The organism is Nocardioides phosphati, from assembly GCF_014646375.1.
Classification (GTDB): domain Bacteria; phylum Actinomycetota; class Actinomycetes; order Propionibacteriales; family Nocardioidaceae; genus Nocardioides; species Nocardioides phosphati.
This window is the reverse complement of the sequence record NZ_BMNI01000007.1, coordinates 1-56377: the sequence shown is the minus strand read 5'-3', so window position 1 is coordinate 56377 and position 56377 is coordinate 1. Positions and strand designations below refer to the sequence as shown.

Here is a 56377-nt window from a genome sequence, read left to right as displayed (position 1 = left end):
GACCACGTCGACCTCTGGCAGGTCCACACCTGGGTCGACGAGACGCCCCTCGAGGAGACGCTCTCGGCCCTGGACTACGCCGTGACGACCGGCCGCGCGTCGTACGTCGGCGTCTCCAACTACACCGGCTGGCAGACCGCGCAGGCCGCGACGTGGCAGCGAGCGGTCCCGGGTCGGGCCACGCTCGCCTCGACGCAGGTCGAGTACTCCCTGCTCAACCGGTCCGTCGAGGCCGAGATCGTCCCCGCCGCGCAGGCGCTGGGCCTCGGGGTGCTGCCCTGGTCGCCACTCGGCCGCGGTGTCCTGACCGGCAAGTACCGCACCGGCACCCCGGCCGACTCGCGTGCCGCCTCCGCGCACTTCTCCGGCTTCGTCGGCGCCTACCTCAACGAGCGCTCGCACCGGATCGTCGAGGCCGTCTGCCGCGCCGCCGACGGGCTGGGCTGGAGCCCGATCGAGGTGGCCCTCACGTGGGTACGGGACCGTCCCGGGGTCGCAGCCCCGATCGTCGGCGCCCGCACCGCTGCTCAGCTGAAGGCGGTGCTCGGCACCGACGAGCTGGAGCTGCCTCCCGCGATCACCGACGCACTGGACGACGTCTCAGGAGAGTGACCGATGGCCGCAGTCGCACGCAGGGCGCTCAAGCCCGGACTCGAGTGGGAGTTCGACCAGCACGTCCTGCCGCGTGACGCGAGCCGGTCCTTCGTCACCCGCTACCTCGTCGACCTCGCGGAGACCGGCGGCTGGGAGCTCGCCCGCCACGCCATCGGCAACGACGGCGTACGCCGGATCGTGGTGAAGCGCAAGATCATCCGCCAGCAACGACCGCTCTTCTACGTGGTCTGACGGGCGACCACGGCGAACATCGTCACCGCCAGGAACGCCTCCCCGCGCTGCGCCGCCTGCGTGAACTCCGTGACGAAGCGGTCGGCCTCGTCCTGCGTCAACGCTCCCTCCTGGACGGCCAGACCGCAGTTGACCCGCAGCATCACGGGGTCGGCGAGGAGGACGTCGGGGAACACGACCGCCGTCGACCCGATGTCGGCGTCGACGACGAGGCCGGCCTCCTGCAGCTGCGGGCGGAGGTCCCGGCCGGCGAACGGGTTGGGGATGCGCCGCCACATCGACTCGTTGTACCGCCGGAGCACGTCGGGGTCTGCCGGCCGCGCCACGGCCGAGGCCCAGTCGCTGTCGATCACCACAGCACGTCCGCCCGGTCGCAAGATCCGTCCGATCTCACGCGCGGCACCAGCGGGGTCGGGCAGGTGCTGGAAGACGCGTTCGCAGCGCACCACGTCGACACTCGCGTCGTCGAACGGCAGGGCCAGGGCCTCGCCGTCGACGAACTCCGCGCCCGAGTCGGCAGCGCGTGTCTTGGCGACCGCACGGAGCCCCGGGTGTGGCTCGATCCCGACGGCGCGGCCGGCCGGGCGCACGAGCGCAGCCATCCGGCACACCTCGGCGCCCGTGCCGCAGCCGATGTCGACGGCGACATCGCCGGCCTGAGGCGCGACGGCAGCCAGCGACCACGCACGCAGGCGCTGGACCGACGGGAGCCGCTCCTGCGCGTCGAGGACGAAGACCAGACCGGCGAGCTCGGCGTCCGCGTCGGTTGCCACGTGGTCCTTCTGGAACGACTCGCCGCGGAAGTCATCGAGCTCCGGCGGGATCGTGTCGTCGATCGCCATCTGACGATCGTGGCACCGGGTCGCGCGTGCGTCGACCCCAGTCCGTGGGCTACGCCTGGTCGAGGAAGCGGTCGAAGACCCGTGCGCCGAACTCGAGGCCGTCGACGGGCACCCGCTCGTCGACGCCGTGGAAGAGGGCGGTGAAGTCCAGGTCCGCCGGCAGCCGGAGCGGCGCGAAGCCGTAGCAGCGCATGCCGAGCTTGCGGAAGTGCTTGGCGTCGGTGCCGCCGCTCATGAGGTACGGCGCGACGAGGGCGTCGGGGTCCTCCGCGAGCAGTGACCGCTCCATCGCCCGCACCAGTCCCCCGTCGTACGGCGTCTCCCAGGGCTGCTGGTGGGAGACGAAGTCGAAGGCGATGTCGGGGCCGGCCAGCTCGTGCAGCGTCGCGAAGAACTCGTCCTCGAAGCCGGGCAGGAAGCGGCCGTCGACGTGCGCCGTGGCCTGTCCGGGCACGACGTTGACCTTGTAGCCGGCGTCGAGCATCGTCGGGTTCGCGGTGTTGCGGATGACCGCGCCGAGCATGCGGGCCGCTCCCCCGAACTCCTCGACCAGCGACTCGGCGTTGTCGGGCGTCGCCTGGACGCCCGCGACCTCGCCCACGGAGGCGAGCAGGACCTCCATCGTCGGGGTCAGCCGCACCGGCCACTCGTAGGTGCCGATCCGGGCGACCGCCCCCGCGAGCGCCGTCACCGCGTTGTCGTGGTTGATCATCGAGCCGTGCCCCGCGCGGCCCTTCGCGGTGAGCCGCATCCAGGCCATGCCCTTCTCGGCAGCCTCGATGAGGTACATCCGCTGCCCGCGCACGGTGGTCGAGAAGCCGCCGACCTCACCGATCGCCTCCGTGCAGTCGCCGACCAGGTCGGGATGGTTCTCGACCAGCCACTGGGCGCCGAGGTGCCCTCCGGCCTCCTCGTCGGCGGTCATCGCGAGCACGATCGGCCGCTCGGGCAGCCGGCCGGCGCGGGCCCTCGCGCGGATGACCGAGAGCGCCATCGCGTCGAAGTCCTTCATGTCGACGGCGCCTCGGCCCCAGAGGTAGCCGTCGCGGATCTCGCCGCTCAGCGGGTGCACGGTCCAGTCGTGGGCATCGGCCGGCACGACGTCGAGGTGGCCGTGGACGAGCAGCGGCTCGCCGGGACCGTCGCCGATGCGGGCGACCAGCGTCGTGCGGCCGGGGCGGGACTCGAGCAACGTTGACTCGATGCCGACCTCGTCGAGAAGCGCCGCCACGTGCTCGGCGGCCTTGCGCTCCCCCGGACCCTGGTCGGTGCCGTCGTTGGTGGAGTCGATCCGGATCAGGTCACGGCAGATCTCGACGACGTCGGCCGCCGGGTCGTACGTCGGCTGCGGCTGCGCGGCGGTGGGCATGGGGCCATCCAAGCACGCAGGCCCCGACCGTCGCGGACGGTCGGGGCCTGCGTGAGGCGTTGCTCAGAAGCCCTGGCGGATCTTCTTCAGCGTCTGGGCGGTGACGATCGCGGCAGACGTGGCCTCCCAGCCCTTGTCCTCCTTGGAGCCCTCGAGGCCCGCACGGTCGAGCGCCTGCTCGTCGTTGTCGGTCGTCAGCACGCCGAAGCCCACCGGGACCCCCGTGTCGAGCGCAACGCGGGTCAGCCCGTCGGTCGCGGCGTTGCAGACGAAGTCGAAGTGCGGCGTGCCGCCCCGGATGACGACGCCGAACGCGACGACCGCGTCGTACCCCTTGAGCGCGAGCTCGCGGGCGACGATCGGGAGCTCGAAGGCACCCGGCACGCGGACGACGGTGGCATCGGTGACCTGGTACGCGTCGAGGCAGCGCTGTGCACCGGCCAGCAGGCCCTCCATGACCTGCTCGTGCCAGGTGCCCGCCACGATCGCGACCCGCAGGTCCGAGGCGTCCGTGGGTGCTGCGGTGGGTGCGCCGGCGCCGCTCATGAGTTGCCCTCCAGGGTGTCCAGGTCGATGGTGTGGCCCATGCGCTCCGCCTTGGTGCGGAGGTAGGCGACGTTGTTCTCGTTGACGTGCGTGTCGAGCGTGACGCGCTCGGCGACAGCGATGCCGAAGTCGGCGAGGCTCGCGCACTTGTCCGGGTTGTTGGTGATCAGCCGGACGTTGGTCACGCCGAGGTCGCGCAGGATCTGCGTCGCGGCGCCGTAGTGGCGGGCATCAGCGGGCAGGCCCAGGTCGAGGTTGGCGTCGACGGTGTCGCGGCCGTTCTCCTGGAGCTGGTAGGCCTGCAGCTTGGCGGCCAGGCCGATGCCGCGGCCCTCGTGCCCGCGGAGGTAGACCACGATGCCGGTGCCCTCCTCGACGACCTTCTGCAGCGACTCCTCGAGCTGCGGGCCGCAGTCGCAACGCTCCGACCCGAAGACGTCGCCGGTGAGGCACTCGCTGTGCACGCGGGTCAGCACCGGCTCGCCGGCCGCGACGGCGGCCTGGATGTCGCCTCGGACGAGCGCCATGTGCTCGCTGCCGTCGACGGTGACCTTGTAGCCGAACGCCTGGAACTCGCCGTACTTGGTGGGGAGCTTCGTCTCGGCGACGCGCTCGATGAGCACCTCGGTGCGACGGCGGTGCCGCACCAGGTCCTCGATGGAGATCATGCAGAGGCCGTGCTCGTCGGCGAAGTCGCGCAGCTCCTGCGCGCGCTTCATGGTGCCGTCGTCGTTGACGACCTCGACCAGGACGCCGACCGGCGTGAGGCCGGCGAGGCGGGCCAGGTCGACGGCGGCCTCGGTGTGGCCGCGACGGACGAGGACGCCGCCCTCGCGGTAGCGCAGCGGGAAGACGTGGCCCGGGCGGGTCAGCTCCCACGGCTCGGTCGCGGAGTCGGCGAGGACCTTGACGGTGCGGGCGCGGTCGGCCGCGGAGATGCCGGTCGTCGTGCCGTCACGCGCGTCCACCGAGATCGTGTAGGCCGTGCGATAGGCGTCCTTGTTGTGGGGCGTCATCAGCGGGATCTCGAGGCGGTCGAGCATCTCGGCCGGCATCGGGGCGCAGATCACGCCGGACGAGTGGCGGATCGTCCACGCCATCAGCTCCGGGGTCGCCTTCGAGGCGGCGAAGATGATGTCGCCCTCGTTCTCGCGGCCCTCGTCGTCGACGACGATGACGGCCTTGCCGGCAGCGATGTCGGCGATCGCCTTCTCGACGTCGTCGAGGCGTACGCCGCCGTGCTGGGCCTCGCCGGGCTGCGGGGCGTTGGGGTCCTGGACGGTGGTCACTTCGACTGCTCCTTCATGAGCTTCTGCAGATAGCCGCTGGTCAGCAGCTTCTCGACGTGCTTGGCGATGACATCGGCCTCGAGGTTGACGCGGTCACCGGGCTGGCGGCGACCCATCGTCGTACGCGTGAGGGTCTCGGGGATGAGGCTGACGGTGAACGTGTCGTCGTCGCGGGCCTCGACGACGGTGAGGCTGACGCCGTCGATCGTGATCGAGCCCTTGTCGACGAGGTAGCGACCCATGCCGGCGGGCGCCTGGAGCTCCACGAGCTCCCAGTGCTCGCTGGGCGTGCGGGAGACGACCTGGCCGACGCCGTCGACGTGGCCCTGGACGACGTGGCCGCCGAGGCGCTTGTCGGCGGTGACGGCGCGCTCGAGGTTGACCTCGTCGCCGACCTGCAGGTCCCCGACGGAGGTCTTGTCGAGGGACTCCTGCATGACATCGGCGGTCCAGAGGTCGTCGGACTTCGTCACGACGGTGAGACAGCAGCCGTTGACCGCGATCGAGTCGCCCAGGCCGGTGCCCTCGAGCACCGTGCGGGCGCGGATGGTGAGCCGGATCGCGTCGTCGAGGCGTTCGATCGCCTCGACCGTCCCGAGCTCCTCGATGATGCCGGTGAACATCAGTCCTCCTCGTGCGTGGCCAGGCCGCGGAGCGGCGTGCCGTGGGTGGTCAGGGTGAGGCGGACGCAGGTGTCCTCGCCGTCCGCCTCGATGACGGCGACGTCGGTGACCCGCAGGTGCGCCGCGTCGGTGATGGTCTGAATGCCGAGGTCGTCGACCGCATTCCGCCCGGCGCCGAGCAGCACCGGCGCGACGTACACGATCACCTCGTCGACGAGGCCTGCCTTCCAGAACGCCGCGGCGAGCGTCGGACCGCCCTCGAGGAAGACGTGACGCCGCTCCTTCGCGAAGAGCTGGGCCAGCGCCTCGGCCGGCTCGTGGGTGCGCAGGTGCGTGGTGCCGGCGGTGCCGTCGAAGATCCGCGAGCGGGCCGGGAGGTCGCGCAGGCCCATGACGGCCCGCAGCGGCTGGTCGGCAAGGGGCTGGTCGTCGGGGTCGCGCACGGTGAGCTGGGGGTCGTCGACCTCGACGGTGTTGGTGCCGACGAGCATCGTGTCGGCGAGCCCCCGGAGCCGGTGCGTGTCGAGGCGGGCGGCGCGGCTGGTGATCCACTTGCTGGTGCCGTCGGCCGCCGCGGAGCGTCCGTCTAGGGTGGTGGCGAACTTCCAGGTGACGAAGGGCCGCTGGTGCGCGAGCGCGAAGCTCCACACTCGGTTGAGCTCCTGCGACTCGGCTGCCATCAGCCCGTGCTCGACGTCGACGCCGGCGGCGCGGAGCGTCTCCGCTCCCCCGGCGGCCTCGGGGTTCGGGTCGGACTGCGCGAAGACGACGCGGGCCACCTTCGCGGCGATGAGGGCCTGGGCGCACGGCCCGGTGCGCCCGGTGTGGTTGCACGGCTCGAGCGTCACGACGGCCGTGGCGCCGGTCAGGTCGATGCCCTGCTCCTGCGCGGTCGCGATCGCGGCGGCTTCGGCGTGCGCGGTGCCGGCACCGCGGTGGTAGCCCTCGACGAGGGTCGTGCCGTCCGGTGCGAGGACGACGCAGCCGACGCGCGGGTTCGGCCCGAGGGGTACGCCGGGGGTGGCGGCCAGCTCGAGGGCGCGGCGCATCGCGTCGTGCTCTTCGCTCGTGAATCCCATGGCTCTCTGAAAGGTCCGGTCGCGGACTCCAGGGGCTGCCAGCGGGCGCTGTCGGTGCTCGAGGGCGCCGACAGGTGACCTGCTGCGTGCGCTTTCCATCCGGACTCTTACCGTCGGTCCAAGATTCTCACTTGGTCAACCGGCCGCTGGCTGCGGCCGGGTCGCGGACTTCTGGACTGATCCAGTCACCGCCGGTGCGGAATTTCACCGCCCCCAGTGCACGCGAGTGTCAACTCGTCGCGCCCATCCTGACACATGGCTGACGTCTCAACCATGTGGGGTGTGCCATGTGGCCGCACGGGAATTCCGGCGGGGCGATAGGCCCGGCCGGTCAGTCTGGCCGGTCAATCTGGCCGGTCAATCCGGCCGGTCAATCCGGCCGGTGAGTCTGTCTGGTCTGTCGCGCCGTCAGGCGCGGGCCGCCTCGGCCTTCGCGCGGAGCTCGTTGACCATGGCGTCCGGGTCGGCGGCGCTGTACACGGCCGAGCCTGCGACGAAGACGTCGGCGCCGGCCTCGGCGCAGCGCTCGATCGTCTCAAGGGAGACGCCTCCGTCGACCTGGAGCCAGGTCTCGACGCCGTGCCTCTGCATCAGCGCCCGCGTGCGGCGGATCTTGGGCAGGCACATGTCGAGGAACTTCTGGCCGCCGAAGCCCGGCTCGACGGTCATGATCAGCACCATGTCGAGCTCCGCCAGCAGGTCCTCGTAGGGCTCGATCGGCGTGGCGGGCTTGAGCGCCATCGACGCGCGGGCGCCCTGCTTGCGGATCTCACGGGCCAGCCGGACCGGGGCCTTGGCCGCCTCGACGTGGAACGTGACGGAGGCACAGCCCGCCTCGGCGTACGCGGGGGCCCAGCGGTCGGGGTCCTCGATCATCAGGTGCGCGTCGAACGGCAGGTCGGTGTGGCTGCGCAGCGACTCGACGACCGGGAGGCCCAGGGTCAGGTTCGGCACGAAGTGGTTGTCCATGACGTCGATGTGCACCATGTCGGCGCTGCCGATGCGACGGACCTCCGCGCCGAGGTTCGCGAGGTCGGCGTTGAGGATCGACGGGGTGATCTGCATGCACGTGGCCACGGCCGCAGTCTAGGTCTTTCCACAGGCCCTCCTACCCGCTGGATCGGCGGTGGACCACCTGGGTAGTCACAGGCATGACGAACGGATTCAGCGTCGACCCCGGCGAGCTTCCCGACACTGCTGTCGTGCTTGCGGCGGCGGGCTCGGGCCTGCGCGCACTGTCGACGCCACGGAGGGTCGACGCCGGGCGTTCCAGTGACGAGATCGCGGCCGCCGTGCTGCAGGTCGTCCAGGACGCGGCGTCGGTCGGAGGCGGGCTGACAGCGCTGGCTGCTGCCTTCGAGGCCGCTGCCCGGTCGTACGCCGCGACCGATGCAGCCGTCGCCGAAGCCCTGCAGGGTTGGGGTGACTGATGGCCGACTGGTGGCCCACCCGCCTCGACGGCGACCCGACTGCCTGCGGCGCTCTCGCAGCCCGGTTGCACCAGATGGCAGCCGAGGTGGACCGCGTGACCACCGCGGTCTCGCGGAGGGTGGTGACGCCAGTCTGGATCGGCACCGCGAGCGAGAGCGCAGCAGTGCGCGTTGCTGCGGAGGTCGCATCCGGACGCCGGGTCGCGCAGCGCATGCGGATGCTCGGGGACGGTGTCCGCCACCTTGCGGGAGCGCTCTCCCGCGCGGCCGCCGATCTTGATCACGCCCGCACCCGGGCCCTTTCCGACGGACTTGCCGTGACGGCCGATGGGTTCACGGCGCCTGCACACCACCCTGCTGCGCGGGCCGTGCGGGACGTGCGGGACGACGAGTTCCGGGCTCATCAGGCACTGGCGGGTGTGTTGAGGACGGTGACCGCAGGCCCCCTCGCGGAGCGCCTGGTGAGCACCGTCGTGGACGGCGTTCTCCACCTTCCCGGTCCGGACGACGACCTGCTCGGGCAGGGCTCGTGGCTCGTCGGGCTCCCTGGCGCAGCCGACCTGCTGAGCGACACGACGAAGGCGCGGCTCAGAGCAGCCCGTGTGAGCGGAGTGGCGAGGGCGCTCGGCTCGGACAGCCCTCACGTGGCAGGAGCCGCTGCGGCGGTGACGCGCGTCGGTCCGATGGTGAGCCGTGTCGCCAAGGCAGCCGGGCCCGTCGGCAACGTGCTCACGGTCGTCACCGAGGGCCAGGGCCAGTGGCAGGCGGATGCAGACGATCCGCGCCTGTCGACGGCTGATCGAATCGGCCGAACGGCCACGCGCGCGACGCTCGGAGGAGCGGTCGCGATCGAAGGCGCCCTCGTCGGCGCTTCGCTCGGTTCTGCGATTCCCGTCGTCGGCACGGCTGCGGGCGCCGTCGTGGGCGCTGCCGTCGGAAGCTTTGCGGCCAGCGAGCTCGGACGGTCGTCGGTCGACGCAGCCGTCGAGGGCGTTGACGACGCCATCGATCTTGCAGGTGACATGGCGTCGACCGTCGGTGAGGCGACGTCACGCGCCGCAGGTGCCGCGAGCGATGCGGCCGATGCAGTGGGTGACGCTGCGGGAAAGGTCGCCGACAAGGTCTGTTTCTGGAAGTGACCACCGCGTCGCGTGCAATCGCTTTCCCACTGCTCCTCGCCCACTACTCCTCGGCGGCTGGCGCCGACTCCCCTGCCGCGTCGTCGCGGTCTGCCCACTCCAGCAGCGGACCGATGTCCCACGGGTGGTCGTCGATGCTCTCGTGCAGGTCGCCGAGCTCGGCGAAGCGCGCCGGCATCGTTGCGATGGTGAAGTCCTCCGCCTCGCAGTCGGGGATCTCGTCCCACGTCACCGGCGCCGACACGCGAGCGGTCGGCACACCGCGCACGGAGTACGCCGCCGCGATCGTGTGGTCGCGGGTGTTCTGGTTGTAGTCGATGAAGAGCTGCGAGGGGTCGCGGTCCTTGCGCCACCACGCGGTCGTCACCTCGGCCGGCGAGCGGCGTTCGACCTCGCGGGCGAAGGCGTGGGCCGCGCGGCGTACGTCCTGGAAGCCGTGGTCGGGAGGGATCCGCACGTAGACGTGGATGCCGTTGCCGCCGCTGGTCTTGGGGAACCCGACGGCCCCGAGCTCGTCGAGCACCTCGTGGACGATGGCGGCGGTCCGCTGGACCGTCGCCCAGTCGCACTCCGGTCCGGGGTCGAGGTCGATCCGCCACTCGTCCGGCTTCTCGGTGTCGGCGCGCCGGCTGTTCCACGGGTGGAACTCGACCGTCGACATCTGCACGGCCCAGATCACCGAGCCGAGCTCGGTCACGCAGAGCTCGTCGGCCGTGCGGCCCCAGCGCGGGAAGAAGAGCTCGACCGTCTCGACCCACGGCGGTGCTCCGCCGGGGATCCGCTTCTGGTGGACCTTGTCGCCCGCGAGCCCTTTCGGGAAGCGGTGCAGCATGCACGGACGCTCGCGCAGTGCGTTGACGATGCCGGGGCCGACGCTCAGGTAGTACTCGACGAGGTCGAGCTTGGTGGCACCGGTCGCCGGGAAGTAGACCCGGTCCGGGTTGGTCACCTTGACGGTGCGCAGCTCACCGTCGCCGTCGGTCGGCGGGACCTCGATCTCGACGAATGGGCTGGCCATGGCCCGAGCATAGGGGCGCGGGCGTCAGCCGCGGCGGAGCACCGCGAGGTACATCGCGTCGCAGCCGTCGCGGTGTGGCCACAGCTGCTCGGTGCGCTCGACCGTGACGTCGGTGCGTGTGCGCGCCACTGCGTCGACCACCCCGCGCGTCTCCGCGAGGACGGGCGAGCACGTCGCGTAGACCACGACGCCACCGGCCCGGACCGCGTCGACGGCGGTGTCGAGCAGCGCAGTCTGCAGCGGTACGAGCTCCTCGACCTCCGCAGGTGTCTTGCGCCAGCGCGCCTCGGGCCTGCGCCGCAGCGCGCCCAGCCCCGAGCACGGCGCGTCGACGAGGACGCGGTCGAACGCCGCAGAGGCCCACGCAGGCTGCGTGCCGTCGCCGGTGATCACCCCGGCCATGCCCGCGCCTGCCGCGCGAACACCCTGCGCGACGAGCCGGGCGCGGTGGTGCTGGCGCTCGTTGGCGACCACGAGTGCCCCGCGCTGTGCCGCCACGGCAGCCAGCAGGGCGGTCTTGCCGCCGGGGCCCGAGCAGAGGTCGAGCCAGCGCTCGTCGCGGCCCTCGAGCGGAGCTGCGGCGAGCGCCAGCGCGACACGCTGCGAGCCTTCGTCCTGCACCCCCGCGCGGCCCTCGGCCACGGCGGGGATGACCGAGGGGTCGCCGCCACCCAGCTCCACGGCGTACGGCGAGCGGCCGGTGGGCTCGCCGCCGGCGAGGACCAGCTCGTCGAGCGTCGCCAGGCCGGGGCGTGCGACGAGCATGACCCGGGGGGCGGCGTTGTCCGCGGCGAGCAGCGCGTCGAGCTCCGACCGGACGTCGGCGGGCTTCTCCGCGGCCAGCGCCTCGGCGAGGGCGTCGACCACCCAGAGCGGGTGCGAGTGGGCGAACGCCGCGAACTCGTGCACCTTCGTCGGCGCGAGCAGGCGGACCCACTCCTCGAGCGGCTTCTCCCCCACGCGCCGCAGCACGGCGTTGGAGAACCCGGCCGGACCCTGGCCGACGGTGCTGCGGACCAGGTCGACCGTCGTCGAGATCGCCGCGTGGGCCGGCACCCGCATCGAGAGCAGCTGGTGGGTGCCGAGCCGCAGTGCGTCGAGCACCTTGGCCTCGATCCGCGCGAGCGGACGGTCCGCGCAGGCGCCGATGATCACGTCATAGGTGCCCTGGCGGCGGATCGTGCCGCTGACGAGCTCGGTCGTGAAGGCGGCGTCGCGGCCCTCGAGGTCGTACTTGCGGAGCACCTGGGGCAGCAGCAGGTTGGTGTAGGCGCCGTCGACGCGGACGGCCGTCATCACGTCGTACGCCGCGCGGCGGGTGGGATCGGCGGCTGGACGCGGCTTCGGCGGTCGGCCACCCGCCTGCGGAGCCGGGCGGCGGTTGCCCTTGCGGCGCGGGTCAGCCATGGCCGCGCTCCGTGAGGAAGGCCTGCTCGTCGCCGGCCCGCGCCACCGTGTCCGCCGCCGAGCCGGTGCCGACCACCAGCAGGTCGTCGTACGGCGCGCCTGTCGCCGGGTCGACCTCCGTCGGCCCCGGCGCGTGGATGTCCTCGAATGTCGCGGGGCGGCTGGTCGTCACTCGAAGCTCGCGTCTGCGGGGAAGTCCTGGATGCCTCGCGCCCAGTCGGCCGCCGCCATCTGCTTCTTGCCGAACGCCTTGACCTCGCCGAGCTTGACCACGGTCGAACCGGTGCCGACGTAGACGGCGTTCTTGGTGACCTCGAGCTGCCCCGGGGCCAGGTCGGACGTGGCGCCGGGGGTGACGGGCCCGATCTTGATCCGCTCGCCCTGGAACGTGCTCCACGCCCCGGGGAAGGGGGTGCAGGCACGGATCCGTCGGTCCACGCCGACGGCGGGCTCGCTCCAGGAGATCCGGGCGTCGTCGACCTGGATCTTGGGCGCGTAGGACAGCAGCCCCTCGGTCTCCTGCTCGCGGGCCTCGAGCTGGCCGGACTCGATGCCGCTGATCGTCTGGACGAGCAGCTCGGCACCACCCTCGGCGAGCCGGTCCAGCAGGTCGCCGGCCGTGTCGGTGGGCCGGACCCGCTCGGTCATCATGCCGAACGTCGGCCCTGCGTCGAGCTCCCGGACGATGCGGAACGTGGTCGCCCCGGTGATCTCGTCGCCGGCCCAGATCGAGCGCTGGACGGGTGCCGCGCCACGCCACGCGGGAAGCAGGGAGAAGTGCAGGTTGACCCAGCCGTGACGCGGAATGTCGAGCGCACTCTGCGGAAGCAGGGCGCCGTAGGCGACGACCGGGCAGCAGTCGGGGTCGAGCTCCTTGAGCGCCGCCTGGAACTCCGGGTCGCGCGGGTGCGACGGCTTGAGGACCGGGATGCCCAGCTCCTCCGCGCGTACGGCGACCGGTGACGGCAGCAGCTTGCGCCCGCGGCCGGCAGGGGCGTCAGGACGCGTGACGACCGCGACGACCTCGTGGGGCGATGCAGCAAGTGCGTCGAGGGACGGGACGGCGACCTCCGGGGTGCCGGCGAAGACGAGGCGCATCAGAACCCGAATCCGTTGGTGCGGTGGGGCGAGACCTTGATCTGCGGCTGGCCGGCGTCGCCGAACCAGTCGGACTCGCGGATCTGGCGCATGGCGGCCTTGCGCGCGTCGGTGTCGAGCTTGTCGATGAAGAGCACGCCGTCGAGGTGGTCGGTCTCGTGCTGGATGGCCCGGGCGAGCAGCTCCGAGCCGTGGATGGTCAGCGGATCGCCGTGCATGTCGAAGCCCTGCGCCACGACGGACATAGCGCGCTTGCACTCGTAGGTGAGCTCCGGCAGCGAGAGGCAGCCCTCGAGGCCGTCCTGGATCTCCTGCGAGAGCTCCAGGGTCGGGTTGATCAGGTGGCCGACCTCGCCGTCGACGTTCCAGGTGAAGACGCGCAGCGAGACACCGATCTGGGGAGCGGCGAGCCCGGCGCCGGGCGCTTCGAGCATCGTGTCGGTGAGGTCCTGGACGAGCCGCTGGAGCTCGCGGTCGAAGGTGGTGACCTCGGTGGCGCGCTTGCGCAGCACCGGGTCCCCGAAGAGGCGGATCGGCTGGACGGCCACGGAACTCCTTCACTGGATGACGCAGGAGAGTCTAGAGAGGGGTCAGAGGGTGACGGGATCGACCTGCACGCGCACGGGATCGAGCCGGCGAGCAGAGCGGAGGCGCTGCAGCTCAGCGAGGGCGTCCGTCAGCCCCTCTCCGGCCGCCCACGGCACGCGCAGCACGGTGCGGACCACGTCATCGCCGTGCTCGACCGGGCCGAGCACCTCGGTGCCGGGAGGTAGCGACAGCACCGTCATCGCGTCGTCGACGGCGCCCAGGGTGCCGGTCAGCGTCGCGACGCGGCAGGCGGGCGGCATGTGGGCCGAGGCGCGGTCGGCGAGCTCGCGCTCGGCGTGACCGACGGGGTCCCACCGAACGAGCGCCTGCAGGGTCGGGTCGGCGGCATCGCCCACGGCGAGCACGCGCCCGCCCGGGTGGACGACGGCGGACGCCGTCATCCAGCGGCGGAGCGCCTCCTCGCGCACGCGGAGGTCGGGGCGGGCGAGCATCAGCCAGGTGTCGAGCAGCACGACAGCGGCGTAGCCCTCCGCTGAGGGTGGCTCGGCACCCGGTGTCGCGACCACGATCGTGCGGGGCGTGGAGGGAGCGACGTCGAGGATCCGGTCGCCGCCGGAGGCGACCACCCGCGCGCCCGGGAAGGCACGGCCCAGCTCTTCCGCGGTGCGGACCTCGCCGACGACGGGCGCGCGCAGGCCGCGGTGCCCGCAGACCCGGCAGGCCCAGGCTTCTTCCGCGCGCCCGCACCAGCCGCAGGTGGGCGGTGCGGTCGGGGAAGCCAGCGTGAGAGGGCCGGCGCACGTTGCGCAGCGAGCGGCCGTGCGACACCGCTCGCAGGCGAGCGCGGCGGCGTAGCCGCGCCGCGGTGTCTGGACGAGGACGGGGCCGGCGTCGAGAGCCGCCCGCAGGAGCTGGTGGACCTGCTGCGGCAGTCGCGCGCTCCGGGCGAAGGGGTCGCGCTCGAGGTCGCGGTCGGTGGCGCCCGCCACGGCCACGGAAAGGGCAGCGCGCAGGGCCTCGCGCGCGGGCGCCAGCGACCGGGCGAACCCGGTGCGCACGAGGAGCTGCGCGTCGGGGGTGCGGCTCAGCCCGCCGACCAGCAGGGCGGCCCCCTCGATCTCCGCGCGTGTGCGGAGCACCTCGCGCACGTGGGGGTACGGCGCGCGGGGCTCCTCGTGCGAGTCGTCGCCGTCGTCCCACAGGATCACCAGACCCAGGTCACGGACCGGCGCGTACGCCGCCGCGCGGGTGCCGACGACCACGTCGACGCCACCCCGCAGCACTGCCAGGAAGTCGCGGTAGCGCTGGGCAGGCCCGGCGTCGGCCTGCAGCACGAGGTGCCGCTCCACGACGGGAGCGAGCCCGTCGGAGACGATCTGCGCCTCGCGCGCATTGGGGACGATGACCAGCACTCCCCTGCCGCTTGCGACGGTGGCGGCGACGGCGGAGGCGATCTGGAGGACCCACGTCGGCCGCCCGCGGAGAGTGCCGGGCGTCGCGGACCACACGGCGCGCGGTGCTGCCCCCGCCGCGAGCGAGGTGACGAGCTCGACACCGTCCTCCACGGTGGCCCACGGCTGCGCGAGCCGAGCGTCGTAGCGCTGCGCGACGGCGCCATGAGCCTCGGGCGCGGGCTCCTGCTCGACGGTGGCGTGGCGAGGCGGCACGGCGAGCCGGAGCAGGTCCCCGCGGGACCCGGCGTAGCGCGCGGCGATCCGCGTGACGAGCTCGAGGACCTGGGGCTGGAGGACGGGCACGGGGCTGACGGTGCGCCGCAGCGGCTGCAGCCGCCCGTCGTGCTCGCTCGCGGCGGCACGCTCCACGACGAAGCCGTCGACGTCCTTGCCGGCGAACCGGACCTTGACCCGCGACCCCGGCACAGCGTCGTCGGCCATCGTGGCCGGCACGAGGTAGTCGAACGTGCGGTCCAGGTGCGGCAGCCCGGTGTCGACGAGCACCCGCGCAACGGGATCGACCGACGCGCTCGTCACCGGCGCGGCGGCCTTCGCGGCCCGCGTCCTGGCCGCCTTGACCTGCGCGCGCACGAGCCCGGGCACCAGCTCGGGCTGCTCCTCCTCGGTCACGCGGCTCACGGGCAGAACTCTGGCAGAAGCACCCGACAACGCAGCGACCGCGTCGTACCGCCTGTGGACAGGGGTACGACGCGGTCGTGTGTGCGCTGGATCAGATGCCCGCCGCGGCCTTGAGGGCCTCGGCGCGGTCGGTGCGCTCCCACGTGAACTCGGGGAGCTCGCGGCCGAAGTGGCCGTACGCCGCGGTCTTGGCGTAGATCGGGCGGCGCAGGTCGAGGTCGCGCAGGATCGCGGCCGGGCGCAGGTCGAAGACCTCGAGCACGGCCTCCTGGATCTTCTCGTCCGGGACGACGCCGGTGCCGAAGGTCTCGACGAAGACACCGACGGGCTTGGCGACACCGATGGCGTACGCGACCTGGACCTCGGCGCGACGGGCCAGGCCCGCGGCGACGATGTTCTTCGCGACCCAGCGCATGGCGTAGGCGGCCGAGCGGTCGACCTTCGACGGGTCCTTGCCGGAGAACGCGCCACCACCGTGACGGGCCATGCCGCCGTAGGTGTCGACGATGATCTTGCGACCGGTCAGGCCCGCGTCACCCATCGGGCCGCCGATCACGAACCGGCCGGTCGGGTTGATGTAGAGCTTGTGGCCCTCGGACGGGACCGAGCCCTTGAACTGCTCGAGGACCGGCTCGATGACGTGGACGGTGATGTCCTTGGCGAGGGTCTCCTGGTCGACGTCCTCGGAGTGCTGGGTCGACAGGACGACGGCGTCGACGCGCACGGCGCGGTCGTCCTCGTCGTACTCGATGGTGACCTGGGTCTTGCCGTCGGGACGGAGGTACGGCAGCGTGCCGTCCTTGCGCACCGCGGTCAGTCGCTCGGCGAGCGTCTGGGCCATCTTGATCGGGAGCGGGAAGAGCTCGGGCGTGTCGTCGCAGGCGTAGCCGAACATCAGGCCCTGGTCGCCGGCGCCCTGCTTGTCGAGCTCGTCGCCGGAGCCGTCGACGCGCTCCTCGAAGGCGTCGTCGACGCCCTGCGCGATGTCGGGCGACTGGGCGCCGATGGCGATCTGCACGCCGCACGAGTTGCCGTCGAAGCCCTTGTCGGAGGCGTCGTAGCCGATCTCGAGGACCTTCGCGCGGACGAGCTGGGCGATCGGGGCGTACGTCGAGGTGGTGACCTCGCCCGCGACCATGACGAGGCCCGTCGTCACGAGCGTCTCGACGGCCACGCGGCTCATCGGGTCGTCGGTCAGCAGCGCGTCGAGGATCGTGTCGCTGATCTGGTCAGCGATCTTGTCGGGGTGACCCTCGGTCACGGACTCCGAGGTGAAGAGGCGTCCAGCCACAGTCGTTCCACTCCCATGCATTGGTGCGATGTCTGACTCAAAGATAGGACGGACCCTACAGGTCCGCGGTGCCGTTTCAGGGGCGAAGAACGGCGGTGACCTGGTCCCAGATGGCGTGGGCGATGCTCGCCTTGCTCCCCCGCGGGACCTCGGACCGGGTGCCGTCGGCCCCGAGGATGACCGCCTCGTTGTCCGGGCTGCCGAAGACGGCGCCACCGGAGACGTCGTTGACGACCAGGAGGTCGCAGCCCTTGCGGGCCAGCTTGGCCGTGGCCAGCTCGAGGACGGACCCGGTCGCGTCTCCGGTCTCGGCGGCGAAGCCGACCACCACCTGGTGCTCGCGCAGGCGGTGCTGCGAGATCTCCTTGAGGATGTCGGGGTTCTGCTCGAGCGTGATCGAGGGAGCAGAGCCGTCGTCGGCCTTCTTGATCTTGGCGTCGCTGACGGCGGTGGGCCGGAAGTCGGCGGGTGCCGCGGCCATGACGACCGCGTCAGCCGAGGGGGCTGCGGTGAGCACGGCGTCACGCAGCTGTGCGGTCGTCTCGACGCGCACGACCTTGACGCCTGCGGGATCGGGCAAGGTCACGTTGGCAGCCACGAGGGTGACCTCGGCGCCGCGGGCGGCCGCCGCGCGGGCCAGTGCGTAGCCCTGGAGGCCGCTCGAGCGGTTGCCGAGGAAGCGCACCGGGTCGAGGTACTCCCGCGTGCCGCCGGCCGAGACCACGACGTGGCGGCCGGCCAGGTCGGGCGCGACCGCGCCGCGCGCGAGCACGTCGAGCGCGAGCTCGAAGATCTCCGCCGGGTCGGGCAGCCGGCCCTTGCCGGTGTCCTTGCCGGTCAGGCGGCCCTCGGCCGGCTCGATGACGACAGCCCCGCGCTCACGGAGCGTGCGGACGTTGGCCTGCGTGGCCGGGTGCTCCCACATCTCCGTGTGCATCGCCGGGGCGAAGACCACGGGGCAGCGCGCCGTGAGGAGGGTGTTCGTCAGCAGGTCGTCGGCCAGGCCGTGGGCGGCCTTGGCCATGATGTCCGCGGTCGCGGGCGCGACCACGACCAGGTCGGCGTGCTGGCCGATGTGGACGTGCGGAACCGCCTCGACGCGCGTCCACACGTCGGCCGCCACCGGCTTGCCCGACAGGGCAGCCCAGGTGGGCGCCCCGACGAACTCCAGTGCGGCCGCCGTGGGAACGACGGTCACGTCGTGGCCGGACTCGGTGAAGCGCCGCAGCAGCTCGCACGACTTGTACGCCGCGATGCCGCCGCTGACGCCGAGGACGACCCGCGGCGACATCGGACTCAGCCCCGGATCACTCGGAGGCGGTGAACGAGCCGGCGTCGGCAGCCGCGGCGGCCTGGGCGGCCTCCTCAGCGGCGATCTCGGCCGGGTCGATGTCCTCGCAGGTCAGCAGGTCAGCGTTGATCTCGCGGAGCGCGATCGACAGCGGCTTCTCCTGCACGTGGGTGTCGACGAGCGGGCCGACGTACTCGAGAAGGCCCTCGCCGAGCTGCGAGTAGTAGGCGTTGATCTGCCGGGCCCGCTTCGCGCTGTAGAGGACCAGCTTGTACTTCGAGTCGGTCTTCGTCAGCAGGTCGTCGATCGACGGGTTGGTGACACCCTCGCCGGTGGGAGCAGACACGTGGGAACGCCTTAAATTCGGGGAACTGGGGTGGAACAGGAGTGCGAGACGGCGACGCCGACTCAGACACGCATCAACTTTACCAACTCCGCGGCTGCCTCGTGAACTTCGTGGTTGACGATCGTCACGTCGAACTCCGCCTCGGCGGCCAGCTCGACCTTCGCGGTCGCCAGCCGGCGCTCGCGCTCGGCCTCCGTCTCGGTGCCGCGACCGACGAGCCGGCGGACCAGCTCCTCCCAGGACGGGGGCGCGAGGAAGACCAGGAGGGCCTCCGGCATGTTGGCCTTGACCTGCCGAGCGCCCTGGAGGTCGATCTCCAGCATGGCGGGCCGGCCCTCGGCGAGAGCGGCCTCGACCGGCTTGCGCGGGGTGCCGTACTTGGCGTGGCCGTGGACGACGGCGTACTCCAGGAGGTCACCCTCGGCGATCATCCGGTCGAACTCTTCGTCGGAGACGAAGTGGTAGTGCTCGCCATCGACCTCGCCGGGGCGCGGCTTGCGCGTCGTCGCCGAGACCGAGATCCAGACGTCGGGGTAGTCCTCACGGACGGCGGCAGCCACGGTGCCCTTGCCGACGGCCGTCGGGCCGGCCAGCACCAGGAGGCGTGGACCGGCAGTCGCATCAGCCATCAGTCGCGGGTGAACTCGGCCTCGAGGGCCGCGACCTGCTTGGCACCCAGGCCGCGCACGCGGCGGCTCTCGGCGATCGCGAGGCGCTCCATGAGCTGGCGAGCGCGCACCTTGCCCAGGCCCGGCATCGACTGGAGCAGGTCGACGACCTTCATCTTGCCGACGACCTCGTTGACCTGGCCCTCGCGGATCACGTCCATGATCGAGGCGCCGGAATTCTTCAGCCGGTTCTTGACCTCGGCGCGCTCCCGGCGGGAGGCGGCGGCCTTGTCGAGGGCAGCCTGGCGTTGTTCCGGGGTCAGCTGGGGCAGGGCCACGTGTCAGGTCCTCGCGTCGGGTCGGGCGGGCAGGCGGCCAATCTAGTCACGACATCCCACACCGGGCAACGCGGACCGGACAAGTGAGCAGGTCGCGGTCAGAAGAGCGCGGTGTGGCAGACGTCGCGGGCTTCCTGCTCGACCGTGTCGGCAGCGTGGCGGACGTCAGGCGAGGCCAGCTTGAGCGCCGCCTGGTGGGTCGCCTTCGTGTCGTGGGCCTTCAGCGCCTCGGCGAGGTCCTCGACGGCGCCCACGAGCGTCCGCCACTCACCCCGTACGTCGTCGGGAGCCGCGTCAGCGAGGTCGCGAAGCGTGGGCAACGCCTCGACGAGGCCCTGCTTGGCGCCGCCCTCGTCGAGCGCCTTGCCGAGCGTGGGCGCGGCGTCCTTGACGTGGCCGCACCACTGCTCCTGCTCGCTCGCGCAGGCGGTGGTGGTGAGGCAGGCCGCCACGAGGGCGACGGCGACGAGCGGCTTCATCGGCTGCATCGGCACGGCCTCACAGGAGCGCGGCGAACTGGTCGTTGGCCCGCGCCGCCGCATCGCGCAGCGCCTGCACGGACGGACCGGCACCGAGGATCTCGCGGGTGGAGGTCGGGACGACGTTGCGGACCGCGGCGCCGAAGATCCGGCGTACGTCCTCGGCGGTGCCGCCCTGTGCGCCGATGCCGGGCACGAGCAGCGGGCCGTTGATGTCGAGCGCCTCGTCGGTGGAGCCGATCGTCGCGCCGACGACGGCGCCGAAGGAGCCCAGCGGGTCGGCGCCCTCGTTGGCGGCGCGGAGGCCGGCCAGGACCTCGCCGGCGATCGTGGAGCCGTCTGCGGTGCGGGCGTGCTGGAAGCGCGGCGCCTCGGGGTTGGAGGTGAGGGCGAGCGCGAAGACGCCGGCGCCGTGCCGCGCAGCCGTCTCGATCATGGGCAGGAGCGACCCGAACCCGAGGTAGGGGCTGGCGGTGATCGCGTCGGAGGCCAGCGGGCTCGCCGGGTCGAGGTAGGCGTCGGCGTAGGCCTGGGCGGTCGTGCCGATGTCGCCCCGCTTCACGTCGAGGATGACCAGGCAGCCGGCCTCGCGGGACGCGGCGATGACCTTCTCGAGGACGGCGACGCCGCGCGAGCCGTGGCGCTCGAAGAAGGCGGACTGCGGCTTGATCGAGGAGACGACCGGGGCCAGGGCCTCGACCGCCGTCATGGCGAAGCGCTCGCAGCCATCGGCGGTGTCGGGCAGTCCCCAGGCCTCGAGCAGCGAGGCGTGCGGATCGATTCCGGGACAGAGCGGGCCGCGGTCGGTCATGGCGGCGCGGAGGCGGGCGCCGAACGGCTGAGTCATCAGGACTGCTCCTCGAGCTCGGAGGTGATGCGGGCGAGTGCGGACGGGTCGTGCAGCAGGGCGGAGCCGACCTGCACCGCGCCGGCGCCGGCGGCCCCGAAGGCGCGGACGTCGGCGGCGGTGGCCACTCCCCCGACGCCGACCAGCGGGAACTCCGGCAGCTCGGCGCGCACGGTGCGGACGGCGCGGAGCGCGACCGGCAGGACCGCCGGGCCGGACAGCTCCGCGGGCGTGCCGTTGTCGAGCGCAGCCGGAAGCGCGCCGCCGATCACGAGCGCGTCGCAGCCCACCTCGGCGACGGCACGGGCGACGGCCGGCAGGCGGCGTACGTCGGCACCGAGCTTGACGTGGAGGGCGAGGTTGTCGGGCAGGATGTCGAGCACGGCCCGGACGGCCTCGGCGGCACCGCGGGGCGTCGAGCCGTCGTGGAGCCGCTGCGAGGCCGCATCGTCGACGGCGAGGTTGAGCTCGATGCCGGACAGGCCGGGCGCGGTCGCCAGGCGGCGTACGACGGCGGCGATGTCGGCAGGGCTGGAGCCCGCGACCGAGGCCCACGTGGCCACGCCCTGCTGCGCCAGCCAGGGCAGCTCAGCGGTCAGGAAGCGGTCCACGCCCGGGTTCTGCAGCTGGTGGGCGCGGACCAGGCCGCCGCGGGACTCCGCGATGCGGAGGCGCCCGCCACGACGCGGGTCGAGGGTCAGCGTGCGGGTGACGAAGCCGGCGAGCGCCGTCAGGTCGGCGTACGGCGCGAGCTCGCGGCCGGTACCGCCGCAGCCCGCGGCGACGTGGAGGGCGATCACAGCAGCCCCCACTGGATCCGGTCGCCACGGAAGACAGGTCCCTCGGCGCAGGCGCGGACCCGGTGCGCGATGGCGTCCTCGCCGACGGCGGGCACGATGCAGCCGTGGCACAGGCCGGTGCCGCACGGCTGCGGGACCTCCAGGGCGACCTGGCTCCACGCGCCGTGCTGCTCGGAGATGCCGGCGACCGCGTGGAGCGTGCTGGTGGGGCCGGCGGCGTAGACGACCGACGCCTCCGAGCGCTGCAGCGCACCGGGCAGCGCCTGCGCGACACTCCCCTGCGCTCCCATGGAACCGTCGGCGGTGACGACCGTGACGGCCCGGGCCGAGCGGCGTACGTCGAGGCCGTCGATCACCTCCGAGGCGGTGTCGCCGGCGAGGAGGAACGTCACCGGACAGCCCCGCTCGACCAGGCGCTCGGCGAGCGGGAAGAGCGCGCTCGCGGCGTAGCCCTCACCGACGAGGAGGCACGGCACGGCCTCCTTGGGCTGGGCGAACGGGCGGCCCAGCGGACCGACCAGGTCGACCGGTGACCCGACCGGCAGTCCGGCGAGCCACTGCCCGCCGACGCCGTCGGGCCGGACCACGAGGTCCACGGTGGCGCCGTGCGTGCTCGAGGCCCGCACGCGGTGCACCCAGTAGCTGCGACGCAGCAGGTGCGCGTCACCCGGGCCGGGGCTGCCGAGCGCAACGCTGACGAAGTTGCCCGGCCGGAAGGTCTCCACGACGCCGGGTGCCGCGAGCGTGACGTGCTGGAAGGCACCCACGCGCTCGCTGACCCGCACCTCCGCGGTGGCCTGGCCTGTCATTGGCGGTCCGTCATCGGCGGGGCTGCACCCCGCGCACGATCCGGCGGGGCCACAGCGGGCCCTCGTAGATGAACGCCGTGTAGCCCTGCAGCAGGTCGGCGCCAGCGTCGAGCCGGGCGCGGGCGTCGTCGACGGTGGTGATGCCGCCGACGCCGATCAGGGTCAGGTCGTCGCCGACGCGACCCTTGAGGAGCCGGAGCACCTCGAGCGAGCGCTGCGTGAGCGGTCGGCCGGAGAGGCCGCCTGCACCGATCTCGGCGACACGGGCTGCCGGGGATGCGAGCCCGTCGCGCGAGATCGTGGTGTTGGTCGCCGTGATGCCGTCGAGGCCGATCGCCTTCGCCATGTCGGCGACGGCGAGCACGTCGTCGTCGGCCAGGTCCGGCGCGATCTTCACGACCAGCGGGACGCGACGGTCGGTGACCACCTCGTCGGTGCGCCTGCGCACCGCCTCGAGGAGCGGAGCGAGCTTCTCGACCGCCTGGAGGTTGCGCAGGCCCGGGGTGTTGGGCGAGCTGACGTTGACGACGAGGTAGTCGGCGTACCGCGCGAGGTGGTCGACGGACCGCTCGTGGTCGGCGATGACGGCGGCGATGTCGTCGTCGGGCACGACCTTGGTCTTGCCGATGTTGACGCCGACCACGGGGCCGCGCCTGTCACCCAGACGCGCGGCTCGCTCGGCGAGCCGGCGCCCGACGACTTCGGCACCGTCGTTGTTGAAGCCCATGCGGTTGACGACCGCGCGGTCGTCGAGGAGGCGGAAGAGACGCGGCTTCGGGTTGCCCGGCTGGGCGTGGCCCGTGACCGTGCCGACCTCGACGTGACCGAAGCCGAGGCCCGCGATCGCGTCGATGCCGACGGCGTTCTTGTCGAAGCCCGCGGCGAGGCCGAGCACGTTGGGGAACTGCAGCCCCATCGCCGAGACCGGCTCCGCCTTCAGCGTGCAGCCCCACGCCTTCGTGGCGAGCCTGCCCGCACGGATCGCCGCGAACGCCTGCTCGTGCGCCTTCTCGGGATCCATCTTCGAGAAGACGCCGTCGAAGAGGACGTCGTAGGGCTTCCTCACCCCTGCACCTCGACCGGGGCGGCGGCGATCTCCGGCGTGATGATCTCGGCCCACTCCTGGAGGGAGCGGACGCCGATGTCGCCGCCGCGCACCGCCGCGATGCCCTGGACCGCGGCAGCCGCGCCCTGGACGGTGGTGATGCACGGCGTGCCGGTGAGGACGGCGGCGGCACGGATCTCGTAGCCGTCGACACGCGCCTCGGAGGCCGAGCCGTTGGGGGTGTTGACGATCAGGTCGATCTCGCCGTCGAGGATCATCTGGACCGAGGTCTTCTCGCCCTCGTCGCCCTCGCCCTCGAAGTGCTTGCGCACCACGGTGGCGTCGATGCCGTTGCGGCGGAGCACCTCGACCGTGCCCTGCGTGGCGAGCAGCTCGAAGCCGTAGTCCGCCAGCACCCGGGCCGGGAAGATCATCGAGCGCTTGTCGCGGTTGGCGATCGAGATGAAGACCTTGCCCGACGTCGGCAGCGGACCGTACGCCGCGGCCTGGGCCTTGCTGAAGGCCGTGCCGAAGTCGGCGTCGAAGCCCATGACCTCACCGGTCGACTTCATCTCCGGGCCGAGCACGGAGTCGACGAACTTGCCCTCCGGCGTGCGGAACCGGTTGAACGGCAGGACCGCCTCCTTGACCGCGATCGGGGCGTCGGCCGGCAGCATGCCGCCGTCGCCCTCCGCCGGGAGGACACCGGCCTTGCGCAGCTCGGCGATCGTCTCGCCCATCATCACGCGGCTCGCGGCCTTGGCCAGCGAGGTGCCGGTCGCCTTGGAGACGAACGGGACCGTGCGGGAGGCCCGCGGGTTGGCCTCGAGCACGTAGAGCACGTCGGAGCCGAGCGCGAACTGGATGTTGATCAGGCCACGCACGCCGACGCCCTTGGCGATGCCCTCGGTCGCGGCGCGGATCCGCTTGATCTCGGCGGCGCCGAGGGTGATCGGCGGGAGCGCACAGCTCGAGTCACCGGAATGGATGCCGGCCTCCTCGATGTGCTCCATGACGCCGCCGAGGAAGAGCTCCTCGCCGTCGTAGAGCGCGTCCACGTCGATCTCGACGGCGTCGTCGATGAACCGGTCGATGAGGACCGGACGGTCCTCGCTGATCAGGTCCGTCGCCGCGGCGAGGTAGGACTCGAGCTGGTCGTCGGAGTAGACGATCTGCATGCCGCGGCCGCCGAGGACGTACGACGGGCGCACGAGCACCGGGTAGCCGATGCCGTGGGCGATGTCGCGGGCGTCCTCGAAGGAGACCGCCGTGCCGTGCTTCGGCGCGACCAGGCCGGCCTCGTCGAGCACCCGGCCGAAGGCGCCGCGCTCCTCGGCGAGGTCGATCGCCTCGGGCTGCGTGCCGACGATCGGGACACCGGCGTCCTTGAGGCCCTGGGCCAGGCCGAGCGGCGTCTGGCCACCGAGCGTCGCGATGACACCGGCGACCGGTCCGCAGGCGAGCTCGGCGTGGTAGATCTCGAGGACGTCCTCGAGCGTCAGCGGCTCGAAGTAGAGGCGGTCAGCGGTGTCGTAGTCGGTCGAGACCGTCTCCGGGTTGCAGTTGACCATGATCGTCTCGTAGCCGGCCTTGGAGAGCTCCAGGGCGGCGTGCACGCACGAGTAGTCGAACTCGATGCCCTGGCCGATGCGGTTGGGGCCCGAGCCGAGGATCAGCACCGCCGGCTTGGTGCGCGGCATGACCTCGGTCTCCTCGTCGTACGACGAGTAGTGGTACGGCGTCTTGGCCGCGAACTCGGCGGCGCAGGTGTCGACCGTCTTGTAGACCGGGCGTACGCCGGTGGCCCAGCGCGCCGCGCGGACCTCGGCCTCGGACAGACCGCGGATGTCGGCGACCTGGGCGTCCGAGAGCCCGTGGCGCTTGGCGAGCCGCAGCGTGGCCTCGTCGAGCGCGGGCGCCGCGGTGGTGGCCTCGGCGACCTCGTGGATGAGGAAGAGCTGGTCGACGAACCAGGGGTCGATCTTCGTGGACTCGAAGATCTCCTCCTGCGTCGCGCCGGCGCGGATCGCCTGCATGACCTTCTGGACGCGGCCGTCGTGCGGGCGCTTGATCAGCTCGAGCAGCTCGGCCTTGTCGCCCGCGTCGCCGGTGAAGCGGAACGGGGCGGCCTTGTTCTCCATGGAGCGGAGCGCCTTGTTGAACGCCTCGGTGAAGTTGCGGCCGATCGACATCGCCTCGCCCACGGACTTCATGTGCGTGGTGAGGGTGTCGTCGGCGGTCGGGAACTTCTCGAACGCGAAGCGCGGGACCTTCACGACGACGTAGTCGAGCGTGGGCTCGAACGACGCGGCGGTGTCCTCGGTGATGTCGTTGGCGATCTCGTCGAGCGTGTAGCCGATGGCGACCTTCGCGGCGATCTTGGCGATCGGGTAGCCGGTGGCCTTGGACGCCAGCGCGGAGGAGCGCGACACACGCGGGTTCATCTCGATCACGATGACGCGGCCGTCGGCCGGGTTCACGGCGTACTGGATGTTGCAGCCGCCGGTGTCGACGCCGACCTCGCGGATGATGCCGATCGCCAGGTCGCGCAGGTGCTGGTACTCGCGGTCGGTGAGCGTCATCGCCGGGGCGACGGTGATCGAGTCACCGGTGTGGGTGCCCATCGGGTCGAAGTTCTCGATGGAGCAGATGATCACGACGTTGTCGTTCTTGTCGCGCATCACCTCCAGCTCGTACTCCTTCCAGCCGAGGATCGACTCCTCGATGAGGACCTCGGTGGTCGGCGACGCGGAGAGGCCGGCGCCCGCCAGGCGGCGCAGCTCCTCCTCGTTGAACGCGATGCCGGAGCCGGTGCCGCCCATGGTGAAGGACGGGCGGATGACGACCGGGTAGACGCCGCCGAGCTTGTCGACAGCCGCCACGACCTCGTCCATCGTGTGGCAGATCTCGGAGCGGCAGACCTCGCCGCCGATCTTCTCGACGATCGCGTTGAAGAGCTCGCGGTTCTCGCCGCGGTGGATCGCGTCGAAGTTGGCGCCGATCATCTCGACGCCGTACTTCTCGAGGACGCCGTTCTCGTGCGCGGCGATGGCCGCGTTGAGGGCGGTCTGGCCACCGAGGGTCGGCAGGATCGCGTCGGGGCGCTCCTTGGCGATGACCTTCTCGACGAACTCGGGCGTGATCGGCTCGACGTACGTCGCGTCGGCGAACTCCGGGTCGGTCATGATCGTGGCCGGGTTGGAGTTGATGAGGATGACCCGCAGGCCCTCCGCCTTGAGGATGCGGCAGGCCTGGGTGCCGGAGTAGTCGAACTCGCAGGCCTGGCCGATGATGATCGGGCCGGAGCCGATGACGAGGACGGACTTGATGTCGTCGCGCTTGGGCATCTGTGATCAGGCCTTCCGGTTGTTCATGAGCTCGACGAAGCGGTCGAAGAGGTACGCCGCGTCGTGCGGGCCGGCTGCCGCCTCGGGGTGGTACTGCACGGAGAAGGCCTTGAGGCCCTTCTCGTCCTGCAGCTCCAGGCCCTCGACGCAGTCGTCGTTGAGGTTGATGTGCGAGACCGTGGCCTCGCCGTACGGCGTGGTGGTGGAGCCCTCGAGCGGGGCGTCGACCGCGAAGCCGTGGTTGTGCGCGGTGACCTCGACCTTGCCGGTCGTGCGGTCCATCACCGGCTGGTTGATGCCGCGGTGGCCGTACTTCAGCTTGTAGGTGCCGAAGCCGAGCGCGCGGCCGAAGAGCTGGTTGCCGAAGCAGATGCCGAAGTACGGGATGCCCGCACCCAGCGCCGCCTGCAGCAGCTCGACCTGGCCGGTGGTCGCGGCCGGGTCACCCGGGCCGTTGGAGAAGAAGAGCCCGTCGGGGTTGACCGCCTGGACGTCCTCGAGCGTGGCGGTCGAGGGCAGCACGTGGACCTCGATGCCGCGCTCGGCCATCATCCGCGGCGTGTTCGCCTTGATGCCGAGGTCGACAGCGGCGACGGTGAGCTTCTTCTCGCCCACCGCAGGGACGACGTACGCCTCCTGCGTGGTGACCGCGTCGGAGAGGTTGGAGCCCGCCATCTCGGCCGACTGCTGCACCTTGACCAGGAGGGCGGCCGGGTCCGTCTCGACCGTGGAGATGCCGACGCGCATCGCGCCGGCCTCGCGGAGGTGGCGGGTGAGCGCGCGGGTGTCGATGCCGGAGATGCCGACGACGCCCTGCTTGCTGAGCTCGTCGTCGAGCGAGCGGACCGAGCGCCAGTTGGAGGGCACGCGGGCGGGGTCGCGCACGACGTAGCCGGCGACCCAGATCTTGCGGGACTCCGGGTCCTCGTCGTTCATGCCGGTGTTGCCGACGTGCGGCGCGGTCATGACGACGACCTGGCGGTGGTACGACGGGTCGGTCAGCGTCTCCTGGTAGCCGGACATGCCGGTGGAGAAGACGGCTTCGCCGAAGGTCTCACCTTCGGCGCCGAAGGACTCGCCGCGGAAGGTGCGTCCGTCCTCGAGAACGAGCAGGGCGGGCTTGAGCATCAGACCAGCTTTCCTTCCATCACGGTTGCGTTGCCACGCAGGTAGGTGGCGTGCACGGCACCGGTCAGCTCGCGACCGTGCCAGGGGTTGTTGCGGGACAGCGACACGCTCGCGTCGCGGTCCACGGTGACCTTCGCCGACGGGTCGACGAGGGTGAGGTTGGCGGGGGCGCCGACGGCCAGCTCGCGGCCGTGGCCGTCGAGGCCGGCGATCCGCGCCGGGTTGACCGAGAGCACCCGGGCGACGCCGGCCCAGGCGAGCAGGCCGGTCTCGACCATCGTCGTGGTGACGACGGAGAGCGCCTGCTCCAGGCCGAGCATGCCGAACGCCGCGTCGACGAAGGCGTGCTCCTTGTCGTGGCGTGCGTGCGGGGCGTGGTCGGTCGCGACGGCGTCGATGACACCCTCGGCGAGCGCGGCCCGGAGCGCCTGGACGTCCTCGGCCGGGCGCAGCGGCGGGTTGACCTTGTACGTCGGGTCGTAGCCGACGAGCTCGTCGGTGGTGAGGATCAGGTGGTGGGGCGTGACCTCGCAGGTGACGTCGATGCCCTGCGCCTTGGCCCAGCGGACGACCTCGACCGAGCCGGCCGTGGACACGTGGGCGACGTGCACGCGGCTGCCGGTGTGGCGCGCGAGCATGACGTCGCGCGCGACGATGACCTCCTCGGCCACGCCGGGCCAGCCGGGCAGGCCGAGCTGGCCGGAGAGCTCGCCCTCGTGGCAGCACGCGCTGCCGTACGGCGCGAGCGTCGGGTCCTGGGCGTGCTGCGAGACGACGCCGCCGAATGCCTTGACGTACTCCAGCGCCCGGCGCATGACGCGGGCGTCGTGGACGCACTTGCCGTCGTCGGAGAAGACCCGGACCTTGGCGCGGCTACGGGCCATCAGGCCGAGCTCGGCGAGCTCGTGGCCCTCGAGGCCCTTGGTGACCGCGCCGACCGGCTGCACGTCGACCAGGCCCGCGGTGCGACCGAGGTCGAAGACCCGCTCGGCGGCCTCGGCCGTGTCGGTCACCGGGTTCGTGTTGGCCATGGCGAGGACGGCTGTGAAGCCACCGACCGCAGCCGCCTGCGAGCCGGTCAGGATCGTCTCGGCGTCCTCCCGGCCGGGCTGGCGCAGGTGGGTGTGCAGGTCGACGAAGCCCGGCAGCGCGACCAGGCCGTCGGCGTCGACCTCGACCGCGCCGGCGGCGCTGAGGCCGCTGCCGATCTCGGCGATCACACCGTCGACGAGCAGCAGGTCGGCCGCCTCGCCGCCGAGGATCCGGGCGCCCTTGATGAGGGTCTTGTCAGTCATGGAGTCACTCCCCCGCGTGGTCAGTGGTCGTGCTGGGGCCGGCCAGCAGGTGGTAGAGCACGGACATGCGGACCGCGACACCCGCGGAGACCTGGTCGAGCACGGCGCTGGTGGCGGCGTCGGCGGCCTCCGGCGCGATCTCGAGCCCGCGGTTCATCGGGCCGGGGTGCAGGATCGGCGCGCCGTCCTTGAGCAGCTTGAGGCGGTCGCGGGTCAGGCCGTAGCCGACGGTGTACTCCCGCGCGGTCGGGAAGTAGCCGCCGCTCATCCGCTCCTTCTGGACGCGGAGCATCATCACGGCGTCGGCGGTGGGCAGCACCGCGTCGACGTCGTACGACGTGGCGAAGCCGGCGTCCTTGGACCAGGCGGTGATGCCGCTGGGCATCAGCGTCGGCGGGGCAACGACCGTGACCTCCGCGCCGAGCTTGGTCAGGCACTTCACCCCGGAGCGGAAGACGCGCGAGTGGGTCAGGTCGCCGATGATCGCGATGTGGCGCCCCTCGAGCGAGCCGAGGTGCCGGGTGAGCGTGTAGGCGTCGAGCAGGGCCTGCGTCGGGTGCTCGTGGGTGCCGTCGCCGGCGTTGATGACCGGGATGTCGAGCCAGCCGGCCACCTGCTGGGCGGCACCGGAGGCCGAGTGGCGCATGACCAGGCCGTCGATGCCCATCGCGGTCACCGTCAGCACGGTGTCGCGCAGGGACTCGCCCTTGGAGGTGCTCGAGCCCTTGGCGGACAGGTTGATGACGTCGGCGGAGAGCCACTTGCCCGCGATCTCGAAGCTCGACCGGGTGCGGGTGGAGTCCTCGAAGAAGAGGTTGATCACGGTCTTGCCACGCAGCGCCGGCAGCTTCTTCACGTCGCGGCGCTGCACGTCGTGCATCTCCGCGGCGGTCTCGAAGAGCGTGGCGATGTCGTCGGCGGTGACGTCGTCGATGGAGAGCAGGTGCTTCTTCACGCCCCCGTCCCTTCTGCGATGCGCACCTCGTCGGTGCCGTCGGTCTCGGCCAGCCGGACGCTCACGCGCTCGGTCCGGGCGCTGGGCAGGTTCTTGCCGACGTGGTCGGCGCGGATCGGCAGCTCGCGGTGGCCACGGTCCACCAGCACCGCCAGGCGTACGACGGCCGGCCGGCCGAGGTCGGACAGCGCGTCGAGCGCGGCCCGGATCGTGCGCCCGGAGTAGAGGACGTCGTCGACGAGCACGACGGTCTTGCCGTCGATGCCGCCGGGCGGCACCTGGGTCTTGTGGGGGCTGCGCGTGGGGTGCGACTTGAGGTCGTCGCGGTACATCGTCACGTCGAGCGCACCGACCGGGACGGTCGTGCCCTCGACGGCCTGGATCTTCTCCGCGATCCGCTGGGCGAGCGGGACGCCGCGCGTGGGCAGGCCGAGGAGCACCAGGTCGGCGGCGTTCCTGTTGCGCTCGAGGATCTCGTGCGAGATGCGGCTCAGCGCGCGGTTGACGTCCTGCGAGTCGAGCACGACGCGACCGGAACCGGTCGACTCATCGGGGGAAGAACCCTCGGGGACCAGGTCATGGGTAGGCATCAGCGCTGCTGACTCCTTCTCCGCCTCACGGGACGGCTCGTTAAAGGATGTCGAACGACGCCCACCCTAACAGGCGCACGGCCGCATCCCCGAACCCGGTCCCGCGGGCCCGTCACCGCGACAGGTGGCGCGCCCGCACGAGCTGGAAGACGCCGTAGCAGGCGAGTCCGACCGCGATCGCGCCGAGCAGCCAGGGCCCGGCGGGCTCGCGCAGGAGGCGTCCGAGCGCCTGGTCGAGCCCTCCCGAGCGCCGCGGGTCGTGCGTGGCCGCGGCCCAGATGAAGAGTCCTCCCACGATCCCGAAGGCGAGTCCCTTGGCGACGTACCCGATGGTGCCGACGAGGAGGTAGAGCGAGCCACTCTCGCCGCTGCGCCCCTCGGCATCGAGGTGCTCGCGGTGGCGACCGCTGAGCCCGCGCCAGCACATGCCGACCGTGTAGCCGAGGAGCGCGACGCCGACCCCGGCGACGAGCCACGGTCCGCCGGGCCAGCCCATCATCCGGGCGGACCAGCCCTGCTCCTTCTGGCCGGGCCGCGAGCTGCCGTGGCCGAGCAGGACGGAGACTGCGCTCGCGCCGATGGCGCCGTAGGCGATGCCCTTGGCGGCTGCCACGGCACGGTGCCGCCAGCGCTCCCCCGGGTCCTCGTCGCCGTGCTCGACGAACACCTCGAGGACCCGCCAGACCACCAGGACGGCCATGCCGATGGCGACGAGCAGGACCGCGGCCATGCCGAACGGCTGCTCGGCGAGCTGGTGAACCGCGCCTCGCCGGTCGAGCCGGCCCTGCCGGTTCCCCAGCGCCAGCTGCAGCGCGAGCCACGCCAGGACGAGGTGGACCAGCCCGTAGGCGACCAGTCCGAAGCGCACACCCGCGTCCAGCAGGTCGCTCCGATCGGCCCGCTCGACCTCGCCCTTGACGCTCACGGGCAGACGGTTCCCCGATCGCGTGCCGCGCAGTCGCCCGCTACGGCTTCTGGATCACCAGCTCGACGTTGCGGTCGCTCAGCGCACCGCTGCGGTTGGAGGTGTGCTCCTGCCAGTCGTTGGCGCTCAGCTCGCGCGCCAGCGCCGCCAGCTGCACGGTGTTCGCCAGGCTCCCGGAGTACGACGCCGGGGCGGCGTGGTCGACCATCGTGCAGAAGATGGACAGCGTGCCGTCGGCGTTGTCGGCGATCTCGAGCAGACGCGACTGCTGCGGGAAGTCGACGTGGGAGGCGGTGTTGATCTCCCAGAAGCCGCGCTTGCCGCCCGGCCGGGCCCAGACCTGGTTGCGGTGGGTGTGGCCGTTGACCCAGGCGATGACGCGCGGGTGGTCCTGGAGCAGCGCGACGACCGCGGGGCCCTGGACGCGGGGCGACAGGTCGCCCCCGGTCACGATGAGCGGGTTGTCCATGGTCTCGCTCGTGTGGTGGCTGCAGACGACCTGCAGCGCCGCACGCGGCGCCGCCAGCTCGGCGGTCAGCCAGTCCATCTGCGGCTGGTCGATCGACCCGTTGGAATAGCCGTTGGGGTTCACCGTGTCGAGCACGAGGAACTGCACGTCGCCCCGCACGAACGTGTAGTAGGCCGTGCCCTGCGCGCGGTTGTCGGCCGTGTAGCCGTGGCCGACCGGGGTGCCGGTGGTGGTGAAGTGCTCCTCGACGATCTGGCGCCGGTTCAGGATCCGGCGGTCCTTGTCGGGGCTGACCAGCCGGACGTGCGTGCCGATCTCGAGGGTGTTCAGCAGGTTGTTGAGCAGGCCGAGCGGGTCGGTGCGCAGGGCGTGGAGCAGGTCGGCCTGGCTGAGGCCCGCGGGCGGGCTGATGATCTTGAGGCTGCCCGTCGCGATGGCGCTCATGCCGGCGCCGAGGGTGCCCGGCGGGAAGTTGCCCTGCACTCCCCCGTCGTGGTTGCCGAACGCCGTGAACCACGGCATCCGCAGGCCCACGGGTGCGAACGGACGGCGTGCGGCATCGAGCAGGCCGGGCACCGTCGGGAAGCCGTACTCGCGGCGCGGCAGGTCGACGGGCCGCAGCAGCGGCTGGCCGTCGGGGTGCCAGTAGTGCGGGTCGTAGCTCAGGAAGTCCTGGTCGGCCACGCCCTCCCACTTCGACCGGTTGCCCGAGTCCGGCGTGAGGACGGTGCCGCCGGAGAGGACGTCGATGTTCCAACGCGTCTCGTTGTACTGCGCGTTGTCGGCGTTGTCGCCGGTCTGGATCGCGAAGTCGAGCGGCAGGCCGGTCACCGGTGAGGCGGACGCGACGTCGTTGATCGCGCGGACCATCGCGTCGGCGACCTGCGTCGAGAGCATCTCGTGCGCCCGGTACGCCGACGAGGCCAGCCCGGTCGTCGGGTCGCCGTCGATGTCGGTGTCGTCGAAGCGGTCCACCCACTCCAGGCGCATCGGCGACTGCGCGTCGACGATGTGGACGTCGGAGAGCTGCGCGAAGGCGAGTACGCCGCGACGGCGCGTGGCGCGGTCGGCCGCCGGCACCACGAACTCGGTGCGCACGGTGTGCGGCTCCCCCGGTCCTGCGACCACCTTGCGGTAGCCGCCGGTGCCCGCGGGACCGCGCTGCCACGTGCGGGCCAGCGTCGTACCGGCTGCGGAGACGGAGCCGGCCGCGAGGGCGAGCTGGGGGCGGACGATGCCGGCGACGGCTGCTGCCGCGAGACCGGTCCGGATCAGGCTACGGCGGGTGATCTGCACCACAGCACCTTAAGTTACCGACGGGTCAATCCGCTGCACTTCCGCCCACCCGATTCCGGGACGAGGCCGGGAACGCGAACGGCCCGTCGTGCTCCCCGCAGGGACCACGACGGGCCGAAGGCGATGCTCAGGCGGACTTGCGCTGGATCGCGCCGAGCACGCCGTTGACGAAGGCCGGTGACTCGTCGGTCGACAGGTCGCGGACCAGGTTCATCGCCTCGGTGATGGCAACCGCGGCGGGCACGTCGTCGACGTACAGCAGCTCGTAGACGCCGAGACGGAGCACGTTGCGGTCGACCGCCGGCATCCGCTCGAGCGACCAGCCCTGAGCCGACTCGGTGAGCAGCACGTCGATCTCCTCGGCATGCTCGAGAACGCCCAGCACCAGCGTCGTCGTGTAGGGGTTCGTCGGACCCTCGCCGTCCTCGATCGCGCGGTCGAGCGCGTCGCGCGCGCTCTCCCCGCGGAGCTCGGAGGCGAACAGCAGGTCAAGAGCCCGCTTGCGGGCCTTGCCGCGAGCGCTCATCAGCCCTTCACTCGGGACAGGTAGGCGCCGCCCTCGCGGGTGTCGACCTTGATCTTCTCGCCGTTCTCGATGAAGAGCGGGACCTGGATCTCGTGCCCGGTCTCGAGCGTGGCCGGCTTGGTGCGGCCGGTCGCGGAGTCACCGACGACGCCGGGCTCGGTGTACTGGATCACGAGCTCGACCGAGGCCGGGAGCTCGACGTACAGGACGCGGCCCTCGTTCATCGCGATGATGACGTCCATGTTCTCGAGGAGGTAGTTGGGCGCGTCGCCCATGAGCTCCGGCTGGACCTCGACCTGCTCGAACGTGTCGCCGTCCATGAAGACGTACGCCTGGCCGTCGTTGTAGAGGTACTGGTACGTGCGCTTGTCGACCGTGGCGGTCTCGACCTTGGTGCCGGCGTTGAAGGTCTTGTCGACGTTCTTGCCCGACTCGACGTTCTTGAGCTTCGTGCGGACGAACGCGGGGCCCTTGCCCGGCTTCACGTGCTGGAACTCGACGACCTGCCAGAGCTGGCCTTCCAGGTTGAGAACCATGCCGTTCTTCAGGTCGTTGGTGGTAGCCATGCGCGCGTGAACCTCTTCATGTGTCAGTGATCAGGGTGCGCGTCCGGCTGGCCGGCCGCAGCAGCCGCCAAGTCTAGACGTGGCGGCTGCCCGGGCACGAACCGGCGCTCACTCCAGCTCGAAGACGACCTCGACATCGACGCGGAGCTTCTGCTCACCCGGCTCGATCGGCACCGCGCCGCGGCTCTCCTTGAGGACGGCCGCACTGTCGGCCGCAGCCGACGGCACGTAGCCCGACGACGCCTCGCGCTCGCGGATCCGGACCACCTTGCCGAGGTCGCGACCGCCGGCGTCGGCGTACGCCTTCGCACGGCTGCGGGCGTCCTTGACCGCCTTGGCGCGGGCCTCGTCCATCGCCTTGGCCTTGTCGGAGAGGGTGAGCTGGGTGTTCCGGATCTGCACGTCGTCGCCACCGGCGGTCACCGCGTCGCCGAGGATCCGGCCGGCGGTGTCGAGGTCGCGGGCGTAGACGCGGATCGCGTGCTCGGCGTCGAACCCCCGCGGGTGCTCGCCGTCGCGGTCGTAGACGTAGTGCGGGTTGACCGAGAACCCGGTCGTGCGGATGTCCTTCCTCGCGACGCCCGCCTTCTCGAGGGCGTCGGTGACCTTCTTCTCGACCCTGTTGCCCTCGGCCAGCGCCTCCGCGTTGGTCGGGCGGGTGACCTTCACGGCGAGGTCGACGATCAGCAGATCGGGTACGACGGTGACCTTGCCGGAGCCGGACACGGTCACGGCCTGGTCGCCAGCCTTGTCATGGCGCTGGGCGCCGAGGGTGTACGCCGCGAGCGCGGCGAGCACGAGCAGCAGGACGAGGGCGGCGACGCCGACGACGAGGGCACGGGGACTGGTCATGGGGACTCCTCGATAGGTGAGATGTCCGTACGACGCGCGCCGGAGCCTCCCGGTTCCGGCGGGTGTGCTGGAGCGATGTACCCGAGCGGACACACTTCCCCCGGGCTGCGTCCTCCGCCCACGGCGACCCGGGCGCCGAGCGGAGAAATGTGTCCCGCGGTGCACGCCGGCGGGAGCACAATCGCCCCATGAGCGACCTGCCTCCCGACCGCCTCCTCTCCCCTGACGGGACGTCGGGCTGGTTCGCGTTCATGCCCGACGGCAGCCGCATCCCGGACTCGGACGACCCGTGGCAGCCGCCGCCCGACGGCACGGTCATCCGGCTGATGGGTGAGGACACCGTGCCGGTCCCGCTGTGGGACCAGGACGGACTCATGTTCGGCGAGCCCGAGGAGCTGGTCCGCGAGCTCGGCGTCAGCGTGGCGCTCGCGCGCGACCTGCAGGAGTGGGCCGACCGGTGGCACACCGAGTCACGCCAGCGGCAGCACGACGCAGACGCGCAGGCACTGCTCGGCCGTCTGCGCGCCGAGCTCGGCGAGCGCTGGGTCTTCGTCTACAAGCGCTGACGCGCGCTGGACGGCGGTCAGTCGGCAGGCAGCAGACCCGCGATCGCGCCGAGCGCCTGGCGGTAGCCGTCGATGCCCTGGCCCGCGATCACGGCCGCGGCGTACGGCGTGACGACGGAGGTGTGGCGGAACTCCTCCGGGCGCTGCTTCGGGTCGGAGATGTGGACCTCGACCAGCGGCCCCACGAGCTGGGCGCAGGCGTCGAAGATCGCCCACGAGTAGTGCGTCCAGGCGGCGGCGTTGAGCACGACCGGCGTCGCGTCGTCGGCAGCCTCGTTGAGCCAGTCGAGCATGACGCCCTCGTGGTTGGTCTGCCGGGTCTCGACGGCGAGGCCGAGCTCGGTGCCCCACTGCGCGCACAGCTCGGCGAGCTGGTCGTGCGTGGTGGTGCCGTAGATCTCCGGCTGGCGGCGGCCGAGGCGCCCGAGGTTCGGGCCGTTGAGGACGAGCACGCGCTGCATGTCAGGCATCCTGCCCGGTCGCGCCCGCCATCACGTCGTACGCCGCGCGGAGGTGCTCCTCGGACGGGCCGGTGAGGACGACCGGCTTCGCGAGGTCGTCCAGGACGACGAAGCGCAGGGTGTTGCCGCGCGACTTCTTGTCGACCCGCATCGCGGCGAGCAGGTCGTCGAACGAGGCCCGGTCGTAGGTCGTCGGCAGGCCCACCGCGGAGAACGTCGAGGCGTGGCGCGCGGCCAGCTCGGCGTCGATGTGGCCGGTCAGCCGGGCCAGCTCGGCGATGAACACGCACCCGATGGCGACCGCCTCGCCATGGCGCATCGTGTAGCCCTCGGCACGCTCGATCGCGTGGGCCATCGTGTGGCCGTAGTTGAGCGCCTCGCGCCCCGGGTGGCCGTCACGGCCGCCGGTCTCCTTGAGGTCGTCGACCACGACGTCGATCTTGACCTGGATCGCGCGCTGCACGAGCTCGGGCAGCACGTCACCCGCCGGGTCGGTGGCCGCAGCCGGGTCGGCCTCGACCAGCGCGAGGATCTCCGGGTCGGCGATGAAGCCACACTTGACAACCTCGCCGAAGCCCGCGACGAGCTCCGCGCGCGGGAGCGTCAGCAGCGTGTCGAGATCGACGAGGACGCCGGCCGGCTCGTGGAAGGCGCCCACGAGGTTCTTGCCCGCAGCGGTGTTGATGCCGGTCTTGCCGCCCACGGCGGCGTCGACCATGGCCAGCAGCGTGGTCGGCACGTGGACCACCTTCACACCGCGCAGCCACGACGCGGCGACGAATCCGCCGGCGTCGGTGGTCGCGCCGCCACCGAAGGTGACGACCGCGTCGGACCGGGTGAAGCCGGCCTCGCCGAGGGCCTCCCAGCACTGGAAGATGACGTCGGCGTCCTTGGTCTGCTCGCCGCTCGGCAGGCCGAGTGCCAGCACGTCGTAGTGCGGCCGGATCGCGTCGAGCACGGGCTGCGCGAGCTCTTCGAGCTCGGCGGCGTAGAGGAAGGCGACCCGCTGGACACCCTCGCCCAGCAGCCCCGGGAGCCGGTCGGCCAGGCCGCGGCCGATCACCACGTCGTACGGCGAGGCGCCGCCCACGTGCAGCACGGTCTCGGTCTGGCTCATGCGGTCTCCTCCACGCGGCGGATGACCTCCGCGGCGACGTCGTCGGGGGTACGGCCGTTGGTGTCGACGGTGATCGTCGCGACGGCGTCGTAGATCGGGGCGCGCTCCTCCAGGAGCTTCATCACGCGGGCGCGGACATTGCCGAGCAGCAGCGGGCGGCCGTGGCCGAGCCCGACCCGCTTGACTGCATCGGCCAGGCCGACCTCGAGGTAGACGACCGTGTGGCCCTCGAGCGCCTGCTGCGTGGCCTCCGCGAGGACGGCTCCCCCACCCAGCGCGAGGACACCGTCGTGGCCCTCGAGCGCAGCACGCACCGCCTCGACCTCGAGGGCACGGAAGTGCTCCTCGCCCTCGTCGACGAAGATCTCGCTGACCGGCTTGCCGGCGGTCGCCTCGATGTCCTGGTCGGTGTCGCGGACGGGCAGCCCCCAGTGGGCGCCGAGGCGGCGCGCGACCGTCGACTTGCCGGCCCCCATGGGACCGACCAGCACGACGCGGGGCTTGCTCACTTGAAGTTGATGGCGTCGAGGTACGCCTGCGCGTTGCGGCGGGTCTCCTGCACGGAGTCACCACCGAACTTCTCGACCACCGCGTCGGCGAGCACGAGCGCGACCATCGCCTCGGCCACGATGCCCGCGGCCGGGACGGCACAGACGTCGGAGCGCTGGTGGTGGGCGACGGCCTCCTCGCCGGTGGCGACGTCGATCGTCTTGAGCGCCCGCGGAATGGTCGCGATGGGCTTCATCGCGGCGCGGACCCGGAGGACCTCACCGGTGGACATGCCGCCCTCGGTGCCACCCGCGCGCCCCGACGTACGCCGGATGGTGCCGGTCTCGTCGCGGATGATCTCGTCGTGGGCCAGCGAGCCGGGAGTGGCGGCGAGCTCGAAGCCGTCGCCGATCTCGACGCCCTTGATCGCCTGGATGCCCATCATCGCGGCCGCGAGGCGGGCGTCGAGGCGACGGTCCCAGTGGACGTGGGAGCCGAGGCCCTGCGGCAGGCCGTAGACGACGACCTCGACCACGCCGCCGAGGGTGTCGCCGGCCTTGTGGGCCTCGTCGATGCGCGCGACCATCGCCGCGGAGGACGCTGCGTCGAGGCAGCGCACCGGGTCGGCGTCGAGCTTCTCGAGGTCGGCCAGCACCGGGAGGTCGGTGCCCGTGGTGCGCACGCCGCCGAGCTCGATGACGTGGCTGACGATCTCGACGTCGAGGACCTGCGCGAGGAAGTTGGAGGCAACGCGGCCGAGCGCCACACGCGCCGCGGTCTCGCGGGCGGAAGCGCGCTCGAGGATCGGGCGGGCCTCGTCGAAGTCGTACTTCTGCATGCCGACGAGGTCGGCGTGGCCCGGGCGCGGCCGGGTCAGCTTGGCGTTGCGACCGGTCTCCTTGAGGAGGCTCGGGTCGACCGGGTCGGCCGACATGACGGTCTCCCACTTGGGCCACTCGGAGTTGCCGACGCTGAGCGCGATCGGGCCACCCTGGGTCCTGCCGTGGCGGACGCCGCCGGTGATCGTCACGACGTCCTGCTCGAACGCCATGCGGGCACCGCGGCCGTAGCCGAGGCGGCGACGGGCCAGGGAGTCGGCGATGTCGGCCGAGGTCACCTCGACGTGTGCCGGGAGACCTTCGAGGATTGCAGTGAGCGACGGTCCGTGGGACTCGCCCGCAGTGAGCCAGCGAAGCATGGGGTCATCCTTTCATGCGTGCATGCATGCATCTGCGCGCTGCTCCCCCGGCGGACGTCGCTCCCGTCCATGCCTAGGCGACGACGGTCTGCCAGACGACGCCGACCACGACCCCGACGAGCATGAACGGCCCGAACGGCAACGACCGGTCGGTGGTCAGCCGCAGCAGCCGCATCGGCACCCACAGGATGACGCCGAGCAGGAAGCCTGCGTAGCCGCCGACGAGCAGGGCGCTCCAGCCGGCATGGCCGAGCACCAGGCCGATCACACCGGCGAGCCGCACGTCGCCGAAGCCCATGCCGGGGGTGAACCGCCAGAGCAGCCAGTAGAGCCCACGGAGGACCACCAGCCCGATGATCGCGTGCAGCAGACGGCGTGGCTCACCCTCGAGCAGCGCGGCCGCGACCAGCAGCACCCCCACCACGAGGTAGGACGGCCGGATCAGCGCCGTGGGCAGCAGCCGCAGGCGCCAGTCGACGTAGCCGAGCGCGACGCCGACCGGGCAGAGGTAGAGCAGGAAGAGCAGGGACCAGTCGGCCCCGAGCACGGCGCCGAAGGCAGCACCTGCGGCAGCGGCAGCGAGCGCCGCCTTCCAGGCCAGGCCCGGGGCGGCCGCGAGGTCGGCGTACGGGATCTTGGGGGTGGGTGGCTCCTCGCCCTCGGCCACGTCCGGGGCCGGCGGCTCGGGAAGCCGCGCGACCAGCGCGGGGACGAACCAGCCGGACACGCCGGCGACCACCGCGCACCAGGCCGCGACGACCGGATGCATCAGACCGTCCGGGCCGCGAGCTCGGCCTCGCCCGCTGCGCGCATCTCCGCGAGTGGCGCCTCGTGGCCGGTGAAGAGCGAGAACTGGATCGCCGCCTGGTGGACCAGCAGGTCGAGACCGCCGACGAGGACACCGTTGGTCGCGCGCGCGAGCGGCGTGGGCCACGGGTGGTAGAGCACCTCGAAGGTGACCTCGACGTCGTCACAGCGCGAGACCAGGTCGGGCGTCTGCGCGTCGGCCGGGATGGTCGAGACGAGGACCTCGCCCTCGGCGAAGTCGTCGGCGAGCGAGCCCACCGTGACCATCGGGGCCGACGGGTGCCGGTGGATGGCGGCCACGGTGTCGGCGGCACGGTCGGCGTCGCGGACCAGCAGCCGGATGTCCGTGGCGCCGAGGTCGCAGAGCGCGAGGGCGGCGGAGGCCGCCGTTGCGCCCCCACCGAGGATCGTCGCGCTCAGCACCCGGCCGTCGTAGCGCTCGCGGATCGCTGCGACCGCGCCGGGGATGTCGGTGTTGTCGCCGTGGATCGTGCCCTCGTCGAGCACCAGCGTGTTGGCCGCGCCGGCCAGCCGGGCCCGGTCCGTGACCGTGTCCACCAGCGCCATCGCCTCGCGCTTCAGCGGCATGGTCAGCGAGAGACCACGCCACTCCGGACCGCAGCCGGCGAGGAACTCCTCCAGGCCCCCGGACGCGACGCGCCGCGCCTTGTAGGTCCAGTCGAGGCCGAGTGCGGCGTACCCCGCCTTGTGCAGGATCGGGGAGAGCGAGTGGGCGATCGGGTCACCCAGGACGGCGCACTTCATCAGCACCGGTCCGACTGGGTCGCGCAGTAGTGCTTGTACTCCGCCTTGAACTTCTCGAACTGCGCCGCGGTCGACGCGAACTTCGTCAGGCCCGTGCGCAGGTTGACCGTCACGTAGTAGTACCAGTTGCCCTTCGCGGGGTGGGCGGCCGCGGCGAGAGCGTCGTCGCCGGGCGCCTCGATCGGCCCCGGGGGCAGGCCCGTGTTGCGGTAGGTGTTGTACGGACTGTCGACCTCGAGGTCCTTGGTGGAGGTGTGCGCGACGCCGATGCGCCCGAGTGCGTAGTTGACCGTGGCGTCGATCTGCAGCTTGCCCACCGTCCCGGCGGTGCCCGGGTGCTCGATGCGGTTGTAGATGACGCGCGCGATCTTCGCCATGTCGTCACCCCGGCCCTCGGCCTCGACGAGCGAGGCGACCGTCATGAGCTGCGCCGGCGTGTAGCCGAGCCGCTTCGCCGAGGCCTCCAGGTCGACGTCGGCAGCCGCCTGCCGCCAGCGGTCGACCATCTGCTTCAGCATGTCGGCCGGCTTGGCGTGCGGGCTGAAGGCGTACGTCGCCGGGAAGAGGTAGCCCTCCGGGTTGCCGTGCGCGTACGCCGGCAGGCCGAGCGGCCTGGGGTTGGCCAGCACCTTCTGGAACCGGGCGCGGGAGAAGTCGGTGTGCTTGGCGAGCAGGCCGACGATGTCGACGACACGCAGCCCCTCGGGCACGGTCACCTTCTCGGTGCGGATGTTCCTCGGGTCGGTCAGCACCCCGAACGCCTCGGCGGCGCTCATCTTCTTCTTCACCTCGTAGAAGCCGACCTGGATGCGCGAGGAGGCGTCGGCGTGCGAGCGCGCGTAGTTGATGTAAGCCTCGGCGGACTGCACGACTCCGGCGTCGCGGAGCTTCACGCCGAGCTGGTCGGCCGTGTCGCCCGACGCGACCTCGACGAGGACCGGCGTCGTGCCGGGGCCGGCGTAGTCGGCGGGCTCGGCGAACTGCTCGCGCGCCCAGTCGACGCCCTTCGTCAGACCGACATACGCGACGCCGCCCATGAGCGCGACGAGGATGAGCAGCAGCAGGCAGCCGCTGCCGGCCCGCCGCCGGCCCTGCCGGTGGTCACCGGCGTGGTCGTGGGCCATGCCGAGTGCTCCCGCGAGGTCACCGTGGTGCCCCGCGGGCGACTTGTGCTCGCCCGCGTGGTGGCCCTCGTGCGGCGCGCCCTCAGGGACCTGGTCGGGGTGCTGCTCGGTCACTCGCTGTCTCCCTCGGTGCCCACGTTGTCGGTGATGCTCACGATCTCGCCGGGGGCACTCCCCCGGGCCCGCTCCGTCTCGAGCGCGTTCTGCAGGATCACGACGGCCGCGACCTGGTCGACGACCGCGCGGCGCTTCTGGCCCTTGCGTCCCTGCGAGCGCAGCTGGGCCTCGGCGGTGACCGTGCTCAGTCGTTCATCACACAGCCTGACCGGCACGGGCGCAACGTGGCGCGCCAGCGCCCCGGCGAATGCCCGCACCTTGACCGCCGCCGGTCCCTCGGAGCCGTTGAGGGAGCGCGGCAGTCCGACGATCACCTCGACGGCGTTCTCCTCCTCGAGGATCGCCGCGATCCGGGCGATGTCGCCGTCACCGCGAGGCACGGTCTCGACGGGAGTCGCGATGATCCCCATCGGGTCGCACCGCGCCACGCCGATCCGGGCATCGCCCGGATCCACACCCAGTCGTACGCCGATGCGCATCGGGCCTCAGGCCTGGACGGTCTGCTGGACGGAGGCCACGACAGCCGCGAGTGCAGCATCGACCTGGCCGGTCTCGGTGCCGCCACCCTGCGCCATGTCGGCCTTGCCGCCCCCCTTGCCGCCGATCAGCGGGCTCACGGCACGCAGCAGGTCGTTGGCGGAGAGACCCTTGTCCCGCGCGGTCTCGTTGGTCGCGGCGACCACGGAGACCTTGCCGTCGGCGACACCGAGGACGACGACCACGACGGCCTCGCTCGGGGCGAAGCGCGCGCGGACGTCGGTGACGAGCGTGCGGACGTCGCCGCCGCTGGCGCCGTCGACGCGCTTGGCGACGACCTTGACGCCGTTGACCGTCTCGGCCGCCGCGGCGATGTCGCCCGCGGCCGCGAGGAGCTGGCCCACGCGGACCTTCTCGATCTCCTTCTCGGCGGAGCGCAGGCGCTCGACGATGTCGGAGACGCGGCCGACGAGGTCGTCGGGCTGGGCCTTCAGGAGATCGGTGAGCTGGCCCACGACGTCGCGCTCACGGGCGAGGTACTTGAAGCCCTCGATGCCGGTGAACGCCTCGATGCGGCGGTTGCCCGAGCCGACCGACGCCTCACCGGTCACGACGAGCGTGCCGATCTGCGAGGAGTGGTCGACGTGCGTGCCACCGCAGAGCTCGCGGCTCCAGGGGCCGCCGATCTCGACGACGCGGACCTTGGTGTCGTCATAGGTCTCGCCGAAGAGCGCGATCGCGCCCCAGTCCTTGGCCTCCGGGAGCGTCATGTAGTCCCACGAGACCGGGAGGTCGGCGCGCAGCGCGGCGTTGGAGACCTCCTCGACGTCCTTGAGCTGGGTCGGGGTGAGCGACTGCGTCCAGCCGAAGTCGAGGCGCAGGTAGCCCGGGCGGTTGTAGGAGCCCGACTGCAGGGCGGTGGGGCCGAGCACCTCGCGGAGCGCGGCGTGGATGACGTGGGTGCCGGAGTGCGCCTGTCGGGCACCCGTGCGCCACTCCTTGTCGACCTGGGCGTGCAGCGTGGCCGCGGACGACGAGCCCGCGGCGTACTCGCCGTCGACGACGCGGACCTGGTGCACGACGAGGCCCTTCACCGGGCGCTGCACGTCGAGCACCTCGAACCGGCCGCCGTCGAACTCGATGATGCCGGCGTCGGCGGCCTGGCCACCCGACTCGGCGTAGAACGGCGTGCGGTCGAGGACCAGCTCGCCGACCTCGCCGGAGCGCAGGACGTCGACGTCCTTGCCCTCGCGCAGCAGGGCCAGCGGGCGGGACTCCGTCTCCAGCGTCGTGTAGGCGAGCCACTCCGTCGGGCCGTTGCTGTCGAGGATGCCGCGGTAGACCGTGAGGTCGGCGTGGCCGCCCTTCTTGGCACGGGCATCGGCCTTCGCGCGCTCGCGCTGCTCGGCCATCAGGCTGCGGAAGCCCTGCTCGTCGACGGAGAGGCCGGCCTCGGCCGCCATCTCGAGGGTCAGGTCGATCGGGAAGCCGTAGGTGTCGTGGAGCTGGAAGGCCTTGTCGCCCCCGAACGTCGTCGCGCCGGTCTTCTTCACGTCAGCCGCGGCCAGGTCGAAGATCTGCGTGCCCGAGGTGAGCGTCTTGCGGAAGGCGTCCTCCTCCGCGTTGGCGACGTTGAGGATCCGGTCGTAGTTGTCGAAGAGCTCGGTGTACGTCTGGCCCATCCGGTCACGGCTGACCGGGAGCAGCTCGCGCAGCGCCGGGTCCTCGTAGCCGAGCAGGCGCATGTTGCGGATGACCCGACGGGCCAGGCGGCGCAGGACGTAGCCACGGCCCTCGTTGCCCGGCGTCACGCCGTCGTTGATCAGCATCAGGCTCGAGCGGATGTGGTCAGCCACGACGCGGAAGCGGACGTCGTCCTCGGGGTTCGCGCCGTACTTCTTGCCGGTGAGCTCCATCGCCTTCTCGATCACCGGGAAGACGACGTCGGTCTCGTACATGTTGTTCTTGCCCTGGAGCAGGTACGCGACGCGCTCGAGGCCCATGCCGGTGTCGATGTTCTTCTTCGGCAGCTGGCCGGCGATGTCGAAGTCGCTCTTGCTGCGGACGGCGGAGAGCTCGTCCTGCATGAAGACGAGATTCCAGAACTCGAGGTAGCGGTCGCCGGCGTCCCAGTCGCGGTCGGCGCCGAAGGCCGGACCGCGGTCGATGAGGATCTCCGAGCACGGGCCACCCGGTCCGGGCACGCCCATCGACCAGTAGTTCTCCTTGGCCGGGAGACGCACGATGCGGTCGTCGGGAAGACCGGTGATGCGCTTCCAGAGCGACACCGCCTCCTCGTCGCCGTCGAGGACCGACGGGTAGAGGACGGACTCGTCGAGGCCGAAGCCGCCGTCGGCCTGGGACTTCGTCACGAGATCCCAGGCGAGCTCGATCGCGCCTTCCTTGAAGTAGTCGCCGAAGGAGAAGTTGCCGCACATCTCGAAGAAGGTGCCGTGACGCGTCGTCTTGCCGACCTCCTCGATGTCGGGCGTGCGGATGCACTTCTGCACGCTCGTCGCCCGGGTGTACGGCGGGGTCTCCTGGCCGAGGAAGTACGGCTTGAACGGCACCATGCCCGCGTTGACGAAGAGGAGGTTCGGGTCGTCGAGCAGGAGCGACGCCGACGGGACGACGGTGTGTCCGGCCGCCGCGAAGTGGGCGGTGAACCGTCGGCGGATCTCGGCGGTCTCCATCAGTCTGTGCCTCTTTCGATCTGTGCGTGCTGGGGCCCGGTGAGGGCGGGTGTCGGGGGTGCGAGTGGTGCGAGGCCGAGTCTCTCGCGGAGCTGGTGCTCCTTGTCGGTGCGGGCCTGGGCAGCCTCGTCGCGGAGCATCCGGGCGCCGAGTGCGAGGGCGCGGCCGCGGTCACGCAGGCCGTCGGGGGTCAGCGCCTCCTGCGCGCGGCGTGCCTTGACCATGCCGTAGACGCCGACGCCGACGCCGGCGACGAACATCGCCGCCCGGCCCGGCACGGGGTTCATCCGCCGACCCTCTGGTCGACGCGCTGGTCAACGCGCTGGGCGGCTGTCCGGTCCACGCGCTGGGCGGCTCGCTCGCGGGCGCGGATCTCGTCGCGGACCCGGCGGTACTCGTCCTTGCGGGCCCTGCGCGAGCGCTTGACCTCACGCTTCATCTCGAAGCGGATCCGGTTGCGGACCTCTGGCGCCAGCGCACGGCGTACGCCGTGGCCGAGGGCGGCGGCCTTGACCACGGACTCGCGCAGCACGATGTCGGCGAAGAGCCGTCCGTCGATGCGCTGCGTGGGTGCGTCGTCCCTGGTGGCCGAGCCGGTCGGAGCCACGTCGTCGGGATCGTCGCCGAGGCTGGTGATCACGAACTCCTCGGGCTCCCGGGGCGCCTGCGCGGCTCGGGCCAGCGCCTCCACCTTCGCGCGCAGCTCGGCGGCCTCGGCGCGGGTCCGGGCGAGCTCCGCCTCGGTGCGCTCACGCTCGCGGCGCACGAGGACGACGCCGGCGACGCAGACGGCCGCGAGCACCACCAGGACGAGGGCGAGCAGGGCGAGGATCACAGTGCCCGACCTTATCGCGGTGGTGGTGCCCGTCGTACGCCGGTTCAGGCGAGAAGCCGCCTGCGGCCCGCGCACTGCCCGAACCAACACGTTGACCCGTCAACCATCCGCGATCTCCGCGAGGCGGGCCGTGTGTGACACGTCTACGTGTTGGTTCGTGCGCCGGCCGAGGAGCGCCTGCAGCTCCGGGTCCGCGGCCAGCGCCCGGCGGGCACGGTGGAGACGAACCCGGGCCGTGCCCGCGCGTACGCCGAGTGCGACGGCCACCTCGGCCGGCGTGAGGCGCTCCCACTCGGTGAGCTCGATGATCTCGCGCTCCGCCGGTGACAGCCGGGCGAGGGCGGCAGCCACGACCGGAGCGTTGCGGCTGACGGGGTCGGCCACGTCTGGTGACAGCGTGGCCAGGTCCTCTGCCGCCGCTGCGGCACGCGCCGAGCGGCGTATGTCCGCGATCAGCAGCTTGCGCGCCACCCCGAAGAGCCACGCTCGTCGCAACGGCTCGGGTGGCAGGTCTCCACGGCGGCGCCAGGCGATCGTGAAGACCTCGGCGACCAGGTCCTCCGCATCGACGCCAGTGCGGCGCCGGAAGTAGCCGAAGAGCTCCCCCGCGGTCGCGCGGTAGAGCTCCTCGAACTCAGCAGCGGTGGTCACGGGCGCCATCCGTGGCTCTCGGCGTACATCGGATCGGCCATCGGCAGGTCGGGCACCTGGTGGGCCCAGCACCCGTGTCCGCTGGCGAGGAGCGCCCTGGCCATCTCGTCCGGATCGGCGCCGGCGGCCGCTCGCTCCACCCGCGCCAGGTAGAAGAACTGGCTGACGTCCTCGTAGTGCTCCGTGTGGACCGAACCGTCCGCGCCCCTGACCTGCTGGGTCTGCGGACGGCTGTACGGGTGCGGATCGATGTCGGTGACAGCCGGCCAGGTGTCGGCGGCGTCGATCATCCCGACCGCTTCGCTGCGGGCGCTGTCATCGCCGTGGCGCGTCGCGGCCGCCCACTCGTTGGCCCAGAAGCAGACCGCGTCACTCGCCATCCAGGCGCGCAGCGCGCCGGTGGACACTGCGGACGTCCTCGGTGCCGGGTGGTCACGGGTGAGGTCTGCGGTCCAGAAGTCGACCGTCCGCTGCCGCGCAGCCTCCGAGGGGAACGGGATGCCGTCGGTCTCCTCGCTGACCGCCGCCGCGAAGTCAGCACCAGCAGGGTCGAGCTTCTCGCCCGGGCCACCGAGGAGCAGGTCCTCGGCGTCGCTCGGTCCGCGGCCCGTGTGCGCCGAGAAGATGTCCGCGGCGGCGAAACCAGACACGCCCACGACAGCCGCGACCACTCCGGCGCCCACAGCCATCCGGAGGCGACGCCGGCGACGAGGCCGCGCGTCTCCGATGTCGTCGGCGATGCGGTTCCAGACGCGGTCGATGTCGGCGTCACCCGCGGGCTCCACGACGGGTGCGGCTGCGCCGACCAGGCGCGCGTGCTCCTCGGTCCAGGGCGTCTTCATGGGTCCTCCAGCGGTTCGGGTCCAGCCTTCACCAGGAAGATGTCGACGCGTTACCGATCAGCCCTTCTGGCCGCGGATGATCCGCCGGACCCGCTCCCAGCGCTGCTTGATGGCGGCCTCGGCACCGAGCTCCGTGGGCCGGTAGTACGCCGCCTCGGCCACGACGTCGGGGAGGTACTGCTGCTCGGCTATCCCGAACGGCTCGTCGTGCGCGTAGACGTAGGGCTTCGCCGCGCCACCCGCGTGCCCGAGCTTCTTCGCCCCGGCGTAGTGGCCGTCGCGCAGGTGCGGCGGCACCGAGCCGACCTTGCCCGCCCGGACGTCGGCCTGCGCCTCGTTGATCCCGACGTACGCCGCGTTGGACTTGGGCGCGACCGCCAGCGCGACGGTGGCGTGGGCGAGGTTGATGCGTGCCTCCGGCATGCCGATCAGCTGCACGGCCTGGGCGGCGGCGACTGCGATCGGCAGGGCGTTGGGGTCCGCCAGACCGATGTCCTCGCTCGCGGAGATGACCAGGCGGCGGGCGATGAAGCGGGGGTCCTCCCCTGCCTCGATCATCCGCGCCAGGTAGTGCAGCGCCGCGTCGGCGTCGGACCCGCGGATCGACTTGATGAAGGCCGAGATGACGTCGTAGTGCTGGTCGCCCTGCCGGTCGTAGCGGACCGCGGCGACGTCGACAGCGGTCTCCGCGACGGCGAGAGTGATCACCGGCTTCGCGGTCTTGTCGCCGGTCGATCGCGCCCCCGCCGCAGCGGCCTCGAGGTAGGTCAGCGAACGCCGCGCGTCTCCCCCGGCGAGCCGCACGATGTGCGCGGCGGCGTCCTCGTCGAGGTCGACCTCGCCGGCCAGCCCGCGCTCGTCGACGAGCGCCTGGTCGATCACGCGGCGTACGTCGTCGTCGGTCAGCGACTCGAGCCGGAGCAGCAGCGACCGCGACAGCAGCGGCGAGATGACGGAGAAGAAGGGGTTCTCGGTGGTGGCGGCGACGAGGGTGACCCAGCGGTTCTCGACCCCTGGCAGCAGGGCGTCCTGCTGCGCCTTGGAGAAGCGGTGCACCTCGTCGACGAAGAGCACGGTCTCGCGCCCCGTGGCGACCAGCTCACGGCGCGCGCCGTCGATCGCCGCGCGGACCTCCTTGACGCCGGCCGAGACCGCGGAGACCTCGACGAAGCGTCGGTTGGTCTGGCCCGAGACGATCGCCGCGATCGTCGTCTTGCCCGTGCCCGGCGGACCCCACAGCAGCAGCGAGAGCGACTGGTCGCCCTCCACCAGCTGGCGCAGCGGCGCGCCGGGAGCCCTCAGCTGCTCCTGGCCCACCAGCTCGTCGAGCGTCCGCGGCCGCATCCTTACGGCGAGGGGCGCCGAGGCGTGGGTGTTGACGCCGAGGGACCCGGCCCCCGGCACGTCCGCCCCGGACGCCGGGGACCCGCCGTACGCGAAGAGGCTGTCGTCCACGCAGTGCACCCTACGGCCACCGCCAACTCAGCGCGCCTTGATCGTGTAGCTGCCGGAGGCTCCGTTGCGGCAGGACACCCGGACCGTGTAGCCCGCCGGCAGTGTTCCGGCTTCGTGCGTGTTGTTGCCGAGGACGAAGTCCTCACCAACGTAGGGCCCTGTGCACGTACTTGGGCTCGCGAAGTTGTGGCCCGTGACGTACGTCGTATACGCCGGCCCGAGAGCATCACAGGCAGTCGCACTACCGCACGTTCCGGTAGAACTCTGACTGAACGTCAGGTAGGGGGTACTTCCGCCACCACCGCCTCCACCGCTCGTAGGAGGCGGCGGGCACAGCGACGGCGTGTTCGAGCACGTCGGCTTGGCGCCGGTGCGGGCGTTGTTGGAGGTCTTCTTGCCGGTGCGACCGTGACCACTGGCGTCGGTGACGGTGAGGGTGTAGGTCACGGTGGTGCTGTAGCCGAGCGTCTCGCCGCCGGAGCGCTTGAAGCTGCGGTTGCCGCTCTTGCCCTGCGCGATGATGCCGTTGACGGAGCTGCGGACCACCCACTTCACGGGCGCTCCGTTGGGGTTGACGGAGATCGACCAGTTGGTCGTGCGGTCGCCGACGGCGGGTCGGTCGGGAGTGGCGTTGATCGAGATCGCCCCGATCGGACCGTAGGTCACCACGCTGCGTGCGTCGGAGACGCACATGTTGGTCGGCGTCGCCCCGTTGCAGGCCTTCAGCGTGACCTTCGTGCTCACGCCGTTGGTGAAGCCGGTCAGCGTCCTCGTGACGCCCGTCCTGCCACCGGTCGGGAACGACCACTGCCCACACCGCGGCGAGCAGGTCACCGTGTTGGACCCGCCGTGGGACGCGCCCACGTCGAAGACGATCCTCGCCTCGCCGTTGCGCCCGGTCGGCACCAGGCTGCGGATCCGGATCGGCGCCGGAGGTGCGGACGCCTGGATCGAGCGAGCCCCGCCGTACGCCGAGATGTGGAGCGCCCTGCCTGCTTCCGTGGTCTCGCGCGGGGAGTCGGCCTCGGCGTTCTTCGCGCGCACGGAGTAGCGGTACGTCGTGCCGTCGTTGGTGACCTCGTCGGCGCAGCGGGTCGCGGTTGTCCAGTCACAGACCACCCGCGTGCCCGAGCCGCCGGTGCGCTGCACCTGGTACTTCACGGGGTCCGGCCCGTTGGCGCCCACCGGAGCCCACGAGATGCCGATCGCCTTCGAGGCGTTGCCCGGCCGGTTGCTCGGGGCCAGGGTCGGCGTACCCGGTACGGGCGGCCGGCCGGCTCCGGTGCCGGTGACGCTGGTCGACGGACCGTCGTTGAGCTTGAGGCCCTTCTTGTTGAGGGCGGCGATCCGCACGCTGATCACGTCGCCGTTGGGCGCGGAGACCACCGTCTGCCGGGTGGTCGCCGACACGTCCCTGACGCCGCCCGGCCACGACACGCGGTACCTCTGGACGTCGCTGCAGTCGCACTTCGCCGGCGGCGACCACCTCACGGTGACCGCGCGGTCACGCTGCAGGACCACCTGCGGGTTCAACGGGGGCCCGGTGAGGGCGTCAGGCGTTGCCTTCGCCTGGTTGCTCCACTCCGACCAGCCGTCGTTCTGCTGGGTGGCGTTGTGGGCCCGGACCTTGAAGGAGTACACGTCGCCGTTGCGGAGGCCCGTCACCCGGCACGGCGATCCGGAGCAGGCGAAGGTGCCGTGCGTCGCGCCGGAGTACTGCACCTGGTACGCGTCGATCCGCTTGCCGTTGTTGTCGGGAGTGCGCCAGGTGAGCGCGACCGTGTTGGCGAGCATCTCCTGCCCGGCCGCCAGGCCGGTCGGCGCACTGGGCCGCGCGACCACCGCGAGGGTCACGTCGCCGGCGGCACGAGGACGCTGGCTGGTCGTGCTCCCGCCGACGTCGCTGACCTCGATCCGGTAGCGCATCACGCCGTGCGTGTCCGGCTTCGGCGTGAAGGTGAGCTTGGACCCCGACGTCCTGCTCACGGCAGTCGCCCCGGCTGCCCCGGTGACCTCCATGACCCTTGCCTGACGGGTGTCCGTCGGGAGGGGCGAGGTCAGGTAGCCGTCGACGTCGACCGTCACGGGCTTGCCTGCCTCGGTGTCCAGCCTGATCGGTGCCAGCCGCGGGGCCGGCAGCGCGACGACCCGGACCAGCAGCTCCCCGGTCGCGTCATAGCCGCGGGCTCCGAGGGCGACGACACCGGTCTGTCCGCGGCGCGCGCCGGCGCCGGCGCGGATCTGCACGCCGTCGTCGGTGCTGTCCAGCGAGAGGTCCGTCGGCTGGGAGCTCCAGTGCGACGTGAAGCGCAGGTGGCGGGCCTGCGCAGGGTCGGCCGTCCACACGTGGCAGATCGAGGCGACGTCGACGCGCTTGCTCACCCCGCCCTCGGGCACCTCGATCGGGACCGTCGGGCAGTTGATGACCGGCTTGACGTCACCCACCTGCACGGGCACCGAGATGTACGCCGTGTGCGCCTCGGGGTCCGTCAACCGGGCCCGGTCGGAGACCTCGAACACCACGGATCCCGGGCCTTCGGACTTCGTTGCGGAGACCGTCAGCGTGTCCTTGTCGGCGCCCCGCACCTGGAGCCGGTCGGTCGGCGACGCCGAGATCGCGTCGGTGGTCGTCAGGACGACGTCGTCGCCCTCGGGGTCCACCACCAGGTCGGACAGGTCCACGTCCTTGGTCTGGCCCGGCTTCAGCGTGATCGACGCACCCGGCTTGAGGTACGGCGCGCCCGTCGGGCGGGCGGGCACGTAGATGGCCGCTGCGGCTGCAGCGCCGTCGCCGTCGACCACCCGGTAGGCGAGCACCTGCGCGACGTCCTTGACGGGGATCACGGCCTTGCCGCCCTCGATCCGGGTGCCGGCCTTGCCACCGGCTCCGGCTCCACCGGAGAGGGCGTCGAGCTTGAGGTCCGACTCCGCACCGTCGACGTCGAAGACAGCCGCGAGCACGTCGACGGTCACGGAGTCAGCGCCGGGCTTCGGCGTGGCATAGAGGTCGCGGGTCACGGGCGGGTTGTTGTAGCCCTCGCGCCCCTTGATCGAGACCACCGCGCGCGACTCCGCCAGCCCGTTGCTGATCGTGTACGTGACGTTGCGGGTCGCCCGGTCAGCGGGCGCGTGCACGCTCACCGGCCCCTGGTTCGACTGCAGCCTCACTCCGGCGCCCGCGTCGGTCAGGGGCTGGATCTCCACCCGCGTTCCCGGCGTACGGAGGTCGTTGCCCAGAGCGTCGACGTCGACCGTGCGTGAGGGGTCGGCGAACCACACGTCGTTGACCGCGAGCGGAGCCTGCGGCTCCCCTGCCTCGACGACGCCGACGCGCACCGTGCCGCTCGCACGCTCGCCGAAGCGGTCGCTCACCTCGTAGGTGAACTCGTCGGTGCCGTCGGCATCGGGGTAGGCCTGATAGGTCAGCGAGTTGGCACCGAACGCCAGGATCCGGCCCAGCTGGGGCGCCGTGGCCACCCCGGTGATCGCGACCGAGTCGCCATCAGGGTCGGAGCCGGTGGGCGGCAGCTTCAGGGTCACCACATCGCCCTGGACGACACGCGCCTCGAGCGCGCGCGGCGTCGGCTCGAGGTCGGGGTTCGTCGCGGACGGGGGCGGCGTGACGTGCACCTTCAGGGTGCCGATCGAGGTCTCGGCGGACGGGTCGCCGGTGTTCTCCACGACGTACTGCACGTCGGCGTCGAACGCGCCGGTGACCTTCTCGGGCGCCACGTAGCGCACCTGCCGGCCCGCGACGTACGCCGTGCCCACGTCGCCCTTGACGGCGCTGAGGACGCGGAGCTCGCCCATGGGCTCGACCGACGGGTCCATCAGCAGCCCGACCGGGTCACCCGAGGGCGTCGCGTCGTTGTCGAGGACCGGTGCCGTGGCGGTGTCGCCTGCGCGCACCGTGATCCGGTCCGTCTGCGCCACGGGTGCGTTGGCGGCCCCGGTGAGGGCGCCCCGCTGCGTGACGTTGATCGAGCCCTCGGCGGTGGCAGAGCCGTTGCTGATCGTGTAGGTCACCGACTGGCTGGCCGGCGCCATCGCCGCGTCGACTGCCGACACGCGCACCCACCGCCCGTCGATGACCGCCACCTGGAGCTGACTGTCGGGCTGCGACGGCCTGGCGTTCTGCACGACGAGGACCTGGCCACGCGGGTCGATGTCGTTGGCGAGCACGTCCACCGTGATGGGCGAGATCCCGTGCACGGTGGCGGTGTCGGGTGCGGCGATCGGCGCGTCGCCGTGGGGCGAGGCCGGCGCGATGTCGACACGGATCCGGCCCTCCGCCCGCTCGGCCGCTCCGAACCCCGCGCGGTACGACAGGTAGTAGCTGCCGGGCGCCGCGCCCGTGACCGTCACCCGGCCGGACTCGCGGTCGGTGTCGACCTGCAGGCCGCCGACCGGTGCGACGCGACCGGCGAGCTCCAGGTGGGCGCCCGCGTCGGAGCCGTCTGCCCCGGGGATGTCGTTGTCGAGCGGCTTGACCACGATCGGAGCGTCCACCTCGCCGGCAGCGACGTCCGGCTCGGCGCGCGGAGCGACGGTCTGCGTGCCGGCCGGCACGACCTGGACGTGGGCCTGGCCCTGAGCCTCCGGGCCGCCGGTGGTCACGGTGTACGGAAGCGTGACGAGCCCGCCCCGGCTCCCCGCCGGCGCCTCGACCCGGTGGCTCTGACACTCTGAGTTGGCCCCGGCATGACGGCTTGATTTGGCCCCACTTGCGACACGCCGGGGATGGTTGTGACGGTCTGATTTGGCCCCACCTCGGTTGACGGTGATCCCGACAGGTTCGCTGATCGGGAAGGGGCTGTTGGGTGGTGAATCGGGTGGAGGTTTTCGCGGCGATCCGTCGTGATGCGCGGGTGGAGGGGATGTCGATCCGTGCGCTGGCGGAGAAGCATGGTGTGCACCGTCGGACGGTCCGTCAGGCGCTGGAGGGCGCCGAGCCGCCACCTAGGAAGACCCCGGTCCGGATGTCGCCGCGGTTGGCGCCGTTCAAGTCGGCGATCGACGAGATGCTCACCTGTGACCTGGACGCTCCACGGAAGCAGCGGCACACCGCTCGTCGGGTCCACGTGCGCCTGATTGAGGAGCACGCCGCCACGAACCTGTCGTATTCAACAGTCAGGGACTACGTGAGGGTTCGCCGCGCGCAGATCGACCTCGCGGCCGGTCGTCGTAATGAGGTGATGGTTCCCCAAGAGCACGCGCCTGCCGCTGAGGCGGAGGTCGACTTTGGCGAGGTGTACGTGATCCTCGCGGGGGTGAAGACGAAGTGCCGGATGTTCACCTTCCGGCTCTCCTACTCCGGCAAGGCGATCCACCGGGTCTATGCCACCGAAGGCCAGGAAGCGTTCCTGGAAGGGCACATCGACGCCTTCAACGAGATCGGCGGCATCCCGACAAGGCACATCAGGTACGACAACCTCACCAGTGCGGTGTCGAAGGTCGTCGTCGCCCGCGGGCACGACCCGGCTCGTGATCGGGTGGAGAACTCCCGCTGGCTGCTGTTCCGCTCGCATTACGGGTTCGATGCGTTCTACTGCCAGCCCGGCATCGCCGGGGCGCATGAGAAGGGTGGCGTCGAAGGCGAGGTCGGCCGGTTCCGCCGCACCCATCTGGTGCCGATGCCGGTCGTCGACTCCCTCGATGAGCTCAACGAGAAGATCCGGGAGTGGGACCTGGCCGATGAGCGGCGTCGGATCAACGACCGCATCCGCACCGTCGCCGATGACTTCGCCCAGGAGCGGCAGCTGCTGGCGCCGGTCCCGGTCGAGGGGTTCGAGCCCGGACTGATCCTCACCCCACGCGTCGACCGGTCCTCGCTGATCACGGTGCGCATGGCCAGGTACTCGGTACCGGCGCGGTTCATCCACCGCCGTGTCCGGGTGTCGCTGCGCGCCAGTGAGGTCGTCGTGTTTGACCCCGACAAGAGCGGCCGCACACAGATCGCCCGCCACCCACGGGTCGTCACCAAGGGCGGCCAGTGCGTCGACCTCGACCACTACCTCGAGGTCCTCAAAGGCAAGCCCGGCGCGCTACCCGGATCCACGGCACTCGCGCAGGCCCGCGCGAGCGGGGTGTTCACCGCGGCGCATGAGGCGTTCTGGGCCAATGCGCGCCGCCGACTCGGCGATGCTGATGGCACCCGGGAGTTGATCGACGTGCTCCTGCTGCACCGCCACCTGCCCGCAGCTGCGGTCGAGGCCGGACTCACCGCAGCCATCAGCGTCGGGGCAACGTCGGCCGATGTCGTCGCCCTGGAAGCACGACTCCACCTTGCGAAGACCGACGCCATCGCGGTGGTCGAGCACGCTGGCGCCGTGGGTGGGGCCGGTTCTGGCCGTCACCTCGTCGCACAACGTCACCTCGACGAGCAACAAGATGTCGCTCGTGACGTCGTTGCGGAAGCGCGGCGGCGGAAGGTGGTGAGCCTGACCGAGCGGCTGCTGCTGGACCCGGCCGCGGTCATCGCCGGCCTTCCACCGGACACCCGCCCGCTGCCGAGCGTAGAGAAGTACGACCAGCTGCTGCGCCTGCGGACCGGCACCGACAACCACCCAGCCCCACCGACCGAACAAGCCCGCCCCGCCCGTCCTGCTTTGAGTGTTGAGGAGACCCCGTGAGCACCACTACGTCCATCACCACCACCCTGCGCCGTCGGCGCGGGCTGACTGAGGAAGCCGCGGCTGCGGCGGTTGACCAGGCCTGCCGCAGGTTGCGGCTCCCGACGCTGCGAGCCCTCGTCGGTGACGCCGTGGCGGCGGCGAACAAGGACCAGTTGACCTACACCGGGTTCCTCGCCGAACTCCTGCTCGCTGAGTGCGATGACCGTGATCGTCGCTCGACGATCCGTCGGGTGAACGGTGCGGGGTTCCCGCGGCCGAAGTTCCTGGCCGACTTCGAGTTCGAGGCGAACCCGAACATCAACCCCGCGACCATCCACCAGCTGGCGACCGCCGAATGGGTCAGGAAGGGCCAGCCCTTGTGTCTGATCGGTGACTCCGGCACCGGGAAGTCACATCTGTTGATCGCCCTGGGCACCGCCGCGGCGGAGAATGGGTACCGGGTCAAGTACACCCTGGCCTCCCGGCTGGTGAACGAGCTCGTCGAAGCCGCCGACGAGAAGCAGCTGGCCCGGACCATCGCCCGCTATGGCCGCGTGGACCTGCTGTGCATCGACGAACTCGGCTACATGGAGCTCGACAAGCGCGGTGCCGAACTCCTCTTCCAGGTCCTGACCGAGCGGGAGGAGAAGAACTCCGTCGCGATCGCCTCGAACGAGTCGTTCGCGGGGTGGACCAGAACCTTCACCGACCCCCGACTCTGTGCCGCGATCGTGGACCGGCTCACCTTTGGCGGCAACATCATCGAGACCGGGACCGACTCCTACCGACTCGCCGCAGCAGCCCAACGGATCGGCTGATCCGCGCGGGCCGTGGGGAGTAGTTCATGAGGACTATCTTCGGCTGGCCTGGTTGAGCCCCAGGGCGACTTGGGAATCGAAGTGCCCGTCGAGTGACCGGCGGTGATCCGACAGGCTGCGGGGGCTCGAATTCCCCGAGTGGAGTCCAGCAGAGTGGTGTACGACGTCCTGAGTGAGCGCGTGCCTCCAACGTAGGCGCGGCCACCGGGTGAATCCT

At 71.7% G+C, this 56377-nt stretch carries 55 protein-coding genes and 1 riboswitch (1 of these 56 cut by a window edge); of the genes, 7 read left to right on the top strand and 48 right to left on the bottom strand.

What is annotated here, in order from left to right:
• Together IEX47_RS13375 and IEX47_RS13370 are read left to right on the top strand one after the other, a co-directional pair.
• On the top strand, positions 1 to 612 hold the 3' portion of the coding sequence (locus IEX47_RS13375; protein ID WP_188784509.1) for an aldo/keto reductase. The gene continues 336 nt to the left of window position 1, outside the view; the window shows 612 of its 948 coding nt (coding positions 337-948); its start codon lies off the left edge, out of view; the stop codon is at positions 610 to 612.
• Positions 613 to 615: 3 nt separating this feature from the next.
• Complete coding sequence (locus IEX47_RS13370; protein WP_188784508.1) at positions 616 to 846, top strand: DUF5703 family protein; 231 nt, start codon at positions 616 to 618, stop codon at positions 844 to 846.
• Here IEX47_RS13370 and IEX47_RS13365 read toward each other — a convergent pair.
• The 7 genes from IEX47_RS13365 to rpe all read right to left on the bottom strand — a co-directional run bounded on the left by IEX47_RS13365 (position 834) and on the right by rpe (position 7659).
• On the bottom strand, positions 834 to 1688 hold the full coding sequence (locus IEX47_RS13365) for a methyltransferase domain-containing protein (protein ID WP_188784507.1): 855 nt from the start codon (positions 1686 to 1688) through the stop codon (positions 834 to 836). The genes IEX47_RS13370 and IEX47_RS13365 overlap by 13 nt on opposite strands.
• Before the next feature lie 49 nt (positions 1689 to 1737).
• Positions 1738 to 3057 (bottom strand): M20/M25/M40 family metallo-hydrolase, encoded by a 1320-nt coding sequence (locus IEX47_RS13360; protein WP_188784506.1) that lies wholly within the window; start codon positions 3055 to 3057, stop codon positions 1738 to 1740.
• A gap of 63 nt (positions 3058 to 3120) precedes the next feature.
• Entirely contained in the window at positions 3121 to 3603 is a 483-nt protein-coding gene (gene ribH / locus IEX47_RS13355) for a 6,7-dimethyl-8-ribityllumazine synthase (RefSeq protein ID WP_188784505.1), read from the bottom strand.
• Positions 3600 to 4892, bottom strand: a complete 1293-nt coding sequence (locus tag IEX47_RS13350; RefSeq protein ID WP_188784504.1) for a bifunctional 3,4-dihydroxy-2-butanone-4-phosphate synthase/GTP cyclohydrolase II — start codon at positions 4890 to 4892, stop codon at positions 3600 to 3602. The genes ribH and IEX47_RS13350 overlap by 4 nt, the downstream gene beginning before the upstream one ends.
• Positions 4889 to 5515: a riboflavin synthase gene (locus IEX47_RS13345; protein WP_188784503.1), complete on the bottom strand. Its 627-nt coding sequence runs from the start codon at positions 5513 to 5515 to the stop codon at positions 4889 to 4891. Before IEX47_RS13345 ends, IEX47_RS13350 begins: the two co-directional genes overlap by 4 nt.
• Positions 5515 to 6594, bottom strand: a complete 1080-nt coding sequence (ribD, locus tag IEX47_RS13340; protein ID WP_229662866.1) for a bifunctional diaminohydroxyphosphoribosylaminopyrimidine deaminase/5-amino-6-(5-phosphoribosylamino)uracil reductase RibD — start codon at positions 6592 to 6594, stop codon at positions 5515 to 5517. Before ribD ends, IEX47_RS13345 begins: the two co-directional genes overlap by 1 nt.
• A gap of 82 nt (positions 6595 to 6676) precedes the next feature.
• Positions 6677 to 6820: riboswitch (FMN riboswitch) on the bottom strand.
• Between the two features lie 182 nt (positions 6821 to 7002).
• Positions 7003 to 7659, bottom strand: a complete 657-nt coding sequence (gene rpe, locus IEX47_RS13335; RefSeq protein ID WP_188784605.1) for a ribulose-phosphate 3-epimerase — start codon at positions 7657 to 7659, stop codon at positions 7003 to 7005.
• An 86-nt stretch (positions 7660 to 7745) separates the two neighbouring features.
• Between rpe and IEX47_RS13330 the strand changes: the two genes are divergently transcribed.
• Both IEX47_RS13330 and IEX47_RS13325 read left to right on the top strand, forming a co-directional pair.
• Entirely contained in the window at positions 7746 to 8024 is a 279-nt protein-coding gene (locus IEX47_RS13330; RefSeq protein WP_188784502.1) for a hypothetical protein, read from the top strand.
• Positions 8025 to 8119: 95 nt separating this feature from the next.
• Complete coding sequence (locus IEX47_RS13325) at positions 8120 to 9163, top strand: hypothetical protein (protein WP_188784501.1); 1044 nt, start codon at positions 8120 to 8122, stop codon at positions 9161 to 9163.
• Between the two features lie 43 nt (positions 9164 to 9206).
• On the opposite strand, the gene ligD is transcribed toward IEX47_RS13325, so the two are convergent.
• From ligD to IEX47_RS13195, 26 genes are all read right to left on the bottom strand, one after another.
• Positions 9207 to 10181, bottom strand: coding sequence for a non-homologous end-joining DNA ligase (gene ligD, locus IEX47_RS13320; RefSeq protein ID WP_188784500.1), 975 nt, complete (start codon positions 10179 to 10181; stop codon positions 9207 to 9209).
• Positions 10182 to 10205: 24 nt separating this feature from the next.
• On the bottom strand, positions 10206 to 11588 hold the full coding sequence (locus tag IEX47_RS13315) for an RsmB/NOP family class I SAM-dependent RNA methyltransferase (RefSeq protein WP_188784499.1): 1383 nt from the start codon (positions 11586 to 11588) through the stop codon (positions 10206 to 10208).
• Positions 11581 to 11760 (bottom strand): hypothetical protein, encoded by a 180-nt coding sequence (locus IEX47_RS13310; RefSeq protein ID WP_188784498.1) that lies wholly within the window; start codon positions 11758 to 11760, stop codon positions 11581 to 11583. The genes IEX47_RS13315 and IEX47_RS13310 overlap by 8 nt, the downstream gene beginning before the upstream one ends.
• Complete coding sequence (fmt, locus tag IEX47_RS13305; RefSeq protein WP_188784497.1) at positions 11757 to 12686, bottom strand: methionyl-tRNA formyltransferase; 930 nt, start codon at positions 12684 to 12686, stop codon at positions 11757 to 11759. The genes IEX47_RS13310 and fmt overlap by 4 nt, the downstream gene beginning before the upstream one ends.
• Positions 12686 to 13234 (bottom strand): peptide deformylase, encoded by a 549-nt coding sequence (def, locus tag IEX47_RS13300; RefSeq protein WP_188784496.1) that lies wholly within the window; start codon positions 13232 to 13234, stop codon positions 12686 to 12688. The genes fmt and def overlap by 1 nt, the downstream gene beginning before the upstream one ends.
• A gap of 42 nt (positions 13235 to 13276) precedes the next feature.
• The gene (locus tag IEX47_RS13295; RefSeq protein WP_229662865.1) at positions 13277 to 15328 is read right to left on the bottom strand and encodes a primosomal protein N'; all 2052 of its coding nucleotides are present in this window, start codon (positions 15326 to 15328) and stop codon (positions 13277 to 13279) included.
• 91 nt (positions 15329 to 15419) lie between these two features.
• Entirely contained in the window at positions 15420 to 16619 is a 1200-nt protein-coding gene (gene metK / locus IEX47_RS13290) for a methionine adenosyltransferase (RefSeq protein ID WP_229662864.1), read from the bottom strand.
• Between the two features lie 76 nt (positions 16620 to 16695).
• A complete protein-coding gene (gene coaBC, locus IEX47_RS13285; protein WP_188784494.1) occupies positions 16696 to 17910 on the bottom strand; it encodes a bifunctional phosphopantothenoylcysteine decarboxylase/phosphopantothenate--cysteine ligase CoaBC in 1215 nt (404 codons plus the stop codon).
• 16 nt (positions 17911 to 17926) lie between these two features.
• Positions 17927 to 18256: a DNA-directed RNA polymerase subunit omega gene (rpoZ, locus tag IEX47_RS13280; protein WP_188784493.1), complete on the bottom strand. Its 330-nt coding sequence runs from the start codon at positions 18254 to 18256 to the stop codon at positions 17927 to 17929.
• A gap of 62 nt (positions 18257 to 18318) precedes the next feature.
• Positions 18319 to 18885: a guanylate kinase gene (gene gmk, locus IEX47_RS13275; RefSeq protein ID WP_188784492.1), complete on the bottom strand. Its 567-nt coding sequence runs from the start codon at positions 18883 to 18885 to the stop codon at positions 18319 to 18321.
• Positions 18885 to 19202, bottom strand: coding sequence for an integration host factor, actinobacterial type (gene mihF / locus IEX47_RS13270; protein ID WP_107699602.1), 318 nt, complete (start codon positions 19200 to 19202; stop codon positions 18885 to 18887). Before mihF ends, gmk begins: the two co-directional genes overlap by 1 nt.
• A gap of 98 nt (positions 19203 to 19300) precedes the next feature.
• The gene (locus IEX47_RS13265; protein WP_188784491.1) at positions 19301 to 19690 is read right to left on the bottom strand and encodes a hypothetical protein; all 390 of its coding nucleotides are present in this window, start codon (positions 19688 to 19690) and stop codon (positions 19301 to 19303) included.
• A 10-nt stretch (positions 19691 to 19700) separates the two neighbouring features.
• Positions 19701 to 20528 carry an orotidine-5'-phosphate decarboxylase gene (gene pyrF, locus IEX47_RS13260; protein ID WP_188784490.1) on the bottom strand — a complete coding sequence of 276 codons (828 nt, stop codon included), beginning with the start codon at positions 20526 to 20528 and terminating at the stop codon, positions 19701 to 19703.
• The gene (locus IEX47_RS13255) at positions 20528 to 21328 is read right to left on the bottom strand and encodes a tRNA-dihydrouridine synthase (protein WP_188784489.1); all 801 of its coding nucleotides are present in this window, start codon (positions 21326 to 21328) and stop codon (positions 20528 to 20530) included. Before IEX47_RS13255 ends, pyrF begins: the two co-directional genes overlap by 1 nt.
• The gene (locus IEX47_RS13250; protein ID WP_188784488.1) at positions 21325 to 22137 is read right to left on the bottom strand and encodes an iron-sulfur cluster-binding protein; all 813 of its coding nucleotides are present in this window, start codon (positions 22135 to 22137) and stop codon (positions 21325 to 21327) included. Before IEX47_RS13250 ends, IEX47_RS13255 begins: the two co-directional genes overlap by 4 nt.
• A gap of 10 nt (positions 22138 to 22147) precedes the next feature.
• On the bottom strand, positions 22148 to 23203 hold the full coding sequence (locus tag IEX47_RS13245; protein WP_188784487.1) for a quinone-dependent dihydroorotate dehydrogenase: 1056 nt from the start codon (positions 23201 to 23203) through the stop codon (positions 22148 to 22150).
• On the bottom strand, positions 23200 to 26529 hold the full coding sequence (carB, locus tag IEX47_RS13240; protein ID WP_188784486.1) for a carbamoyl-phosphate synthase large subunit: 3330 nt from the start codon (positions 26527 to 26529) through the stop codon (positions 23200 to 23202). The genes IEX47_RS13245 and carB overlap by 4 nt, the downstream gene beginning before the upstream one ends.
• Positions 26530 to 26535: 6 nt before the next feature.
• Complete coding sequence (gene carA, locus IEX47_RS13235) at positions 26536 to 27657, bottom strand: glutamine-hydrolyzing carbamoyl-phosphate synthase small subunit (protein ID WP_188784485.1); 1122 nt, start codon at positions 27655 to 27657, stop codon at positions 26536 to 26538.
• Complete coding sequence (locus IEX47_RS13230) at positions 27657 to 28952, bottom strand: dihydroorotase (protein ID WP_188784484.1); 1296 nt, start codon at positions 28950 to 28952, stop codon at positions 27657 to 27659. Before IEX47_RS13230 ends, carA begins: the two co-directional genes overlap by 1 nt.
• 4 nt (positions 28953 to 28956) lie before the next feature.
• Positions 28957 to 29907 carry an aspartate carbamoyltransferase catalytic subunit gene (locus tag IEX47_RS13225; protein ID WP_188784483.1) on the bottom strand — a complete coding sequence of 317 codons (951 nt, stop codon included), beginning with the start codon at positions 29905 to 29907 and terminating at the stop codon, positions 28957 to 28959.
• On the bottom strand, positions 29904 to 30497 hold the full coding sequence (pyrR, locus tag IEX47_RS13220; protein WP_188784482.1) for a bifunctional pyr operon transcriptional regulator/uracil phosphoribosyltransferase PyrR: 594 nt from the start codon (positions 30495 to 30497) through the stop codon (positions 29904 to 29906). Before pyrR ends, IEX47_RS13225 begins: the two co-directional genes overlap by 4 nt.
• A 112-nt stretch (positions 30498 to 30609) precedes the next feature.
• A complete protein-coding gene (locus IEX47_RS13215; RefSeq protein ID WP_188784481.1) occupies positions 30610 to 31422 on the bottom strand; it encodes a DUF1206 domain-containing protein in 813 nt (270 codons plus the stop codon).
• Between the two features lie 40 nt (positions 31423 to 31462).
• Positions 31463 to 33187 (bottom strand): TIGR03767 family metallophosphoesterase, encoded by a 1725-nt coding sequence (locus IEX47_RS13210; protein WP_188784480.1) that lies wholly within the window; start codon positions 33185 to 33187, stop codon positions 31463 to 31465.
• A 127-nt stretch (positions 33188 to 33314) separates the two neighbouring features.
• Entirely contained in the window at positions 33315 to 33713 is a 399-nt protein-coding gene (gene nusB / locus IEX47_RS13205) for a transcription antitermination factor NusB (protein ID WP_188784479.1), read from the bottom strand.
• Positions 33713 to 34279 carry an elongation factor P gene (gene efp, locus IEX47_RS13200; protein ID WP_188784478.1) on the bottom strand — a complete coding sequence of 189 codons (567 nt, stop codon included), beginning with the start codon at positions 34277 to 34279 and terminating at the stop codon, positions 33713 to 33715. The genes nusB and efp overlap by 1 nt, the downstream gene beginning before the upstream one ends.
• 108 nt (positions 34280 to 34387) lie before the next feature.
• Positions 34388 to 35131: an SIMPL domain-containing protein gene (locus tag IEX47_RS13195; RefSeq protein ID WP_188784477.1), complete on the bottom strand. Its 744-nt coding sequence runs from the start codon at positions 35129 to 35131 to the stop codon at positions 34388 to 34390.
• 188 nt (positions 35132 to 35319) lie between these two features.
• Between IEX47_RS13195 and IEX47_RS13190 the strand changes: the two genes are divergently transcribed.
• Positions 35320 to 35697, top strand: a complete 378-nt coding sequence (locus IEX47_RS13190; protein WP_188784476.1) for a hypothetical protein — start codon at positions 35320 to 35322, stop codon at positions 35695 to 35697.
• A 17-nt stretch (positions 35698 to 35714) separates the two neighbouring features.
• Here IEX47_RS13190 and IEX47_RS13185 read toward each other — a convergent pair whose 3' ends face one another.
• The 15 genes from IEX47_RS13185 to IEX47_RS13115 all read right to left on the bottom strand — a co-directional run bounded on the left by IEX47_RS13185 (position 35715) and on the right by IEX47_RS13115 (position 53345).
• Positions 35715 to 36158, bottom strand: coding sequence for a type II 3-dehydroquinate dehydratase (locus IEX47_RS13185; RefSeq protein ID WP_373289225.1), 444 nt, complete (start codon positions 36156 to 36158; stop codon positions 35715 to 35717).
• Between the two features lies 1 nt (position 36159).
• Positions 36160 to 37275 carry a 3-dehydroquinate synthase gene (gene aroB / locus IEX47_RS13180; RefSeq protein WP_188784474.1) on the bottom strand — a complete coding sequence of 372 codons (1116 nt, stop codon included), beginning with the start codon at positions 37273 to 37275 and terminating at the stop codon, positions 36160 to 36162.
• Positions 37272 to 37784: a shikimate kinase gene (locus IEX47_RS13175; protein ID WP_229662863.1), complete on the bottom strand. Its 513-nt coding sequence runs from the start codon at positions 37782 to 37784 to the stop codon at positions 37272 to 37274. Before IEX47_RS13175 ends, aroB begins: the two co-directional genes overlap by 4 nt.
• Positions 37781 to 38962: a chorismate synthase gene (aroC, locus tag IEX47_RS13170; protein WP_188784473.1), complete on the bottom strand. Its 1182-nt coding sequence runs from the start codon at positions 38960 to 38962 to the stop codon at positions 37781 to 37783. Before aroC ends, IEX47_RS13175 begins: the two co-directional genes overlap by 4 nt.
• Before the next feature lie 73 nt (positions 38963 to 39035).
• The gene (locus tag IEX47_RS13165; protein ID WP_188784472.1) at positions 39036 to 39731 is read right to left on the bottom strand and encodes a prepilin peptidase; all 696 of its coding nucleotides are present in this window, start codon (positions 39729 to 39731) and stop codon (positions 39036 to 39038) included.
• Entirely contained in the window at positions 39731 to 40534 is an 804-nt protein-coding gene (locus IEX47_RS13160; protein WP_188784471.1) for a shikimate dehydrogenase, read from the bottom strand. The genes IEX47_RS13165 and IEX47_RS13160 overlap by 1 nt, the downstream gene beginning before the upstream one ends.
• Positions 40534 to 41772 carry an endolytic transglycosylase MltG gene (mltG, locus tag IEX47_RS13155; protein ID WP_188784470.1) on the bottom strand — a complete coding sequence of 413 codons (1239 nt, stop codon included), beginning with the start codon at positions 41770 to 41772 and terminating at the stop codon, positions 40534 to 40536. The genes IEX47_RS13160 and mltG overlap by 1 nt, the downstream gene beginning before the upstream one ends.
• Positions 41769 to 42254 (bottom strand): Holliday junction resolvase RuvX, encoded by a 486-nt coding sequence (gene ruvX / locus IEX47_RS13150; RefSeq protein ID WP_188784469.1) that lies wholly within the window; start codon positions 42252 to 42254, stop codon positions 41769 to 41771. The genes mltG and ruvX overlap by 4 nt, the downstream gene beginning before the upstream one ends.
• Before the next feature lie 6 nt (positions 42255 to 42260).
• A complete protein-coding gene (gene alaS / locus IEX47_RS13145; protein ID WP_188784468.1) occupies positions 42261 to 44945 on the bottom strand; it encodes an alanine--tRNA ligase in 2685 nt (894 codons plus the stop codon).
• A complete protein-coding gene (locus tag IEX47_RS13140; protein WP_188784467.1) occupies positions 44945 to 45232 on the bottom strand; it encodes a DUF6167 family protein in 288 nt (95 codons plus the stop codon). Before IEX47_RS13140 ends, alaS begins: the two co-directional genes overlap by 1 nt.
• The gene (locus tag IEX47_RS13135) at positions 45229 to 45780 is read right to left on the bottom strand and encodes a hypothetical protein (protein WP_188784466.1); all 552 of its coding nucleotides are present in this window, start codon (positions 45778 to 45780) and stop codon (positions 45229 to 45231) included. Before IEX47_RS13135 ends, IEX47_RS13140 begins: the two co-directional genes overlap by 4 nt.
• A gap of 99 nt (positions 45781 to 45879) precedes the next feature.
• Positions 45880 to 46431, bottom strand: coding sequence for an RNA polymerase sigma factor (locus IEX47_RS13130; protein WP_188784465.1), 552 nt, complete (start codon positions 46429 to 46431; stop codon positions 45880 to 45882).
• The gene (locus IEX47_RS13125) at positions 46428 to 47273 is read right to left on the bottom strand and encodes a hypothetical protein (RefSeq protein ID WP_188784464.1); all 846 of its coding nucleotides are present in this window, start codon (positions 47271 to 47273) and stop codon (positions 46428 to 46430) included. Before IEX47_RS13125 ends, IEX47_RS13130 begins: the two co-directional genes overlap by 4 nt.
• Before the next feature lie 57 nt (positions 47274 to 47330).
• The gene (locus tag IEX47_RS13120; RefSeq protein WP_373289224.1) at positions 47331 to 48728 is read right to left on the bottom strand and encodes a replication-associated recombination protein A; all 1398 of its coding nucleotides are present in this window, start codon (positions 48726 to 48728) and stop codon (positions 47331 to 47333) included.
• 27 nt (positions 48729 to 48755) lie between these two features.
• Positions 48756 to 53345 (bottom strand): Ig-like domain-containing protein, encoded by a 4590-nt coding sequence (locus IEX47_RS13115; protein ID WP_188784463.1) that lies wholly within the window; start codon positions 53343 to 53345, stop codon positions 48756 to 48758.
• A 203-nt stretch (positions 53346 to 53548) separates the two neighbouring features.
• On the opposite strand from IEX47_RS13115, the gene istA reads away from it, so the two are divergent.
• Both istA and istB read left to right on the top strand, forming a co-directional pair.
• On the top strand, positions 53549 to 55360 hold the full coding sequence (istA, locus tag IEX47_RS13110) for an IS21 family transposase (protein WP_229662862.1): 1812 nt from the start codon (positions 53549 to 53551) through the stop codon (positions 55358 to 55360).
• A gap of 14 nt (positions 55361 to 55374) precedes the next feature.
• A complete protein-coding gene (istB, locus tag IEX47_RS13105) occupies positions 55375 to 56160 on the top strand; it encodes an IS21-like element helper ATPase IstB (RefSeq protein WP_373289229.1) in 786 nt (261 codons plus the stop codon).
• The last annotated feature ends 217 nt before the right edge of the window (positions 56161 to 56377 follow it).

Bases quoted from the DNA above. Each gene is read 5' to 3' on its own strand.
- IEX47_RS13370 (WP_188784508.1), top strand. From the start codon at position 616: ATGGCCGCAGTCGCACGCAGGGCGCTCAAGCCCGGACTCGAGTGGGAG.
- IEX47_RS13365 (WP_188784507.1), bottom strand. From the start codon at position 1,688: ATGGCGATCGACGACACGATCCCGCCGGAGCTCGATGACTTCCGCGGC.
- IEX47_RS13360 (WP_188784506.1), bottom strand. From the start codon at position 3,057: ATGCCCACCGCCGCGCAGCCGCAGCCGACGTACGACCCGGCGGCCGAC.
- ribH (WP_188784505.1), bottom strand. From the start codon at position 3,603: ATGAGCGGCGCCGGCGCACCCACCGCAGCACCCACGGACGCCTCGGAC.
- IEX47_RS13345 (WP_188784503.1), bottom strand. From the start codon at position 5,515: ATGTTCACCGGCATCATCGAGGAGCTCGGGACGGTCGAGGCGATCGAA.
- ribD (WP_229662866.1), bottom strand. From the start codon at position 6,594: ATGGGATTCACGAGCGAAGAGCACGACGCGATGCGCCGCGCCCTCGAG.
- rpe (WP_188784605.1), bottom strand. From the start codon at position 7,659: ATGCAGATCACCCCGTCGATCCTCAACGCCGACCTCGCGAACCTCGGC.
- IEX47_RS13330 (WP_188784502.1), top strand. From the start codon at position 7,746: ATGACGAACGGATTCAGCGTCGACCCCGGCGAGCTTCCCGACACTGCT.
- ligD (WP_188784500.1), bottom strand. From the start codon at position 10,181: ATGGCCAGCCCATTCGTCGAGATCGAGGTCCCGCCGACCGACGGCGAC.
- IEX47_RS13315 (WP_188784499.1), bottom strand. From the start codon at position 11,588: ATGGCTGACCCGCGCCGCAAGGGCAACCGCCGCCCGGCTCCGCAGGCG.
- fmt (WP_188784497.1), bottom strand. From the start codon at position 12,686: ATGCGCCTCGTCTTCGCCGGCACCCCGGAGGTCGCCGTCCCGTCCCTC.
- coaBC (WP_188784494.1), bottom strand. From the start codon at position 17,910: ATGTCGCCGCGGGTCGTCCTCGGCGTCAGCGGCGGCATCGCGGCGTAC.
- gmk (WP_188784492.1), bottom strand. From the start codon at position 18,885: ATGGCTGATGCGACTGCCGGTCCACGCCTCCTGGTGCTGGCCGGCCCG.
- IEX47_RS13265 (WP_188784491.1), bottom strand. From the start codon at position 19,690: ATGCAGCCGATGAAGCCGCTCGTCGCCGTCGCCCTCGTGGCGGCCTGC.
- pyrF (WP_188784490.1), bottom strand. From the start codon at position 20,528: ATGACTCAGCCGTTCGGCGCCCGCCTCCGCGCCGCCATGACCGACCGC.
- IEX47_RS13250 (WP_188784488.1), bottom strand. From the start codon at position 22,137: ATGACAGGCCAGGCCACCGCGGAGGTGCGGGTCAGCGAGCGCGTGGGT.
- carB (WP_188784486.1), bottom strand. From the start codon at position 26,529: ATGCCCAAGCGCGACGACATCAAGTCCGTCCTCGTCATCGGCTCCGGC.
- carA (WP_188784485.1), bottom strand. From the start codon at position 27,657: ATGCTCAAGCCCGCCCTGCTCGTTCTCGAGGACGGACGCACCTTCCGC.
- IEX47_RS13230 (WP_188784484.1), bottom strand. From the start codon at position 28,952: ATGACTGACAAGACCCTCATCAAGGGCGCCCGGATCCTCGGCGGCGAG.
- pyrR (WP_188784482.1), bottom strand. From the start codon at position 30,497: ATGCCTACCCATGACCTGGTCCCCGAGGGTTCTTCCCCCGATGAGTCG.
- nusB (WP_188784479.1), bottom strand. From the start codon at position 33,713: ATGAGCGCTCGCGGCAAGGCCCGCAAGCGGGCTCTTGACCTGCTGTTC.
- efp (WP_188784478.1), bottom strand. From the start codon at position 34,279: ATGGCTACCACCAACGACCTGAAGAACGGCATGGTTCTCAACCTGGAA.
- IEX47_RS13195 (WP_188784477.1), bottom strand. From the start codon at position 35,131: ATGACCAGTCCCCGTGCCCTCGTCGTCGGCGTCGCCGCCCTCGTCCTG.
- IEX47_RS13190 (WP_188784476.1), top strand. From the start codon at position 35,320: ATGAGCGACCTGCCTCCCGACCGCCTCCTCTCCCCTGACGGGACGTCG.
- IEX47_RS13185 (WP_373289225.1), bottom strand. From the start codon at position 36,158: ATGCAGCGCGTGCTCGTCCTCAACGGCCCGAACCTCGGGCGCCTCGGC.
- aroB (WP_188784474.1), bottom strand. From the start codon at position 37,275: ATGAGCCAGACCGAGACCGTGCTGCACGTGGGCGGCGCCTCGCCGTAC.
- aroC (WP_188784473.1), bottom strand. From the start codon at position 38,962: ATGCTTCGCTGGCTCACTGCGGGCGAGTCCCACGGACCGTCGCTCACT.
- IEX47_RS13165 (WP_188784472.1), bottom strand. From the start codon at position 39,731: ATGCATCCGGTCGTCGCGGCCTGGTGCGCGGTGGTCGCCGGCGTGTCC.
- IEX47_RS13160 (WP_188784471.1), bottom strand. From the start codon at position 40,534: ATGAAGTGCGCCGTCCTGGGTGACCCGATCGCCCACTCGCTCTCCCCG.
- ruvX (WP_188784469.1), bottom strand. From the start codon at position 42,254: ATGCGCATCGGCGTACGACTGGGTGTGGATCCGGGCGATGCCCGGATC.
- alaS (WP_188784468.1), bottom strand. From the start codon at position 44,945: ATGGAGACCGCCGAGATCCGCCGACGGTTCACCGCCCACTTCGCGGCG.
- IEX47_RS13140 (WP_188784467.1), bottom strand. From the start codon at position 45,232: ATGAACCCCGTGCCGGGCCGGGCGGCGATGTTCGTCGCCGGCGTCGGC.
- IEX47_RS13125 (WP_188784464.1), bottom strand. From the start codon at position 47,273: ATGAAGACGCCCTGGACCGAGGAGCACGCGCGCCTGGTCGGCGCAGCC.